The organism is Exiguobacterium sp. s34 (assembly GCF_018617435.1).
GTDB lineage: Bacteria > Bacillota > Bacilli > Exiguobacteriales > Exiguobacteriaceae > Exiguobacterium > Exiguobacterium aestuarii.
The window spans coordinates 1-54,724 of the sequence record NZ_JACSKE010000008.1; the positions used below are offsets into that span (position 1 = coordinate 1).

General features: G+C 41.9%; 74 protein-coding genes (1 of these 74 cut by a window edge). 3 read left to right on the top strand and 71 right to left on the bottom strand.

Annotation, left to right across the window (positions count from 1 at the left end; genetic code table 11):
- Positions 1-278: 278 nt before the first annotated feature.
- The 25 genes from KNO87_RS14150 to KNO87_RS14270 all read right to left on the bottom strand — a co-directional run bounded on the left by KNO87_RS14150 (position 279) and on the right by KNO87_RS14270 (position 12,540).
- Complete coding sequence (locus KNO87_RS14150; protein WP_214796603.1) at positions 279-425, bottom strand: hypothetical protein; 147 nt, start codon at positions 423-425, stop codon at positions 279-281.
- 112 nt (positions 426-537) lie between these two features.
- Positions 538-1,101, bottom strand: a complete 564-nt coding sequence (locus tag KNO87_RS14155) for a recombinase family protein (protein ID WP_214796604.1) — start codon at positions 1,099-1,101, stop codon at positions 538-540.
- A gap of 108 nt (positions 1,102-1,209) precedes the next feature.
- Entirely contained in the window at positions 1,210-1,857 is a 648-nt protein-coding gene (locus KNO87_RS14160; protein ID WP_214796606.1) for a hypothetical protein, read from the bottom strand.
- Positions 1,858-1,961: 104 nt separating this feature from the next.
- On the bottom strand, positions 1,962-2,171 hold the full coding sequence (locus KNO87_RS14165) for a hypothetical protein (RefSeq protein WP_214796608.1): 210 nt from the start codon (positions 2,169-2,171) through the stop codon (positions 1,962-1,964).
- A gap of 30 nt (positions 2,172-2,201) precedes the next feature.
- The gene (locus tag KNO87_RS14170; protein ID WP_214796610.1) at positions 2,202-2,345 is read right to left on the bottom strand and encodes a hypothetical protein; all 144 of its coding nucleotides are present in this window, start codon (positions 2,343-2,345) and stop codon (positions 2,202-2,204) included.
- A 136-nt stretch (positions 2,346-2,481) separates the two neighbouring features.
- The gene (locus KNO87_RS14175) at positions 2,482-2,772 is read right to left on the bottom strand and encodes a hypothetical protein (protein ID WP_214796612.1); all 291 of its coding nucleotides are present in this window, start codon (positions 2,770-2,772) and stop codon (positions 2,482-2,484) included.
- A gap of 164 nt (positions 2,773-2,936) precedes the next feature.
- Positions 2,937-3,161: a hypothetical protein gene (locus tag KNO87_RS14180; protein ID WP_214796614.1), complete on the bottom strand. Its 225-nt coding sequence runs from the start codon at positions 3,159-3,161 to the stop codon at positions 2,937-2,939.
- Positions 3,162-3,335: 174 nt separating this feature from the next.
- Complete coding sequence (locus KNO87_RS14185) at positions 3,336-3,839, bottom strand: antirestriction protein ArdA (protein ID WP_214796616.1); 504 nt, start codon at positions 3,837-3,839, stop codon at positions 3,336-3,338.
- A gap of 202 nt (positions 3,840-4,041) precedes the next feature.
- A complete protein-coding gene (locus KNO87_RS14190) occupies positions 4,042-4,368 on the bottom strand; it encodes a hypothetical protein (RefSeq protein ID WP_214796618.1) in 327 nt (108 codons plus the stop codon).
- A 205-nt stretch (positions 4,369-4,573) separates the two neighbouring features.
- Positions 4,574-4,948, bottom strand: coding sequence for a hypothetical protein (locus KNO87_RS14195; RefSeq protein WP_214796620.1), 375 nt, complete (start codon positions 4,946-4,948; stop codon positions 4,574-4,576).
- A 441-nt stretch (positions 4,949-5,389) separates the two neighbouring features.
- Positions 5,390-5,785, bottom strand: a complete 396-nt coding sequence (locus KNO87_RS14200; protein ID WP_214796474.1) for a phBC6A51 family helix-turn-helix protein — start codon at positions 5,783-5,785, stop codon at positions 5,390-5,392.
- Positions 5,786-6,333: 548 nt separating this feature from the next.
- Positions 6,334-6,693, bottom strand: coding sequence for a hypothetical protein (locus KNO87_RS14205; protein WP_214796476.1), 360 nt, complete (start codon positions 6,691-6,693; stop codon positions 6,334-6,336).
- A 48-nt stretch (positions 6,694-6,741) separates the two neighbouring features.
- The gene (locus KNO87_RS14210) at positions 6,742-7,068 is read right to left on the bottom strand and encodes a hypothetical protein (protein WP_214796478.1); all 327 of its coding nucleotides are present in this window, start codon (positions 7,066-7,068) and stop codon (positions 6,742-6,744) included.
- Positions 7,069-7,131: 63 nt separating this feature from the next.
- Positions 7,132-7,437 (bottom strand): hypothetical protein, encoded by a 306-nt coding sequence (locus KNO87_RS14215; RefSeq protein ID WP_214796480.1) that lies wholly within the window; start codon positions 7,435-7,437, stop codon positions 7,132-7,134.
- A gap of 149 nt (positions 7,438-7,586) precedes the next feature.
- Complete coding sequence (locus KNO87_RS14220; RefSeq protein WP_214796482.1) at positions 7,587-7,907, bottom strand: hypothetical protein; 321 nt, start codon at positions 7,905-7,907, stop codon at positions 7,587-7,589.
- 106 nt (positions 7,908-8,013) lie between these two features.
- Complete coding sequence (locus KNO87_RS14225) at positions 8,014-8,283, bottom strand: hypothetical protein (RefSeq protein WP_214796484.1); 270 nt, start codon at positions 8,281-8,283, stop codon at positions 8,014-8,016.
- Entirely contained in the window at positions 8,283-8,801 is a 519-nt protein-coding gene (locus KNO87_RS14230; protein ID WP_214796486.1) for a hypothetical protein, read from the bottom strand. The genes KNO87_RS14225 and KNO87_RS14230 overlap by 1 nt, the downstream gene beginning before the upstream one ends.
- A 196-nt stretch (positions 8,802-8,997) precedes the next feature.
- Complete coding sequence (locus KNO87_RS14235) at positions 8,998-9,249, bottom strand: type II toxin-antitoxin system HicA family toxin (RefSeq protein ID WP_214796488.1); 252 nt, start codon at positions 9,247-9,249, stop codon at positions 8,998-9,000.
- A 150-nt stretch (positions 9,250-9,399) separates the two neighbouring features.
- On the bottom strand, positions 9,400-9,639 hold the full coding sequence (locus KNO87_RS14240; RefSeq protein WP_214796490.1) for a hypothetical protein: 240 nt from the start codon (positions 9,637-9,639) through the stop codon (positions 9,400-9,402).
- Between the two features lie 259 nt (positions 9,640-9,898).
- Positions 9,899-10,324: a nucleoside 2-deoxyribosyltransferase gene (locus KNO87_RS14245; protein ID WP_214796492.1), complete on the bottom strand. Its 426-nt coding sequence runs from the start codon at positions 10,322-10,324 to the stop codon at positions 9,899-9,901.
- A 1-nt stretch (position 10,325) separates the two neighbouring features.
- Entirely contained in the window at positions 10,326-10,976 is a 651-nt protein-coding gene (locus KNO87_RS15590; RefSeq protein WP_214796493.1) for a 3D domain-containing protein, read from the bottom strand.
- A 62-nt stretch (positions 10,977-11,038) separates the two neighbouring features.
- Complete coding sequence (locus tag KNO87_RS14255) at positions 11,039-11,404, bottom strand: hypothetical protein (RefSeq protein WP_214796494.1); 366 nt, start codon at positions 11,402-11,404, stop codon at positions 11,039-11,041.
- On the bottom strand, positions 11,397-11,774 hold the full coding sequence (locus KNO87_RS14260) for a hypothetical protein (RefSeq protein WP_214796495.1): 378 nt from the start codon (positions 11,772-11,774) through the stop codon (positions 11,397-11,399). The genes KNO87_RS14255 and KNO87_RS14260 overlap by 8 nt, the downstream gene beginning before the upstream one ends.
- Entirely contained in the window at positions 11,774-11,995 is a 222-nt protein-coding gene (locus KNO87_RS14265) for a hypothetical protein (RefSeq protein WP_214796496.1), read from the bottom strand. Before KNO87_RS14265 ends, KNO87_RS14260 begins: the two co-directional genes overlap by 1 nt.
- Entirely contained in the window at positions 11,992-12,540 is a 549-nt protein-coding gene (locus KNO87_RS14270) for a deoxynucleotide monophosphate kinase family protein (RefSeq protein ID WP_214796497.1), read from the bottom strand. The genes KNO87_RS14265 and KNO87_RS14270 overlap by 4 nt, the downstream gene beginning before the upstream one ends.
- Before the next feature lie 136 nt (positions 12,541-12,676).
- Here KNO87_RS14270 and KNO87_RS14275 point away from each other — a divergent pair, with 136 nt between their 5' ends.
- Entirely contained in the window at positions 12,677-13,057 is a 381-nt protein-coding gene (locus KNO87_RS14275) for a helix-turn-helix domain-containing protein (protein ID WP_214796498.1), read from the top strand.
- A 90-nt stretch (positions 13,058-13,147) separates the two neighbouring features.
- Here KNO87_RS14275 and KNO87_RS14280 read toward each other — a convergent pair whose 3' ends face one another.
- The 22 genes from KNO87_RS14280 to KNO87_RS14385 all read right to left on the bottom strand — a co-directional run bounded on the left by KNO87_RS14280 (position 13,148) and on the right by KNO87_RS14385 (position 27,385).
- Positions 13,148-13,699 carry a DUF4352 domain-containing protein gene (locus KNO87_RS14280; RefSeq protein ID WP_214796499.1) on the bottom strand — a complete coding sequence of 184 codons (552 nt, stop codon included), beginning with the start codon at positions 13,697-13,699 and terminating at the stop codon, positions 13,148-13,150.
- A gap of 347 nt (positions 13,700-14,046) precedes the next feature.
- Positions 14,047-14,556, bottom strand: a complete 510-nt coding sequence (locus tag KNO87_RS14285; protein WP_214796500.1) for a hypothetical protein — start codon at positions 14,554-14,556, stop codon at positions 14,047-14,049.
- Between the two features lies 1 nt (position 14,557).
- A complete protein-coding gene (locus tag KNO87_RS14290; RefSeq protein WP_214796501.1) occupies positions 14,558-15,181 on the bottom strand; it encodes a 3'-5' exonuclease in 624 nt (207 codons plus the stop codon).
- A gap of 2 nt (positions 15,182-15,183) precedes the next feature.
- Entirely contained in the window at positions 15,184-15,474 is a 291-nt protein-coding gene (locus KNO87_RS14295) for a hypothetical protein (RefSeq protein ID WP_214796502.1), read from the bottom strand.
- A 2-nt stretch (positions 15,475-15,476) separates the two neighbouring features.
- Complete coding sequence (locus tag KNO87_RS14300) at positions 15,477-15,680, bottom strand: hypothetical protein (RefSeq protein ID WP_214796503.1); 204 nt, start codon at positions 15,678-15,680, stop codon at positions 15,477-15,479.
- Positions 15,667-15,825, bottom strand: coding sequence for a hypothetical protein (locus KNO87_RS14305; protein ID WP_214796504.1), 159 nt, complete (start codon positions 15,823-15,825; stop codon positions 15,667-15,669). The genes KNO87_RS14300 and KNO87_RS14305 overlap by 14 nt, the downstream gene beginning before the upstream one ends.
- Before the next feature lies 1 nt (position 15,826).
- Positions 15,827-16,099 carry a DUF5052 family protein gene (locus KNO87_RS14310; RefSeq protein ID WP_214796505.1) on the bottom strand — a complete coding sequence of 91 codons (273 nt, stop codon included), beginning with the start codon at positions 16,097-16,099 and terminating at the stop codon, positions 15,827-15,829.
- Positions 16,096-16,281 carry a hypothetical protein gene (locus tag KNO87_RS14315; protein WP_214796506.1) on the bottom strand — a complete coding sequence of 62 codons (186 nt, stop codon included), beginning with the start codon at positions 16,279-16,281 and terminating at the stop codon, positions 16,096-16,098. The genes KNO87_RS14310 and KNO87_RS14315 overlap by 4 nt, the downstream gene beginning before the upstream one ends.
- Before the next feature lie 141 nt (positions 16,282-16,422).
- Complete coding sequence (locus KNO87_RS14320; protein ID WP_214796507.1) at positions 16,423-17,616, bottom strand: NupC/NupG family nucleoside CNT transporter; 1,194 nt, start codon at positions 17,614-17,616, stop codon at positions 16,423-16,425.
- A complete protein-coding gene (locus KNO87_RS14325; protein WP_353047466.1) occupies positions 17,616-18,305 on the bottom strand; it encodes a deoxynucleoside kinase in 690 nt (229 codons plus the stop codon). Before KNO87_RS14325 ends, KNO87_RS14320 begins: the two co-directional genes overlap by 1 nt.
- 30 nt (positions 18,306-18,335) lie before the next feature.
- Entirely contained in the window at positions 18,336-19,106 is a 771-nt protein-coding gene (locus KNO87_RS14330) for a coiled-coil domain-containing protein (protein ID WP_214796510.1), read from the bottom strand.
- A gap of 24 nt (positions 19,107-19,130) precedes the next feature.
- Positions 19,131-19,289 (bottom strand): hypothetical protein, encoded by a 159-nt coding sequence (locus KNO87_RS14335; protein ID WP_214796512.1) that lies wholly within the window; start codon positions 19,287-19,289, stop codon positions 19,131-19,133.
- Positions 19,286-19,840, bottom strand: coding sequence for a thymidine kinase (locus KNO87_RS14340; RefSeq protein ID WP_214796514.1), 555 nt, complete (start codon positions 19,838-19,840; stop codon positions 19,286-19,288). The genes KNO87_RS14335 and KNO87_RS14340 overlap by 4 nt, the downstream gene beginning before the upstream one ends.
- Positions 19,840-20,079, bottom strand: a complete 240-nt coding sequence (locus tag KNO87_RS14345; RefSeq protein ID WP_214796516.1) for a hypothetical protein — start codon at positions 20,077-20,079, stop codon at positions 19,840-19,842. The genes KNO87_RS14340 and KNO87_RS14345 overlap by 1 nt, the downstream gene beginning before the upstream one ends.
- 113 nt (positions 20,080-20,192) lie before the next feature.
- Positions 20,193-20,600, bottom strand: a complete 408-nt coding sequence (locus KNO87_RS14350) for a hypothetical protein (protein WP_214796518.1) — start codon at positions 20,598-20,600, stop codon at positions 20,193-20,195.
- A 1-nt stretch (position 20,601) separates the two neighbouring features.
- Positions 20,602-21,405, bottom strand: a complete 804-nt coding sequence (locus tag KNO87_RS14355) for a ParA family protein (protein ID WP_214796520.1) — start codon at positions 21,403-21,405, stop codon at positions 20,602-20,604.
- Positions 21,406-21,554: 149 nt separating this feature from the next.
- Complete coding sequence (locus KNO87_RS14360) at positions 21,555-22,037, bottom strand: crossover junction endodeoxyribonuclease RuvC (protein WP_214796522.1); 483 nt, start codon at positions 22,035-22,037, stop codon at positions 21,555-21,557.
- On the bottom strand, positions 22,034-22,966 hold the full coding sequence (locus KNO87_RS14365; protein WP_214796524.1) for a hypothetical protein: 933 nt from the start codon (positions 22,964-22,966) through the stop codon (positions 22,034-22,036). The genes KNO87_RS14360 and KNO87_RS14365 overlap by 4 nt, the downstream gene beginning before the upstream one ends.
- Complete coding sequence (locus tag KNO87_RS14370; protein ID WP_214796526.1) at positions 22,966-23,385, bottom strand: NUMOD4 motif-containing HNH endonuclease; 420 nt, start codon at positions 23,383-23,385, stop codon at positions 22,966-22,968. The genes KNO87_RS14365 and KNO87_RS14370 overlap by 1 nt, the downstream gene beginning before the upstream one ends.
- Positions 23,382-25,754, bottom strand: a complete 2,373-nt coding sequence (locus KNO87_RS14375; RefSeq protein WP_214796528.1) for a DNA polymerase — start codon at positions 25,752-25,754, stop codon at positions 23,382-23,384. Before KNO87_RS14375 ends, KNO87_RS14370 begins: the two co-directional genes overlap by 4 nt.
- A 53-nt stretch (positions 25,755-25,807) precedes the next feature.
- Positions 25,808-26,503, bottom strand: a complete 696-nt coding sequence (locus KNO87_RS14380; protein WP_214796530.1) for a hypothetical protein — start codon at positions 26,501-26,503, stop codon at positions 25,808-25,810.
- Positions 26,504-26,701: 198 nt separating this feature from the next.
- Positions 26,702-27,385, bottom strand: coding sequence for a hypothetical protein (locus tag KNO87_RS14385; protein ID WP_214796532.1), 684 nt, complete (start codon positions 27,383-27,385; stop codon positions 26,702-26,704).
- A gap of 748 nt (positions 27,386-28,133) precedes the next feature.
- Here KNO87_RS14385 and KNO87_RS14390 point away from each other — a divergent pair.
- On the top strand, positions 28,134-28,520 hold the full coding sequence (locus KNO87_RS14390) for a helix-turn-helix domain-containing protein (RefSeq protein ID WP_214796534.1): 387 nt from the start codon (positions 28,134-28,136) through the stop codon (positions 28,518-28,520).
- 521 nt (positions 28,521-29,041) lie between these two features.
- Here the strand turns inward: KNO87_RS14390 and KNO87_RS14395 are convergent.
- From KNO87_RS14395 to terL, 24 genes are all read right to left on the bottom strand, one after another.
- Positions 29,042-29,986 (bottom strand): toprim domain-containing protein, encoded by a 945-nt coding sequence (locus KNO87_RS14395; protein WP_214796536.1) that lies wholly within the window; start codon positions 29,984-29,986, stop codon positions 29,042-29,044.
- Positions 29,987-30,009: 23 nt separating this feature from the next.
- A complete protein-coding gene (locus tag KNO87_RS14400; protein ID WP_214796538.1) occupies positions 30,010-31,272 on the bottom strand; it encodes a DnaB-like helicase C-terminal domain-containing protein in 1,263 nt (420 codons plus the stop codon).
- Positions 31,272-32,036, bottom strand: coding sequence for an ATP-binding protein (locus KNO87_RS14405; RefSeq protein ID WP_214796540.1), 765 nt, complete (start codon positions 32,034-32,036; stop codon positions 31,272-31,274). The genes KNO87_RS14400 and KNO87_RS14405 overlap by 1 nt, the downstream gene beginning before the upstream one ends.
- A 9-nt stretch (positions 32,037-32,045) precedes the next feature.
- Complete coding sequence (locus tag KNO87_RS14410) at positions 32,046-32,861, bottom strand: helix-turn-helix domain-containing protein (RefSeq protein ID WP_214796542.1); 816 nt, start codon at positions 32,859-32,861, stop codon at positions 32,046-32,048.
- A 209-nt stretch (positions 32,862-33,070) separates the two neighbouring features.
- Complete coding sequence (locus KNO87_RS14415) at positions 33,071-33,298, bottom strand: hypothetical protein (protein ID WP_214796544.1); 228 nt, start codon at positions 33,296-33,298, stop codon at positions 33,071-33,073.
- A 200-nt stretch (positions 33,299-33,498) separates the two neighbouring features.
- A complete protein-coding gene (locus KNO87_RS14420; protein WP_214796546.1) occupies positions 33,499-34,605 on the bottom strand; it encodes an N-acetylmuramoyl-L-alanine amidase in 1,107 nt (368 codons plus the stop codon).
- Between the two features lie 2 nt (positions 34,606-34,607).
- The gene (locus KNO87_RS14425; RefSeq protein WP_214796548.1) at positions 34,608-34,868 is read right to left on the bottom strand and encodes a BhlA/UviB family holin-like peptide; all 261 of its coding nucleotides are present in this window, start codon (positions 34,866-34,868) and stop codon (positions 34,608-34,610) included.
- 91 nt (positions 34,869-34,959) lie between these two features.
- Positions 34,960-37,686: a hypothetical protein gene (locus KNO87_RS14430; protein ID WP_214796556.1), complete on the bottom strand. Its 2,727-nt coding sequence runs from the start codon at positions 37,684-37,686 to the stop codon at positions 34,960-34,962.
- A 54-nt stretch (positions 37,687-37,740) separates the two neighbouring features.
- On the bottom strand, positions 37,741-41,787 hold the full coding sequence (locus KNO87_RS14435) for a phage tail spike protein (protein ID WP_214796558.1): 4,047 nt from the start codon (positions 41,785-41,787) through the stop codon (positions 37,741-37,743).
- A 109-nt stretch (positions 41,788-41,896) separates the two neighbouring features.
- Positions 41,897-42,613, bottom strand: coding sequence for a distal tail protein Dit (locus tag KNO87_RS14440; RefSeq protein WP_214796566.1), 717 nt, complete (start codon positions 42,611-42,613; stop codon positions 41,897-41,899).
- A 3-nt stretch (positions 42,614-42,616) separates the two neighbouring features.
- A complete protein-coding gene (locus KNO87_RS14445) occupies positions 42,617-45,199 on the bottom strand; it encodes a phage tail tape measure protein (RefSeq protein WP_214796568.1) in 2,583 nt (860 codons plus the stop codon).
- A 55-nt stretch (positions 45,200-45,254) separates the two neighbouring features.
- On the bottom strand, positions 45,255-45,539 hold the full coding sequence (locus tag KNO87_RS14450) for a hypothetical protein (protein ID WP_214796570.1): 285 nt from the start codon (positions 45,537-45,539) through the stop codon (positions 45,255-45,257).
- 56 nt (positions 45,540-45,595) lie between these two features.
- A complete protein-coding gene (locus KNO87_RS14455) occupies positions 45,596-45,892 on the bottom strand; it encodes a GTA-gp10 family protein (protein WP_214796572.1) in 297 nt (98 codons plus the stop codon).
- Between the two features lie 34 nt (positions 45,893-45,926).
- Positions 45,927-46,334, bottom strand: a complete 408-nt coding sequence (locus KNO87_RS14460) for a phage tail tube protein (RefSeq protein ID WP_214796574.1) — start codon at positions 46,332-46,334, stop codon at positions 45,927-45,929.
- A gap of 3 nt (positions 46,335-46,337) precedes the next feature.
- Entirely contained in the window at positions 46,338-46,700 is a 363-nt protein-coding gene (locus tag KNO87_RS14465) for a minor capsid protein (protein ID WP_214796576.1), read from the bottom strand.
- A gap of 30 nt (positions 46,701-46,730) precedes the next feature.
- On the bottom strand, positions 46,731-47,171 hold the full coding sequence (locus tag KNO87_RS14470; protein WP_214796577.1) for a hypothetical protein: 441 nt from the start codon (positions 47,169-47,171) through the stop codon (positions 46,731-46,733).
- Positions 47,171-47,503, bottom strand: a complete 333-nt coding sequence (locus KNO87_RS14475) for a hypothetical protein (protein WP_214796579.1) — start codon at positions 47,501-47,503, stop codon at positions 47,171-47,173. Before KNO87_RS14475 ends, KNO87_RS14470 begins: the two co-directional genes overlap by 1 nt.
- A gap of 2 nt (positions 47,504-47,505) precedes the next feature.
- Complete coding sequence (locus tag KNO87_RS14480; RefSeq protein ID WP_214796581.1) at positions 47,506-47,901, bottom strand: hypothetical protein; 396 nt, start codon at positions 47,899-47,901, stop codon at positions 47,506-47,508.
- Positions 47,902-47,914: 13 nt separating this feature from the next.
- Positions 47,915-48,142 carry a hypothetical protein gene (locus KNO87_RS14485; protein WP_214796583.1) on the bottom strand — a complete coding sequence of 76 codons (228 nt, stop codon included), beginning with the start codon at positions 48,140-48,142 and terminating at the stop codon, positions 47,915-47,917.
- A gap of 85 nt (positions 48,143-48,227) precedes the next feature.
- A complete protein-coding gene (locus tag KNO87_RS14490; protein WP_214796585.1) occupies positions 48,228-49,100 on the bottom strand; it encodes a major capsid protein in 873 nt (290 codons plus the stop codon).
- Between the two features lie 82 nt (positions 49,101-49,182).
- Positions 49,183-49,788: a hypothetical protein gene (locus tag KNO87_RS14495; RefSeq protein WP_214796588.1), complete on the bottom strand. Its 606-nt coding sequence runs from the start codon at positions 49,786-49,788 to the stop codon at positions 49,183-49,185.
- 140 nt (positions 49,789-49,928) lie between these two features.
- Entirely contained in the window at positions 49,929-50,840 is a 912-nt protein-coding gene (locus KNO87_RS14500) for a phage minor capsid protein (protein ID WP_214796590.1), read from the bottom strand.
- A 12-nt stretch (positions 50,841-50,852) separates the two neighbouring features.
- Positions 50,853-52,358, bottom strand: a complete 1,506-nt coding sequence (locus KNO87_RS14505) for a phage portal protein (RefSeq protein WP_214796592.1) — start codon at positions 52,356-52,358, stop codon at positions 50,853-50,855.
- Positions 52,359-52,408: 50 nt separating this feature from the next.
- Positions 52,409-54,151 (bottom strand): phage terminase large subunit, encoded by a 1,743-nt coding sequence (gene terL / locus KNO87_RS14510; RefSeq protein ID WP_214796593.1) that lies wholly within the window; start codon positions 54,149-54,151, stop codon positions 52,409-52,411.
- A 175-nt stretch (positions 54,152-54,326) separates the two neighbouring features.
- On the opposite strand from terL, the gene KNO87_RS14515 reads away from it, so the two are divergent.
- A protein-coding gene (locus KNO87_RS14515; protein ID WP_214796595.1) for a hypothetical protein crosses the window boundary here: on the top strand, positions 54,327-54,724 show its 5' end (the start). 637 nt of this gene lie beyond the right edge of the window; the window shows 398 of its 1,035 coding nt (coding positions 1-398); it begins with the start codon at positions 54,327-54,329; its stop codon lies off the right edge, out of view.

Genomic DNA, 54,724 nt, shown 5'->3' on the forward strand with positions numbered 1-54,724 from the left:
CCGAACACCAACCGTAAGCGTTCTTGTTGTTCTTAGATTCGATTGTGATTGCCGGTGTTGGAAGTTCGCCGCCGAAGATGTGATTGTTAAATCCGTCGAATAGTTTATGAAGTTCGTTAGTCATTTTCATTACGTTTGTCATTTGTGATTACCCCTTTAGTGTGTTTGTAGTGGTTTTGATCTGCCTTACATTTATTATAATAAACTCTTTACTGTAATCCGTCAATAGTTTTTGAATAATCTTTTTCAATTATTTTTGAAATAAAAAAGAACGGGGATCAATACCCGTCCACAAAACGAAACAAGATTTGAAAGAAGATGACAACCGACATAAAGCCGGTGGTGAAGAAGTATAATGCGGCGTCACCGCTTCCCTCTTCCAACCCGAAATAGTTGTGTAGACCGTGGTAAACTTTTGATAGCATGATGATAACCCCTTTTCATTCGTAGTGTAGTTCGTGCCGGAATTACTAATTAAATTACTAATGTAATTGATAACTAGATTATAATACATATTACCGTAAGTGGCAAGGGGCTTTATTTCAAGCCCCGTTCTTTCAATTCCCGGTACAATACCGACTTACTAACGCCGGTTGCTTCCGTGATTTGTGGGATAGTGTGTTCTTTCTCTAACCAAAGTTTGACCGCTAAATCCTTTTTCGCCTTCGACGTGCGGCGGCGTCCTAGTTCCTTACCTTCACGACGGGCATTGTTCAACCCCTCTACGGTGCGTTCACTGATTAGATCCCGTTCGAGTTCCGACAAACCGGCGAATACCGTAAGTAAGAACTTGCCTTGTGCGGAAGTCGTATCTAACCACGCTTCTTTAATTGATTTGAAGTTCGCCCCGGCGTTGGTTATTTCGTTTACAATGTCTAGCAAGTCTTTCGTAGAACGTGACACACGACTGATTTCCAAAACAATAACACTGTCGCCCGGTTGTAACGTTTCAAGTAGTTCCTTTAACGCTTCCCGGTTTCGGTTCGTTCCGGTCTTCTTCTCTTCGAAGATCCGTTCACAACCGGCTTCCGCTAATGCGTGTGTTTGTCGTCCTAAGTTTTGATCTTTCGTACTTACCCGTGCATATCCGTATACAGTCATGATTAATTACCCCGTTTCTTTCGTTTACGTTTTACTGTAATTACCTTCTATAAGTATAGTACCAAAAAGGATTCCCAAAATCAACACAAAAAGAAAAGAAACCGCAAATTATTTTACGGCTTCTCTCATGTGTTCGATATATTCCGCTTCCGTCATTCCGTTTTCACTCGCTAGGAACGGCAGAATGAACGTATAGAATCGGTGTTGTAAGAAGGGATCTAACTCTTCGACAAATTCAAAAACACTTCTATTCCGCTTCTGTCGGTTTAGCTTTGCAGAAATCGGAAGTAAGTTCCCCACCTCTTTTGTAACCATGACCGACGAAATAGGTAGAACGTGGTCTAAGACAATATCCCCACTTTCCCCGGTGAAGGCACAAGCATATCCGAAACGGCGGCGTAACTCTTCTTTGTATTCCGGTGCGGCTTTCTCAACTGACTGTTCAAGTTTAAGCCGCTTCTTGAACCGCTTCTGCCCCTGTTCGGTGCGGTCATACTTTGCGAAATAAGCCGCTTCACATGATTTACAAGAACCGTGCTTGCCGTCCTTTGTATAGCGATCATCACGGAAGCCCACATAAAACCCTTTCCACTTGTCACACTTAGAACACCGCTTCACACGAACGTTTTGTGTGTACGCTATCGAAGAGTGCGGACGCTTGTATCTCGTACCGTCCTTACGTAGCTTATAAGACACGACTTCAATAACCGGTTCATCTAGCGGCGAATCATAATGTGTAATTGATTCGGTGTACATCGTCTAATCATTCCCCCTAAAGTAGTCTTCATTTACAGTTGGGAAATTGACAGAAAATTGTGACACGATAAACAAAAAAAGAAGCCGGGATCATTCCCCGACTTTTAAAAGTTATATCTATCTAGTATCACATAGCTTCCGTTCTCTAGTTGGTGAACGATGATTGCGACGTTTGTATCTAACCATGACTTGTTCCCTTTAGGCGTCCATTTGACACGGTTGTTTTTCGTCCAACCCCGGACGTTCTGAATCCGCAATGATTTCTTAACTTCTTCCGGTAACTTGTCCGCTTCAATCGGTTTTGGATATGTCATTTTTAATTACCCCGTTTCTCTTAGTAGTGGTTAGCCCCAAAACTTCCGCATAGCTTTAGCCGTTGCCTTGTGTGCTTGCTTGTTTACTTGACGTTTAGCGAACGCCCCAACACCTTTGTTAAACAATGTTGTAAGATCTCCTAACGCTGACAATGCTTTGTATAACTCTCTCATGAACCGCCGCTTCCCTTCCTTGTCTGACTTTCTATACTAAGTATAACCCGTTTACAGTAATACGTCAATACTTTTTGAATAATCTTTTTCAATTTATTTTTAAAAAGAAGCCGGGGCATTTCTGCCCCGTTCCCGGTCAAGCCGCTTCCGCTTCCTGCCAAAAGCGAACCCGATAACCTAGATTATAGTTACAATTCCAATGCTTGTACCCGTCTAGGAAGTCTTCTAATAGCGTGAAGCTTTCCGTTTGGAACTGTACGACGGCGTAGCGTCCGTCCGGTAATGTTGTGATTGTGATTTGATGACCGATACACCAACCGTTATTCACTTGGTAAGCCGCTACCTTATCCGGTGCTATGTAGCCCGTCCATTCCCCGTTATCCCGTACCGCTTTCAATACTGACTGCTTTTTGATCGTTTCTAACATTGTGATTACCCCGTTTCATGTAGTGGTTTGTAAAGTGTTTAACTACCTTACAAATATAATTGTATACTATTTACGGTAATGCGTCAATAGTTTTTGAATAATTATTTTCAATTCATTTCGATCATTTCAGAAGGGAAGCCGGGGCGGTTAGCCCCGTCCGCTTCTTACTGCCGCTTCTGCTTCGCTATGTCCGCTTCTAACCGCCGTAGCCGCTTCCCTAGTGTGAAGTAGTCGCTAGGGTTTTCTATCCCTGCTTCGCCGTTTGCCGTTATCTCGTCGAACTGCTTTTGGTAGTGTGCGTGTTGGGCTTCGAGATATTCGAGATATTCCGTTCCCTTGAATCCGCCCCGTTTCCGGTATGCTTCGTGATTAAATGTTGTGATTGCCATGTTGTGAACCCCGTTTCATGTAGTGTATTGTAAGTGGTTTGTGTTTCCCTCTTACAATTACTATATTACACTAATTACGGTAATACGTCAAGTATATTTGAAAAATAATATTCAAAAATACAAAAGAAAATTGATCGAGGTACAAAAAAAGCCGGGGCATTTAGCCCCGTGCCTTTAGTTATTGATTTGAATGATTTTCTTACCGAACTCGATATATGTTCCGACTGAATCCATTTCTTGCCCGATTGATTCATAGTCGATGTGGTTCACAAGGTGGGGAAGCTTCTCTTCAATCTCTCGCACCATTCCGGTTTCTTCGTAATGTTGCCGTGCTACCTCTTCCATGCTTTCCGCTTCCCAAATGTGATAATCACCGTTATTCACCGTTTCGATTGCGTCGAAGATTGACCCTAACGCCCCGGCGATTGCGTCCAATACTTCCGAATCAACGCCGCTTCTCTCAACCTCTTCCGCAATCTCGTTGATTCGTGAAATGCTTTCATATTCCCCGATGTGGAACGGTGCTTCATAATCGTGAATCGCATATTCTTCATCTTCGCCTAGAATCAATTTCAATTCCATTTGAAGTTCGTCTTCGTCCATCGGAAGTTCTAACCACTTCCCGGAAGAGATTCCTTGATTGTATTTCGCTAAGTTTGTTACGTAAATGTTGAACATTTCTGATTACCCCGTTTCGTTGTTTTGTAGTGGTGTAAGTAACTGCCTTACATCTATTATATTACACCCTTTACGGTAATACGTCAAGCATATTTGAATAATATTTTTCAATTTCTTTTTTAGTTGAAATCCCTTGACAAACTAGACTGCGAAGGGATCGAGGGGAACGCAAAAAAAGAAAGGGGCGTCAGCCCCCTTCCGGTCAATCCTCTTCGCTTGCAAACTCTGCAAGTGCAAATTCTGTATGGTCTTCGAACTCGTCATCACGTTCAACCGCTTCACGATAAAGCTTGTCACTGTCTACAAATTCGTGTGAGATTTCATCGTATACGTAATATGATTCTGAAAGTGTGCCGCTTACTTGTCCGTTGTCGAACACTCGGAATGTGTCGTATTCCTGCCCGTCCACGTCTGCAATCGGTTGTGTGAAGAACTCATATGACCAATTCCCATTTACACATACCTTCAATACCGGTTCAACCTCTACCGTGTTACCTGCCGTAAGTTCTACCTTGAATGTCTTTGTCATGCTTGATTACCCCTTTTACTTTAGTGTATTTGTAGCGGCGTTTGCTAACCCCTTCTACATTTATAATGGTACATCATTTACGGTAATACGTCAAGCATATTTGAAAAATAATATTCAATTTATTTTATTGAAAATATCCCTTGACATATCGGAAAGGACTCGATCATTTCAGACAAAAAAAGAAAGGGGCGTTAGCCCCCTTCCGTCATGCGTATATTCTTCCTTCGTCTAGTACCGCTTGCCCGGCTTCCTCTATTGCGTTGCCGTCCGGCTTGGTGAACTTCGATACCTTGTAAGGATTGTAGTAAATCGGTTCGCTACGTTCTTCCGTGTCGTGTCCTGCGAAGTTTCCGACTAAGAAGGCGTGGACGTTTTTCCGTTGTTCCTGTATGACCCGGCGGCGTCCTGCTTCGTTGACTTTAAATTTAACGTCTGTCAACTTCACCTTGTCCGAATATCCGAGAACCAACCCTGTCTTAGCGTCCTGTATGGAGAACTTACCGTTATGAAGATTCCGGTAAACCTTAACCCGTTGCCCCTCTGTGATTGTCCGTCCGTTGCGTGATTCAAATTGTGTCATTTCTGATTACCCCGTTTCTTGTAATTTGTAGTGGTTGTAAGTGACTGCCTTACAATTAATATATTACAGTAATTACGGTAATACGTCAATACTTTTTGAATAATATTTTTCATTTTATTTTACCGTCCTTTTCGTTGGGAATAATTTCCGGTATGGATTTTAACCGACACAAATTTATTTCGGGGCTTGTGTGTGGTGGGGTGCTACCCCCTTCCCCCTGTACCGGGGTCTGATTGTACAAAAGATTCTGACAATTTAAAGAAATCTGCCCTAAATTCCCGTTTACTTTTGGGAAGGGTTTAAGGGAAAAATAAACGGCTATGCTATGCGGTTCTAATTTCCCTGTTCAATCTTCCCTTTAACCAATGTTTTAGGGAATGTGTAGACAAATAAAAAAGACGCTACAAATCACAATGGATTCATAACGTCAAGAGTATTCGATCATTTCAGTAAGTCTTCTAATGCGTCCAAGTCTTCCTTAGTAAGTCCTGCGTTCTTAATGTCCTGCTTCACTGTTGCGTCAATCTCCGTAACGTCACGTAGCTTGCCTTGTGATTGCATGACTAACTTAATAGCCCCTAATACTGCTTGTTCACTATTGCCGTGTCGTACAAGGGATTTAAGCTTATGTGTAGATTCTGCATAGAACGCCTTCATAGCAATGTCTGTCTGCTTCTCTAATTCCCGTGCAAACTCTACATCATTCTTCCACCGGTAAATAGTGCGTTCATTAACGCCGTACTCTTCTGCAATGTCCGCAATACTCTTCCCTGTAATATCTTGTTGCACCAACTCTAAACATACTTTTTTCTGCGTCGTGCTTAATCCTCGTTTCATGGTAGTTTGTGACACCTTCCTTTAAAATTTTTTAGTCTTCGCTAATATACAGTACCTAACGCACGGATCATATTAACAAAGCGATTCAACACTAATTACTAATGTACTTTTATTACAATAATATAACGTAAATAACAGTCCTTAACGTAATGTCATATACCCTATAAAATAACCCCTATATTTAACGTCAAATAACCCGTTATTAATCACAAGGGAATGTGTAAAAATAGGCATAAAAAAAGATCCCCTTATATCCATAACTATTCATTAACGATTAAACATAACGTTTATATTTAACGCTTATTACGTCAATTACGTTAGTGAGTTTAGGAATCGTTAAGGAACGTTAGGGATAGTTAAGTGGACGTTCTTAACGGTAGGGGATTATATATTAAGTTTAGATATACGTTTAAGTAACTGTTATGTTTACAGTAAATAAGCTAACTGAAAGGGATCTTTACAAGTAGATATGACATTAAACTTTTCTAACAAATTTGTCATGTTCACTGACATTAAAAAGACGACTAAATGAATAGCCGCCTTTCTAGTTAAAACAGGGTCATTTGTTGTAATTCGTCAATTTCGGTTGAAATCCTGCCTTCTGTATTGCGTTGAGTTTCAACTTTATGAATGGTTGTACGTGTCGATTCGTTAGAAGCCGCCTTTTTCTTCGTCATTTTAACGATAGGTTCGGTAATGTAACTAGGTTCGATTGTCCGGCGTAAATAATCGTCTTCTGTCGCAAAATACTTCTTGAAGTCGTCAAGCGAGATTACAATATTTGAACCGGCTTTAATGACTGCCGTATCTTTCGCAATTTCCGCTTCATACGGTCTGCCTACAATCAATTGTAGTAGTGGTTGGGGAACGTTATAATAACCGCCCCGGAATCGGTAAGTTTGTTTCATAATAAAAGCCCCTTTGCGTTTGTTGGTGTTGGATAAGGTTATTTCAAATTAAAGCTTGTTTCCCTCTAAGTCGTGAAGTTCCCATGCGTCAATTACAAATTGATTAATACCTTCTTCACGGTGTGAAATTAGATACGCTTCGTGATTGTGAATGACGTAGGTTGCAATCTCGCTACGATCCATAACCATTGTGTCTGATTTATAACCTTGCTTGACGAACTCAACCATTTCTTCCAATGTATCAAGAACGCCCATAATGTTGCCTGTATCGTCGTCTTCGTCTTGTTCAATTACAATGAATCCTTCGTCCGTTTCTCCTACGCTAATAATCGGAAGCGGCTTGCCTAACACGTCGTATTTATTGAATTTAGTCATTTTGATTTTCCCCTTTAGTGTTGGTATCTGATAAAAGTAAGGAAGCGGCTTTCGCCGCCCCTCTTACATTAATTCTTCGAACTTCTCGAAGTCACCTTCTAGCAAAGCGTTTAACGCCTTACGTGCTAGTGACTTCTTAGAAGAGTAAGAAGAAGATTCGCCGTCGAACATTGCGAACTCACCTTCGAAGAATTTCGAGAATGAGATAGAATGTTCACCGTTGCGGATCGTGAAGACCGCCGCTTCTTCTTCGTCATCACCTTCTAAGTACATATCTTCGACTTTATCGAAGAACTTAGCAGGAATGTTAAATTCCTTAGCGGCGAATGTGAAGCCCTCTTTGTTAAGTGCGTTTTGTAAGTTTGTCATGATTGATTACCCCTTTGTAGTGTATTGTTAGCCGGTGTGTTGTAACCCCGTCTACATTTATAATAATACACCATTTACGGTAATACGTCAACACTATTTGAAAAATAATATTCAATAATTCAATAAAAATTAAGAGGGGCGGAAACCCCTCATTTCTCTAAATCTCGCAACGCCCACGCTTCGCAAACTTCCTGTTCCGGGTATCGTTCGTAAGTTCCGGGAACAAGATATGCTTCACCTTTATAGATAAGATAAGCCGCTTCTTGTGTTTGGTCATATACGATTGTTTCCGTGTGCATAATTTCTTTGACGTGTGAAGAAAGTTCTTTTAGTGTGCCGGTCATAGAAAACTTGTCCGATTCTTCCCACGGTTCTAACTCACTAAGAACTAACTTACCGTCGATCTTTTCAAGTGCGTACTTATAAAATTCCGGGTCTTCAAAGAGTTTCTTTAATAGTGTTGGTGTCATGCTTAATTACCCCATTTCATGTAATTGTTTCTTACTACATTCAATATACAATTACTTACGGTAATACGCAATGCTTCTTGAAAATCCTTATTCAACCCGGATTCGTTTAAATGAGTATAGAAGCAATTGTCTTTAGATTAAATTCATCTATTTGTCGTTTCATATGTTCATACTCTTCTAAGGAAAGAACGACGACTTCCGCTTTCAGTTCCGTGCCTAAATGCGTTTCCGCTTCCGTGATTGTCACCTTCTCATTGATCGACTGCTTCAACGATTCAATAAGTCGTTTTCGTGCAAACTTCATCAATTCCTGTTGTGGTACATTTGTAGGTTCGTTAGGCACGATGTATTGAACACCGAATACGTGATTTTCCATTATGACAATTCCCCCGTAATCTTATTCGCTATCTGCATATCTTTATTCAACTCTTCTCGGTCAATCCGGTTCTTTAGTTTCGCTTCCGTGTACCAACGTTGGAAGAACGCCTTCAACTCGTCTTCATCGGTTTCAACCAATTTAGGCATAACGCCTTCCGTATGTTCCTTCGTGATATAAAGGCGGTGCGTCGGTTTATCAGTTGCACCGAATACGAATAATGTAGGTGTGTTGGAATACTTAGCAAGTCGCAACGCTTTCAACGTTTGCCCTATATTCATCGCTTCCGGTGACTTCTTAAATTCGATCATCAAATGTTTTCCGTCAACTTCAATACTTCCGTCAACGTCACCAATTCGATTCTTTCCGCCGAAGCAATCGTTATACGTGTTGAGATTCCATGAACCACGAAGAAAGCCGATAATGCTTGATAGGTTCGGTAAGTACACGTCATCTTGTTCTAATAGTTTGTTTGTCTTAGTGTCGGTTATGGTAACAGTCCGTTTTCGATAGTACATATCAAATAACCCCTTTTCCCTTTTATACTTACTGTTGGGAAAGCGGTTTTAGATTGTGACACGTTCGATCTTTTTATTAATCACAAGGGTGTGTGATTTAGTACATATTATATGAAGGAACTAGGATAAAAATAACAAACACAAGGGAATGTGATTAATAAATTGCATAAGAAAAGGGGCGTTTCCGCCCCGTTCCTTAGTGTGTTCTACGTCCTGTACGCCCACCGTTATGTACGGCTTTGATGTTATCGAGAAGCAACGCCCTAACGTAAGTCTTACCATACGTTACAGTGATTAGCCCCTTTAGTTCCGGGTGCTTCATGATGAAGTCATCGCCCCGTGTGCGGTCATGATACCAACCGTGGTCTTCTGCGTAACGCTTCAATTCCTTCCACGTCATGACGCCCCATTTTTGATTGCCCTTCTTCTTGTTGTTCTTCTTTGCCAATTTGATTACCCCGTTCCTTAGTGTATTTTGTAAGCGGTTCGTGTTTCCCTCTTACATTTATAATATTACACTATTTACGGTAATACGTCAATACTATTTGAAAAATAATCTTCAACTTTTAAATAAAGAAAAACAGGCGGTTAAGCCCGTTCATTCTTCATCTTCATCTGTTGGATAAACTCGTTCCCCGTCTTCGTCTAATTCATAGACACGGATTGCTACAATGTGATCTTTTAGTAAGATGATTCCGCCTAAATCAATAAGAAGGTAGTTAGACATTTTTTGCTGAATGAAGCTAACGGCGTCTTCGTAAGAATCTGCTTCCGTTGTTGTCGCCACTGTTTCGCCGTTAGTTAGTACAAACTCTAATTCGTATTGTGTGTTCTCCATGATTGAAGCCCCCTATGTGTTGATACGTCTATTCTATCAAATAAACGCATTACTGTAAATAGTATAATTTAGACAAAAGAAAAAGGTGAAGCCACTACACTTCACCTTTCCTAAAGATACACTAGGCGAAACGGGGTAATCGTTAAACGCCTTATGTGGTTCATAGTTTTATGTTCCGGCACAAAACACATGAACAAAGTGAATTTATCACCTTATGAGTTTATTATATATCCGGTAATGCGTAATTGCAAGAAGTATTTTAAATAACTTCTCCTTCAAATTGTACTGCGTGGCGTTTGCTAAAGTCGTACAATGAAAGTTCTGCTAATCCGTGTAGATATGCCGTTACTGATTCTGTAAGCATTAGGTTCGCTTTGTTTGATCCCGTCACGTCTACAAGGATAATCGGTACGCCGATACTGTACGCATATCCAATTTCCCAAACTGTACCACTGTCGTATGCTTCATCAATGATAGCAACCATTACGTCTGCTTCACGGATATGTTCAACGTCATTATCAAATGTCGCATATCTCCATTCAAGCGAACCAAATTCTAGTTCTTCGAATTGATGTTGTCGTGGTGAAAAGTAATCCATTCCGTTTTCTTCAAGAATCGCTTCTACTGCCTTCACGTCTGCTAGTTGACGTTCGTTAAAGAATCCTGCCGCAAGATAAGTTTTCATATTAGTTAGCCCCCATGATTTGAATTTGTCCGTGTACTCGTCCTTTAGAAAGTGCTTCTTCTCTAGTTGATACCAATACATCAATTAAGTTACTTCTAGCCCGGATTGCCCCACCGGTGTCTAAAGCAATTGCCGTTTCTTCCGTTCCGTTCGGATAACGAAGCTTTACAACCGTGTTATACGGAATAATAGCCGGATTGACGGCAATAACTCGCATACCATTATAGAAAGCCGTGTTACGAACGTCATAGCCCGTAGCGGTGATTCCACTACAACCCTCACACGTCGCCGTGTAATGCGTGAACTCGTAATCAATCCAATTGCCCGATTCTTCTTTTACCGGTTCGGGCTTCTCTTCTACCGGATCTTCTTCCACTTCATCAAGCGGAACTACTTCCGGTTCTTCTGTTGCGTTCGGGATAGGAACAACTTCTGCTTCTTCATTTGAAGCAGGAAGCGGAACTACTTTCGGTTCTTCCGGTTCGGGAAGCGGTTCTTCTTCCTCTTCCTCTACAACCGGTTCTTCCTCTTTTCGAACAACAATCTTGTTATCTTCTACAATGACTTCGATTCCCTCTTCTACTTCAATACGTCCTATTTCTTCTTGGAACGGTAAGTAGTCGGGGCTTGCTTCCGGTGCGTTGATTTTCACCGGCACAAGTTGCCCCAAAATTACCGTTATCGCTATTAGTGTTTTGATAGTATCGCCCTTTCTTAATCTTCCTTATTGCGTGTTCGCTTCTTAAATGCGGAAGGCATTTTCTTACGTTCCTTCATATTTAGAAAATTGATCGTGTCATCTTCTAACGACAATTCACGCTTCACACGCTTTTCTTCCTGTCGTTCCGATAGAAACGGATATTCGTTCTTTGTAATCTTGTCCGGTGTTCTGTCTGAAAGTTCGTCAATTAGAATGACGTTAGACAACCGTGTTAAATAACCGGTGTTAGGCATTTTGCCCCGTGCTTTGTAATAGTCTTCTGTAATAGTAGACACTGAATCATTACGTTCTTCCGGCGTCATGTTTTTTGCTTCTTTTTCGAGATCCTTAACCTTCTGTTCCAACTCTTCATTAGTCATTTGTAACGTTCCCCCGTTTGAAGTATTCTGCAAGCTTTTGATGAACGTTACGAAGATTAATACTTACGCCCTGTTGTGAAAGCGTGATTCCTACCTTACGTAAGTTCTTAACAACGTCTGCTTGGTTCATATCTTTGATGTAGTAGAAGTAAATACAATATTTCTGTTTATCCGTCATTTCAATTTCTTGAAAAGCTTTATTCAAATCGACAAGTAAATCACACGCCCCGTAATCACCTTCGAAGAAGCGGCGTTCCCCAACCTCATGTACCGAAGTAAGAAGTTCTGCAATCCCATCTTCTGTGTAAATGTCGAAGCGTTGTTCTAACGCCCGTTCTTTTGCGTGAACGTCAACTGCCACCGCACCCATTACATAGACACCTTCGTAAACGTGGTTAGTAATTCCGGTAAGTCTGAAATGTGGCAAGTCATTTTCATTTGTTGCATTTCAATCGTTACCATTCCGTCCGAACCAACATTACATACTTGTTCCTGCCGTTGTTGTTGATAGAACAATGAATCCTGTAAGCTTTGTGCCGCACGGATATAATCATAGTTTTCAATTTGACGTGATTCTAAATGTTTCATCATTTACTAACCCCCTTAATGTCGTTCACGATTTTCTGTACTTGGATATATAAATCTTTAAGTGACGTGTTGTTCGTAATCACGTAATCACAAGGCATTGCGTCAACGTGTGCTTCTGTCGAGTGAAGAAGATCTTCTTCGTTGAATACATCACCGGATTTCCGCATACGTTCGATTCGTACTTCGTCATCTGCGACGACTTTAATAATGTGGAATCCATGACCCTTCAAGTAGTCATATTCGTTCATCTGTCGTAAGTCCGTTACAACGAAGTTCATATGTCCTTCTAGCTTTGCTTGTACATATGCCTTATGAAGTTGTTTGACCCATACGCCCGAATCAAGCGAACGGAACGTTTGTCCGATTGTTTGATAGTGCTTCCGGGGCTTGCCTAACTTAGCGGCTTCCGGGAAGTAAGTTTCGATTACGTCACCAATTGCGTCTGCAAACGCTAATTGCTTACAACGTTGTGTTTCTTTGAATACATCGCCCACCGTGTCTTTACCGGCACGGATCTTTCCGACGATTGCCACTTTAATTTCATTCATTGTGATTCAATCCTTTCAATCGCTTCTTACTTACTGTTGGGAAGCGGAAAGGCGTTTGTGACATTGTGTATTTGACACGGTTTACGGATATGTGTATTATGTAATTAACCTATAAAAGCGAAGAGGGGTTTTAATAATGGCAAAAGTTTATTTAGATCGAATTGCTACTTCTGAATTACCAATGAAAGTTTTAGAAAAGTATCCATGCGAAATGTCTATTAATCTGAATGACATTCTAGCGAAGAAGGGTGTTACACCACTTGAATTACATCAAATGACGGGGCTTCGTTTAGCAACGATTAGTGAGATAGGAAAAGCGAAGAAACATTCAATCAACTTGTTCCACTTAGCCGTAATAATGGCGGCGTTACGAATCACTGATTTGTCGGAACTAATTGAAATTTCTTTCGATGAAGAACAGGTTAAGGCGTGGAAAAAGGAAGAAGAAGAGTTTCCAAACATGATGACACCATCACAAAAACAAGATCGCATTGAAATGTTATCTTCGAATGATTAAGCCCTTACCGGGGCTTTTTATTTTGTCTAAATTTGATTCCTAATATTCAAAAAAGAACACAAAAAAAGAAGAAGGCGTTAGCCCTCTTCCTTATTGTGGTTGAATGTCAAATGTAACTTTTGTGTCTTTCCATGAGAACGTAGGTTTGTAAATCAATTCGTAGTTCGTAGCTTCCGGTACATCGTAAGTGATCGTTCCCGTAATCTTACGTCCTTTATCAACGTCGCCGCTAACGTCCATTCCGTCGATACCAAAGTATTGTTCTAATGAATTACCCTCTGAATCGTACAAATTGAATGAAGAACTATCGAAGTAGATTTCGCTATCCGATTCGTTCACGGCGTTTACTGTCAATTGAAGCACTTTACCTTTTTCCGGTGCTGAATACTCGCTTGCCGGAATGTATTCTGCTTTTTGAACAGTGACTACAACACCTTCAACTTTTACTGAATCACCAACTTTGAAGATCTCGTCTTCTGCCGGTGCTTCCTCTTCCGTAGAAGCGGTTTCTTCTGTGTTGTTACCGCCCACCTTCTCGACTGCTTTTTCCTCTTCCCCACCGCCGGCGAAGATTGCAACGGCGATAATTAGAAGAACTAACGCCCCCAAAGACATTAAGATGAACTTAAAGAATTTTTTCATTATGTAATTACCCCTTCCGCATTACTGTAAATGTTTGCTTGCTACATTTTTAATAATAACCCATTAGGTTAGATATTACAACCCTATTACAAGAAAAAAGTAGGGAAAATTCCCTACTTTCTTTTATCGCTTAGTAATTCCACGAAGAAGAATACCGGCAATTGTCAATGATACTACAATCATTGCTTGGTTGTCTGCGAGTAATGAAGCGTCTAAAGATAGCAACTGCATTACATTAATAATTAGTAATGTAATTAGATACCACAATACTAATGAAATTCCAATACCTAATACGAACATACCGATTACGGCGGCTACTAAGGTCAACCCGGCTAGTAATCCACGCATTAAGCTTCACCGTCTTTTGGTGCGACAATTTCTTCTGCAACAATCACGTCAAGTTCTGTGTTGACGTAACGGACAAGCTTTTCTTCTTCACCTTTGATTGCGAACACTTTTTGAGTTAGTGAAGAATTGATAGGAAACTCTTCGATAAACTCTAGTTCCTCGTCAAAGTACATTGAAGGAATTGCTTCCGTTGGTGTCGGTGTCGGTTCTAACCCCATAAGCTTATCGTGCGACCATAGGCGTTTATCTTCCGTCGGTTCGTCTTGGTTATCCTTCGTAGAATCGACGAAACCATGTTCATTAAGATCTGCCGTCATTTGAAGCATTTCATCATGTTCCGTGACAAGGTATTGTTCACCCTGTTCTGTATCGAACGCAAGTTGTACAATCACCCGTGAAATTTTCGGTGTTTCCTCAACGCCCATTTTACCTAAGACGCCTTCAACGATTTCTTTAGTGTTGTGTCCTAGTTGTTCTACCGTTTGTGTGCCTTCGAATTTGATTTTCATATTATTTGTTCCCCCGGTTCATTTCGATTTCGTCCATTGTTACAACGTTCGCTGATTTCGGTACGAACGGTAATCCACGTTCATGTTCAACCATGACGTTATAAATATCTTCAATGCTTTCAATCTGTCCTTCTACGAACAAACGAAGCACCATCTTTTGGAATACTTCTGCGGTCATTTCAACGTCTGACATAGCCCGGTGTGCTTCCCCGGTCTTAACCCCATACCGTTCTACTAGATTCACAAGTGACGCCTTTTCTTTCGGGTCTAGTGCGTGTGACATAGAACGTGTACAAATGAACGGGTTATCCATTTCTTCATCACGCCACAAGTACGACAAATCGAATGAAGCGAACTGTGCTACGATTACGTCTTTACCGATGAACGAACGCAAGATCCCTAGTGCCGCACGTTCCGAAGATACGCCGTTCACTAAATCTGCTTCCGTGATTCCTGTAAGTTCTGTAATGAAAGGTTTAAGCTTACGCCCCTTTGCCAACTGTACAAGGAAGTTGATACGACCGACTTCACGGAACTTGCTATCAAGCTTCATAGCCCCTACTTCAATAACCTGTTCTTCTTTTGCGTCAAGTCCGGTTGTTTCAAAATCAATAATTGTAAACATAGTTATACCACCTTCCAATATTCAACTTCTTTTGTTGCTTTAACTACTTCGTCAATGTCTGCTAAATCGTCGCCGTAAATGTCGGAATCATATGTGTATTCCGTAAAGTATGAACCACTACGACCAATGAACCCACGGTATGTTTTCGTACCGTCTGTGAAGATCAATTCCATTGATTCTGATTTGTGTTCTGAAACCCAATCACCTTTTTCAATGACGGTGTATTCCGTTCCGTCTTCTAATTCAAGACCATGTTCAATATATAGTTGTTCTAATTGTTTGTGTGTTAGCATATTCAATCCCACTCCGAATAGATTTGTTTTGCAACGTCGAACCCGTCGTCAAATCCTTCTTGATACCCGGATTCCATTGCATTTAGAATTTGTTCTACGTTCTTATCGAACCAACGTCCGGCTTGTGCGAACGTTACTTTACGTGATTGAAGATCTTCACCTAGTTCACGCACCGTTTCATACAACTGTTGATTATTTGTATTCATCGGACACCGCCCCTAACATTTCAATTTCATCAATCGCACAATCTAATAGCATGATGACCGAACGCATATCCGTTTCGCCCTCACGCCGCATATTTTGATAGCTTGTCATTAGTTCATCTAATACTTCACGCACACTAGCGTTCATGTTATCGTTCCTCTACTACAACGTCTGCATTGTAGATACTGATTCGCTTACCATCAACTTCGAAAACTACTGCATTTGATGAACCACTATCACGGGTGCGGATAATCCCTTCATATGTGTGAAGAACTTCCCCTGTCTTGCTATATACAGTAACAACACGATCTAATCCCTTTGTATCTGATTCAAGCGTTTTAACCGTCGAATCCAAAGCGGCACAACCGCCTAAGCCCAACATACTAACCGATAACGCACCGGCAATGATTAACTTCTTCATAATGTCACCTCTACATGGTTGTAATATTGTTTAAAACAATCGTCGTTACAGAACGTAACGTCACCGTCATTAACGGCGTCATCACCTTCATACAGTTCTTGTTCACACAAGCCGCAATAAGTGATTAATTTCTTTTTTGTTTCGTGACCATCACGAAGTTTCCATTCGTCATAACCTCGCATTGTTTAGCCCCTTTCTTCCTTTGTACTTACTGTTGGGAAGATCCGTGTTAGATGTGACAAGATAAATCAATAAATTATACATTACTAATTACATTACAAATAAAAAGAGGAATCCATAAGGATTCCCCATTAGTAGTTTTATTAGATGAAGATACCTACAACCGTAGCAGATACCAATGAAACCAATGTAGCCGCAAGAAGCATTTTCAATCCGAATGAAGCTACTACTTGTGCTTTCGCTTTGTTGATTGCCGCAACCGTACCGGAAATGATTCCGATTGAACCGACTGCCGCAAAGCTAGTAAGGAATACTGAAACAATCGCAAGTCCTTTTTCTGTCAAGTTTCCTTGTACGTTGAGAAGGTCAAGCATTGCTACAAATTCGTTAGCAACAAGTTTCGTACCCATCAAGTTACCAACTGTAAGAAGATCCCCCGTAGGTACGCCCATCAAGAAAGCAATCGGTGCGAATACGAATCCTAATACTTCTTGGAATGAGATTCCGAACATACCCATGAACGCCGCATTGACCATAGACACAAGACCGATGAAGGCAACAAGCATAGCACCTACGATAAGTGCGACTTTACCGCCGTCCAAAGCACCGTTACCGATTGCGTCGAACAATGATGTTCCGGCTTGTTTACGAACTGATTTAATATCAATCTCTTCGTCTTCTTTGTCTGATTTAACAGGGGCGATAATTGAACCGATGATAAGCCCGTTAAACATATTAAGAATCATCGCAACAAGAACGTATTTAGGTTCTAACATTGTCATGTAAGCACCGATGATTGAAGCCGATACACTAGCCATAGCCGATGTAGAAATGATGAACATACGGTTGTTGTTGAGTTTAGGCAAGTGTGATTTGACGGCAAGCAATGCTTCTGATTGTCCGAAGAACACCGAGTTAGCGGCGTTAAATGTTTCGATCTTAGGAAGCCCCGTCACTTTAGAAAGGAATCCGCCTAGATACTTAATGAGAAGCGGCAAAACGCCGATGTACGTTAGGATAGAAAGTAACGTCGATGTGAAGACGATGATAAGAAGAACGTTGATGAAGAACACCGAACCGCCTTCTACAAATGCGAATCCACCGACAACGAAGTTTACCCCGTCCATACCGTAAGACATTGCCTTAGCAATTGCCCCGGCTACTGCTTCGATGACTTTCATACCGATTGATGTTTTGAGAAGGAACAACGTCGTAGCGACTTGAAGCCCTAGCATTACCCCAACTGCTTTAAAGTTGATGTTCTTTTTGTCATTTGATAGAAGGAACGCAAGTCCTAAGAACGCCACGATTCCCAAAATACCATATAAGATTGTCATTATTTTTCCCCCTGTTGTTCTAAGATACTTTTCACGGCTTCTGTTAAGCGTTTAGCGTCTTCCGGGTTGTTCACCACGTCCACGTTATCCATATCGACAATCAAGACGTTACTTGCTTTGTAGTGTTTGTGAATCCACTCGTCGTACCCTTCCCACAAGAAGCGGTAATATTCAACTAATGCTTCGTCCTGTTCGAAGTCACGCCCACGCTTTCCGATACGTTCTAAGACCGTTTCGAATGACGCTTTAAGGTATACCATCAAATCCGGTGCTTTCGTTCCGTGTGCCGTCGAATAGTCTTCCGTTTCCTTCATCATTTCATCAAACAATTGAAGATAGATTTGAAGTTCCATATCAGAAATACGGTTTTCCCCTTTAAGTTTCCCGAACTCCGCATTACGTTTCGCAAAGTAAACGTCTTCGAAGATCGAACGGTCAAGAATCCCTTGCTTCTCATGAATGTTCTGTTTGATTGATTTGAAGCGTGTACCTAAGAAGTACAATTGAAGTAGGAACGGAAGTCGTTCTGCTTCCTGTTCTTCCACACTAGCCGTATAGAATCGTGCTAACACGGGGTTGTCGTCTACTGATTCGTAATAGACGGGAAGGTTAAGTTCTCGTCCTAATAGTTCGCTTACACTCGTCTTTCCTAGTCCAATCATTCCGCCTATCGTAATAATTTTCTCCACTTCCCTTTCCTCATTTCATTTGTGTGTGATTTACAATCCTAAAAATCGTTTAGCTTTCTTCTGACGCAAGTGTTTAATCTCTTCACGTAATTCACGGGTTACACTGTGTAGATGTGAATTAAGTGAATCCTTGTGTGCGGCACGTTGTTTCCACGTTTCCGCCTTGTCACGGGCTTCATATTTATCTTCTCTAAGAATCTTAATTTGACGTTTCATCAAATCAATGTCCGAATCTTGTTGTTTGATTACGTCCATAGCATTTAAACAACCGTTAGAAAGTTTTTCGATAGTTGAATCTTGTTCTTCAATTACCTTCATAGCGGCTTCGTGCATTTGAGTAATTCGTTTATTTTCCGCAATAAGCTTTTGTGAATTTTCTGCTTGTGCGTAACTAATCAAGTTTGACATTGATTCTTTTTGCTTTAGAAGGCGTTCATTTTCAAGTGTCAAATCCTTGATTCTGCGTTCATACTCTTCAATCTTAGGTCTAATATAATCAAGTGATCCGGTTGCCATATCTAAGCATTGTGTTGTTTCTTCAAGTTCCGCCTTCAAGTTGGCATTTTGTTTACGAAGAACTTCATTGTTGTGTTGAGTTGTTTTGTTATACTCACGCAACTTTTCTTTACTCTTTGAAAGTTCTATATAACGTTCTTGTGTTCGTTCCAATTTTTCGTAGATTTCACGATTGTATTTACGAAGATTTTCAATTGTTTCTTGAAGTTCACGGCTATATTTGATTTCCTTAGCACGTTGCATTTCAGAATTGATTAACTTTTCTTTTAGATCGTTATCCCACATAATTGTTACCGCCTTTAAGTGTTTTTAGAATGTAGTTCGTTCTTGTTTTGTTCGAATGATTTCTTCGATTTGTACTAGACGCCCGGCAAGGTAAATAACGGTGTTGTGCATTTCACCTTCCACGGCTTGCCCTAGTTGGAAGATAAGGGAACGTCGTTCGCCTTCTAAGTCATATAGATTCATTGTTTACGTCCTTCCTGTTGGTAACATGAACGGCAAAGTGGTTTGTATGCTTCTTCCGAACCGAGTAATACCGTTTCTGTTCCTAGTGATTTATTACGATATGAAAACGTAGCGTCTGCCCCACAACCGGAACATACTGCACGTAGCTTGTTCACCTCGTCTGCCTGTGCCATAAGCATTGCCGTATTCTCAAACGGTATGCCCCGATAATCCATATCAAGACCGGAACAATAGACAACCTTCCCACTATCTAGGATTCGTTGAATAGCCCTCATTGTGTGGTGAAGATAGAATTGAACTTCGTCGAATAAGAAAACGTCGTATTCATCAATGAACGATTCGCTAAATAAGAATGTATCTCCAACCGTAACCGCCGGAACGCTTCTGCCGTCGTGTGTGACGATTTCAGAATCCGAATAGCGATTATCTGATTCCGGGCGTAGGTAGACGACACGTTGTTTTTTATACAAGTGCCGTTGCCCCTGCCGTAGAAGTTCGGTTGATTTTCCGCTAAACATTCCGCCGGAATTTACAACTAACTTTGGTTTCATTAGTTAGCCCCCGTGATCTCCGCAATACCATCAAGAAGACGTGAATTTTCTTTGTGTTGTGACAAAGCACCTTCTTTAAATTCGTTAAGTCGAATGATTTCTGAATCTGCTTCGTCGATAGCTTTAGCGATTTCATCGTTCTGTGAAATAAGTGTTTTCTTCATTGATTCGAATACTTCCGACGCTTGCTTACTGCGTAACGTCGCTTGGTTCAATTGCTTTTGTAGCTTCTTGTGCATTGAATAGCCCCCTGTAATTTGTTGTTGTACTGCTTTCACTTACTGTTGGGAACTTCAATGGATCTTGTGACACAAAAAAAGACGAAGACCGTTTAAAGTCTTCGCCTTCATCTTTAGCGTTTACGTTTATTTCGTTTTTCCGGTAACGGCTTCTTCTCGTACAAGTCGATGAACGCTTCAAGTGCCTTGTTCACCAACTCTGATTTAAAGCCCCGTGGATAGTGTTCTGCTAGATTGTCTAGTCTATCCATCGTGTCGTGACGGATAACCAACGTATAGTTACCCATCACTTCCGACTTCAATTCTTTCTTCGCCTGTTCTTCGTGGAAGGAAGCGACAACCCCGGCTAGTTCTGCCGCAAAATCTGTTTCTTCCCCTACCGGTGTTGTAACCTCACTAGATTCTTCATTAGTAACCTCATTAGTAGTTTCAGTAGGTTCTACAATAGTAGTGTCCTTAGATTCTTCCGCCTTCGGTTTCTGACTGAACTTCGATAATTTGTCTAACTGTCGTTTTGACATCTTAACCCCTCGCTTCCAATTTCTCTAATAACTCTTCCGTGAGTGTGTGATAATGTTCTACAATCTCATGTCGTCTACCTTTTTGCAACGTAGCCGGAACACCTTCATACGCCGTAGCGTTGGCAAACTTGATTGATTTAGGAATGACTGTATCGAACATAGGAATACCGACTGATTTAGAATACGCCTTAGCGTCCTGTAAAAGAATCTTGTGAAGATCCGTGCGGCGGTCAACCATCATTCCAACAATACCGAGTACGTGAATCTTGCTTCCTAGTGATTCGTTCAAGTTGTCAATTGTAGCGACAATCTTTTCAACACCACTTACGCCGTATGTTTCCGGTTGGAAAGGAATGATAACTTCGTCTGATACCTTCAAAGCGTTACCCGTTACAATACTGATTGACGGCGGCGTATCAATGAAGATGTAGTCGTAATTCTCTTTTAGTTCTACAATAGCTTTGTCGAGAAGTCCGAACGCATTGTCTTTCAACTTGTCGTCTAACAAAACGTCTACTTCGATAAAGTCCATAGCTTCCGTAGAAGGAATGATATGAAGATTGTCTTCAATAGTATAGATACATTCTTCCAACGGTTCGTTGTCTAAGATTACGTTGTGAAGTCCTGTATCGCAATCCGCCGGGGAAAGTCCGAATGACATTAAGGCGTTACCTTGTCCGTCCGTGTCGATGATTAAAACCTTAGCTTCCGGCTTGTTCTTACGAATCGAACCTACGATGTTAGAAAGTAGTGTCGTCTTTCCTACGCCGCCTTTGTGCATTGCTACTGTGATTACTTTACCCATGTTTGATTACCCCTTTGTATGTTTGAATTAACTTACAAATTGATAATACCATTACGAATAAGTAATGTAAACACCTTTTATTATAAATTCCTAATTTAATTACATTATGTATTACTAATAAGAAAAGGAATCCCGAAGGATTCCCATTGTTACTTACCTTTTTCGATGAAGTAGGCAACGCCCACGCTTACTGCGTCTGATTCATCATCGTTCTTGAATGTTAGTTCTTCGTCGAAATAACCCCGAACCGAATCTGCTAATTGTTCTTTACTTGCTTTACCGTTCCCGGCTACGATCTTCTTAACTGTCGTCGGTGACATTTCTTCCACTTCATAACCTTTGACGAAGCAACCCAACCGGGCTACGCCGTGAACCATGAATAGAATTTGTGTTGTCCGGGCATGACGACTGAATCCCTTCTCGCTAACCACGGCGTCAATCTCAATGTCTTCTGTTCGAAGAACTTGTTCTAAGTGGTCATAGATTTGTTTAAGTCGGAATCCGTGTGACCGTTTCGGATTCGTTCGAACACTTGATAGGTGAAGTAGTTGCGGCTTCTCTTCTTTAGCGTTCTTGGCAAGGATAGCGAACGCCGGGCTACTTAGTGAAAGATCCATCGCTAGTACAATCATTTAGCAATACCCCCGGAATACGTTCCGCATACTTCTTTGAACGGGCAGAACAAACACTTCGTTGTATCGCCGTCCGGCAATTCCCCTGTTTGTACGTTTTCATCTACTTCCGTCCATTTATCAAGTAATTGCTTTCGTTGTCGTTCCGTCACTTTAATATAAAATGCCTTCATGTCGTCACGGGCAAGAATACCTTTCCCCCACTTGTCCTTAGCAACTGATTCGTATGTGATTACAAATTCATCAATACCGAACAAGATTGAGTAAGCAATACATTGCTTTTTGTGTGACGGGGCAGGTGCTTTTAATGCCTTAATATCTGCAACCGAATTAGATTTCGTTTTGAACTCGAATCCAATTTTCGAACCGTCTTTATATTCTAAGATCCCGTCCATCATTCCCGATACACAAATCTTCGCCCCTTTGTGTTCGACAATACGATACGTTTCAAGCGGCTTTTCCCATGACGGCAAACCATGTCTTGCCGGGTTGTCCGGGTCATCAATGCGAACCACTTTGAACGCCGGATTCTTCAATAGCTTTTCCGCATACAATAAATCACGTTGTCGGTATTCATGTACGCCCGTTGAGTTTTTAACCCATCGCTTCTGTTGCGGCGTCATCTGCGTTTCGTCTTTCGGTGCTTTCAAGTGTTTGAAGAACAACATACGTTTACACGAATCCGAACTAGACGGCGTAAACCGTGTGAACTCTCTAGGATAGTCCAACCCTTTTCCCATTCGTGAAATCTCAAATTCCTTCTGCCGTAGAAGTAGTTTTTCAATTTCTTTATCTTCCCAAAAATCGAATGAATTGATTTCGTCAAAGTGTTTTACAATTGCTTCTGCAAGTTCTTCACCACGCCCCATAGTATTTAGTACGGATTGTCGTAAGTCACTTGCCCCTTCTCTGTTGAATAGTTCCCCCATTATTTAACCGCCTTCCGTTTCTCCATGTTTTTATAAAACTGATTGCCCCATGTCTTCCGTAAGCCGTTTCGAATTGAATGTCTTGTGTTCTCTTTCGGTGTCGTCCACTCAAGATTACTTACGTCGTTATTAGTCTTGTCGCCGTCTATGTGATTAACTTGCAAACCTTCAACCGGTTCACCTAGAAATGTCTTCGCCACAAGTCTATGAACGGTCATCTGTTTACGATCATGTTTGTTTCGAGTTAGTGTTACGACGCAATATCCATTCTTCTTTACGATTTGTTTTAGAACACGCCCTTTTCTGTGCGTGGGCTTCCCACTACGTGCCAATACAACACGGTCATAACTTCTGATTTCACCACTGTTAGAAACTTGATAAAGCCCTTCATATCCGGCAATGTCTTTCCAAACAATCATTTAGACACCGCCTTCCAAAACATTGTTTCTTTGTCGTAATACTCTTCGTAGCCCTTGATGTTCCGGGTCACATTTCCGGTTTGTTGTAATTCAAACCATGTATCAACGTCCATACCTTCGCCCCATCTTTCAGATAGTTCTGCGTCTACCTTCATAGGTACTGAAAGTTGAATACACTCACGCATGATTCGTTCAACTTCTGCGACTTCTTCACGGGTGATTGTGTTAGGAACTTCAATCAAAACTTCGTCATGCACTTGTGCCACCATTTTGTAGCCCTTTTGTTTGCAATATTCGTCAAGATGAATCATCGCAATCTTCATCACGTCTGCCGCCGAACCTTGAATAGTTGCATTGACTGATTGACGATTGACTGCGTGATACGGTTTACCATAATCCCAAATCGTGCGTTTCATCTTGTACGGAAGTTTCTCTTCCCAAATGAACTGTTTCGGTTCACGTCCTAAGATTGCTACTGCCTTCTTCACCGACGCTTTATAGGCGTTTGCCGTCTGTCGGTGTTTAGGGAAGCGGCGTTTACGTCCATACATCGTAGTTACATATTCGTGTTCATATGCGTGTTGGTGTCGTGCGTCGATATAAGCTTTGACTTTCGGATATGTTTCATAGAAATCATCAATAATCCCGTCTGCTTCTTCTGTCGATACACCAATGTTTCCGGCTAGTGTGTTTGAACCCATTCCGTACATAATTCCGAGTAGTACGGCTTTAATCGCTTTTCGTGGTTGAAACTTACCTGTCGGGTCATATTGACCATCAAGACAATATTCAATAGGCAACTTAAACACGCCGGAAGCCATTTCCGTATACAAGTCTTTTCCGGTTACATATGCGTCAATCATCGTGTCATCTTCTGCAAGGTGTGATAAGATCCGTGGTTCAATTTGTGAGAAGTCAGCACCCAACAAGACGTAACCTTTAGGGGCGACAATGATACTTCTCGCACGTTGCGGCAAGTTCTGTAAGTTAGGTTCTTTAGAAGCGAATCGCCCTGTTACCGTATCTACTTGGTTAAACTGTCCGTGTAGTCGTCCGTCTGATTTCACCTTTTCCGGTAGTGGTGCAATATACGTAGATAAGAGTTTGTTCAAATCTCGATATTCAAGAAGCTTCGAAATAGCCGGGCTATGTGAAGACAATTTCTTCAACGTCTTCTTATCCGTGCTTCGTTTACCGCTTACGTCATCTAACCGCCACTCGTCATACAACATTTCCTGCAACTGTTTCGGTGAATTAAGATTGATTCCGCCGAACTCTTTTTGTACTTCACGTTCTAATTCGTCTACTTCTTCTTGCAATTCCGCCGCATATTGTTTAGCGAAATCTTTGTCGATAGCGAACCCGTTCTGTTCCATCTCAATACAGATTTCTGTAATCGGTCTTTCAATGTCAAAGTACAACTTCATTACGTCCGGTAACTTCTTGAAATGAACCATGATGAAATCTTTATAGAAGCGGTACGTTAAGTGAGTATCTTTACACGCATAGATACTACCTATGTCGATAGGGATTCTTTCGAAGCCACCCTTTCCGAACAACTCTTCGAACGTTGCCGATTTATCTTCAAATCCAAAATGCTTACCGTACTTTGTAGCAAGGTCTTTGAGTGCGTAACCTGTTTCGTTCTCATTCAATAGCTTCATAGCAATCAAGCCGTCGAACAAGAAGCCGCCCATCTTAACGCCGTGTCGTCGGAACATATGAATATCGAACTTGGCATTGAAGTAGATCTTCTTAATGTCATCTGATTCAAATTCTTCACGAAGGGTTTCTAATACATAATCCCGTGGTAATTGTGTAGAATTTTCTTCATGGTCTACCGGAATGTAGTAATGTAAATCTGCTTCCGGTGCGGTAATTGAAATACCTACGATAACGTCCGTGAAGTAATCAAGTCCGGTTGTTTCGGTATCAATTGCAATTTCTAATTCTTTTTGAATAACAAGTTTCAACTTATGCAATTCTTCTTCCGTCCGAACGGTAATGTAGTTAGTCGGACGTTCCGCAATCATCTTCGCAATCAATGCGTCTTTACGGTTTGCTTGAAGTGCTTTGAACAAACGTAAGGCGTGTGCCTTCGTGAATTTACGTAAGTCCTCTACACCAACGGTAAGTTCACCGTTATTAATAGCGTCGAACACTTCTTTCAACTTCTGCTTGTCGGAATCACTGTTCTTCGCTTTGAAGATTGCCGGTTTGAACGCCCCCGTGTGTGACGTGTAGCCGGTAATCCAAACTTCTTCCCACGTCGGAATATACGCCGCCGCTTTCTTCTTCTTTGTTGCTTCTTTTACTCGTTCTTTTTTCTTTGTGTCGTCTTCCATTGAAAGCGAAATATTCAATTCCATAATGAAAAACCCCCTTCCCTTTTAGTTGGGAAAGAGGTTTGTATTTGTGACGATTAGAAAGGAAGATCCTCTTCGTCAACGTCCACGGTGTTACCCGTTTCTTCTTTAGCACCCGACAAGAGTTCCACCGGGAATCCTGCCGCTTTGAGTGCTTCCACCTGTTGTTCATAAGTGCGTGGAACAATAACACTGTTAAACAATTCGTCCGTTACTTCGAGTTCACCGGCGGCTTCGAACTTCTCTACGTCGTTACCACGTAATTTCAAGATCGGGTTAAGAGAATACGTAGTATCTGTTTTCGTTCCTGTACGAAGGAAGTTGAACGCCGTGTCTTCAATGTCTTCTTTGTACTGTTCAATCTGTTTGATAAGTGTTTTCGCCTGTTTCTTCGAACATTCCCATACACGAATTTCGTTTGAATCAATGTCTGCGAACGCAAACACGTAGCGTTTTTTCGGGTAAAGTCGTTTGAAGTCTGCAAGTTCGTGTTCGTCGTCGAAGTCCTTAACGTGTTGGTAAGCTTCGTCGATTGCGTCCGGCTTGCCTAGTGGTACAAGTGAAGGTTGCGTAAAGATTCCTAAGTTGAAATCACCTACTGCGAGATATTCTACGTAGTCGAATAGCCCCAACACACGCACACGTACTGATTCATCTTCTTTCAATCGAATGAAGATCTTCTTCAAATCAACGCCGCCTTGATTCATACTCTCTTTCGCTTCTTGTCCTCGTTTTGTGAAAATGTTCGCCATAATTTGTTTTCCCCTTTTGTTTACGTTTTTTGTAAAGGGAAAAGAGGAAAACGATCCGGCGTTATCAAGACCCTGTAAAATATTTTTAACGTATTACCGAAAAAAGTATTGAAAGTTTAAAGCGATCTTAATATACTTGTTATAGGTTTTATTTACCAATCACGTCTTCCCCCTTTCCCTTTCATTTACAGTAGGGATTTAGGAATCGAATTGTGACTTGAAAACCTGAAATTCTTTGCGGATTCGACGTACTCGTTGACGGGTAGAGTTATCATAACTTTCACTTCCGAAAACTTGTACAATGTCGTCCGTGTCGAACACGTTAGGGTACATAAGCATTTTCAAAACAGTTACCTTCCGTGTTCCGTCGTTCGTAGCGGCTTCAAACGCTTCGAACAACTCCTTTACATATAGGTCTGATGAAACAAGGTCATCAATCCGACGTGCTTCCGGTGATGAAACAACATCTGCGAACGTTGCGTCATCTTCCGTAGGGTGCATTTCGTCAAGTGATGAAGCTTCTGATCTGCGGCTACGCATTTCAGCGTTCAAATACTTACGATAATCGGAAATCTTACCTTTTGCTTCAGAACTAACCAAAGCGTAGAAATCTCCTTTTGACGGGTCGAAGTCTGCGAAACTTTGTCCGGTCAAAACTTTATCAATAGCGTCATAGTAGAACCCGTAAAAGTCTTCAAGTACGCCATTGAAGTTACTGAATCGCTTGTAGTGGTATCTTGCCGCCCGTTCAATCCACGGCTTCATTTCTGCGATAAGATCCGTGTACATGAAGTTATAAACTTCTTTCTCCATAGGAACGTTAAGCAATACCCCGGCGATTTCATTAACTCTTTCTACGTTTTTGCTAGTGTGTGTTTTCATGTCAAATTCTCTCCCTTAATCCCGACTTACTTTCTGTTGGGAAAAGGGAAGCGACTTGTGACACAACATCGCAAAAAAGTTTATAAAGTTTTTAGAACACCTTATGTATGTGTATTATGGTAGGTCTGCGAAACTTACCGTAATACATATATACGTAATCAATAGGCAATAAAAAACCCCATGCGAAAACGCATAGGACGATTGCTTAATAGGAATTAATGTAAAATATATGACGAAAAAACGATAATTATACTTTTAATAATTATCATACCGTGATATATTGTTCCTATAAACGCCGTACTTACGTCTTTACCTTTGTGTACGTATTGCGGTGTGGATAAGGTAGGTATTAGTTCTTTTCCGGGTGGTGCTGGTTAAGATCCAAACTAATACCGTGAAAGGTGTCTAGGCGTGCGAACCTAGCCACTTTTTTTATTTGTCCTAAACTAATCAGATAGGTTAGAAAACTAGGAAAATAAAACCGGTCATGAAGGTGCGAAGCTTCTTTCCGACTATTTACAAAAGCTTTCTTATAACGTAACCTTTTTTGTGAGGTTGGCGGTTAGGTCGCTTCCTCGATTCCGTATGTACCCATGTTTATTACCATTTCCTTTTGGGAACACTTACTAATTTACCAAAATTCGAAAACGACTTCAACCCTAAGAGAAATATTTTTGAAATACTATTTTAAAGTTTACTTACATATCGGGTACGTTGTCACAATAATGACAAGGGGCATAATATTATAATGAATAATTTAGAGGATTTAGGAAATAGACTTAGAGGAATTAGGAAAAGTAGGAAACATACAATGAAAGAGTACGCAAAGTTGGTGGGCGTATCAGAAAATTACATAAGCGAAATTGAACGGGGCGTTGGTCATAGACCATCTGATAAAATACTTTCTGCAATTGCACACGTATACGGAATATCGGAAATAGATGTATTCGACGCCTTTAATTCAATACCGGTTGACTTAACAGATGAATTACGGAAGAATAAAGACTTGTTGAACACTTTATATCAAATTCAAAATAACGAAAAACTATCATCTAAAATGAAACAAGAGTTGTACCACGAAATCGTAGCCCTATATCGCAAGTTCATTGAAGACGTTGATAAGAAAGGCGATTGATACAAATATGAATGATGAAATTGTTTCGCACCTTGTAGGGTGGTTCGGAATAGAATCCTACTTCTATGTGAAGCGTATATCCATTTTCTTTTTAGGCATGTTCACTATGTATATCATAGGAATGTTTCGAGAAGCACGGCGACTTTACATCATAGAGAAAGACCCCGTAATGAAAGGTTTAGCCCTTCTTCCTTTCAAGAAAGGAAAACATAGACGTGTGTACGTCGCAAAGCCGGATTCTGTGTGGGAAGCGTTTCGCACGTTATTTTACTACAAGCTAGTTCATTATCGTATCTGCAAACCGCTTCCGATTTTGCGTGATAACGAAAATGTACCAAAGCTAGTAATAACATGGTTGGTTATTTTACTTCTTGTCGTTTTAATTGCTATTTACTTGATTGTGAACATAGTAGTTGATCTACCATACATTATAGAAACTCAACTATAAACAAAAAGACGATTGAAGAATCTATCTCCATTCGTCTTTTTATTATGAATTACATTATGTTAAACATTAGTAATTAAGTTAGTATCTTAAATTTAATAGCCCTGTGATTCTTACATACGTTACGAAGTTCATTAGGTTCTAAATCGTTCATATCCTTCTTGTTACGGGGCATATCAATTGTTCTACATTCCAACAATCCGTGAATCTCTTTAATGATTTGAAGACCACAACGCCACCCGGCTTTATCATTGTCGGTTGCGATAATCAACGTTTTAATTCCGCTTCCTAAAATAAGATCCCGTTGCTTCTCCGACATACCGGCACGTCCTAAAGCAATTGCCGGGAATCCATGTGACCACAAATATAAAGCGTCAATTTCTGATTCGACAATATACGCCTTTTCATGTCCTGCCCTTTTCACGATATGCAATCCGTATACGTGGTGCTTAATCTGTTGCCCTTCCCCGTACCAAAACATTTTATCTTTTACAGAACGGTACTTGACGTTGACAATGTTCCCCAACTTGTCGTGCCAACAAAACGCAACCGCCTTGTCTTTTGAATCATACCCGGTTTGAAATACTCGTTGTACATCTTCGCTTACGCCACGCCCCGTTAAATACTCACTTGTTGAAAATAAGTATTCAAGTTCTTCCTTTCGGAAAATCTTCTTCTCTTCTTCCCCCATTGTTAAATTCAAATCAAGTGTCAATGTATCTACGTCCACATTCAACGGCGAATACTTTTCTAACAAGTAATCAATTGTATCGGACGCCGGTTCTTCACGTAGGAATGAAAGTAGTGAAACGAAGTTCCCCTTTCGTAACTCTTCCGATTCCGCCCCCGAATCAATCCACAACCCGTTTTCTAAGTTGACTGCGAACGAAGGGTGTTTCTCATATCGGAACGGGGAACAAGCTTGAAACTTGTCTTCCCGAACTCGATGTTTCCCCCAAACGTCAAACGTTTCTAACTCGTCTAGGTAATCAATATCTAATTCAATCCCACGTAATTTCATAGCTTGCTTCCCTTCCTCACTGTTTAAAAGTTATCGGTTAGTGAAGGTTCTTTGATGTAACCCTCGTTAAAGTTGCAAAGAAGATCGAGAACGTTCCCTACGGACGGTTCACGGGCTTTCTCAATTGACAACTTACCTACGCCGTCTTTTTGGTCAAACGTTAGCCCTGTCGCACAATCCTGTACAATAGCGATTGTTTCCGAATAGTCCGTTAGTTTAGGCGGCTTGACCATACGCAAACCGTCGTCATCTTCTTCATTGTTTTCTTTCTCACTACTCGCATTAGTTTGATGAACAACAAGCCCGGCGACTTGGTAACGTCCGAACACTTGCCGCAAACGTCGTGAAGTCGTTGTCATGTTGTTTCGAAGGTTGTTCCCTTTGCCGTGTACCATCAAGTTAAATCCATCAATGATGACCATATGAACGTTCGGATTCATTTGTAAATCTGCTTCGATTACATCGACGCTTAACCCGTCCGGTAGATCTTCCATCGTCTTAATAATGTAAGGTGCTTCGTTCTCTTCGTTGAACGTGTCGAGATATTCAAGATATTCCGCTTCGTTCTCCAATTGACCACGGCGTAAATCTACGTTGTTGTAATGACCGTCAACGGTTTCGAATCGGTACGTTTGTTGTTTCTTAGACAATTCCGGCGAATAGTGAAGGACACCAAAGCCATTACGCCACGCCGTTTGCCCGAACTGTGTAGCAATCCATGATTTACCTCGGTTGGTAAATGCCATTAAAAGGATATAGTCACCGATTTCAAATCCGCCCCCTAACCATTTCGTCAACGATTCATAAGGCGTTGGAATGAATGAGAATGACCGTTGTTCCTTGTTCTCTTCGTACCATAGCTTACGTTCGACACCATTCACGGCAATATTGATTCCGGCGTTACTCATGACGTTTGCCACTTTGCGAATTGAATCAACTTCTTCATGTAGCCAATTGACGAAATCAAGTCCGTTCAATGATGAAAACTTTTCCCCGGCTTGCTTTTGTAGAAGTTCGAATGAACGGCGTTTCGATACTGCCGATTTAAGCGACTTACACAAGTACGGGAATGTGTCTGCAACTTCCGGTACATATTCGAATTGATCGAAATTTTCTACGACTGTTCGATAGTCCGGTGTTTCTCCATACTCACGAACATATTCACGAACGAAATCAAATACGGGCTTCTGCGTCGTGAAGTCGTCCGGCGTTACGTTGAACTGTTTCGTAATGTGTAGGTTCTTTTCATCGAGAATCTTTGAAATAAGCTTTGATTCTAAGTGCATTACAATACGCCGCCTTTCCGGTTATCCAATCCTTTAAGCAATACTTCTTCCGTCATACCTTCAATACGTGAAGCAATCTGATAGTTCATTACTTCACCCAACTGTTCTAAAGGCGTGTTCGACGTGAAGATAGTTGTTAGTTCTTCGTTGTATCGTTTGTCGATGATTTCGTATAAAAGATCTTGATACGCTTCCGTCGTTCCACGTAACGCAATATCATCAATGACAAGCAATTCAACGGACAACATTAGCTTTTTATACTTCAAGAATTTAGAAGCGGCTTTCTGTTTGCTTTCGTCCGTTCCCCGGAACTGTTCGTTGAACGTGTTCTGAAACTCACTTGCTTTTACAAACAACGCCGGATTCTCGACAATCGGATATTCGCCCTTCGAATGTTCAATTACACGTTGAATGACATATTCATTAATAATTGCCGTTGCAACCGTCGTCTTCCCTGTTCCTGTTCCTTTGCGGTTCTCTTTGTTCGGAATCGAATACAGATACAATCCAATGCCACGCCGCACAAGTTCGGTCACACGTTCGATATAACGGGAAACAAACTTATATGACGCCGGATTCTGTTCCGCAATCGGTAGGTTCTTCAAGAATGACTTCTGATAACGTTTAGGTACTTGTGTTGATTTCCAAATACCGCCGTCACCGTTCATACCGTGCATGATGACGTAAGGGTAACAAGTGTAGTCACAACCCCCACGTTCGCCGCACCGCTTACAATATGGTTCTAGTACGTTGATTTTCTCCATTGTTCACCCTCACATTCTGTCTAGTTTAGAAAGCTTGTCTTCAACTGCCGCTTCCATTTCTTCTGCTTTTGAATCATATTCTTCAAATGTCTTATCTTGTTCACGACGTTCTTCAATGACTGCCGCCGCCTGTTCTGCAATGAAGGACACCACCGCACCAATTGTTGGGCGTGGGAACTTCACCGATTTCCAACGTTCGTCGTATTCCGTGATTGCAATGTCGATGATTTCTTCGACTGTTTCCGGTTCGTATCGGTCAAGAAGCTTTTTAGCGAGTGACATATCACGCCCCCACGACGGGTTATAGTTCGCCCCGTAGTGATCCCGGTACTTGTCCGTGAATAATGCGACAACGTTCTTTGCCGTGAACTTTTTCTTTACAGGTGCTTCCGGCTTCTCTTCTTCGTCCTCATTTTGGTTCTGAATCGTTTCTACCGTTCCATTAAAAATAGATAGTTGCGAGATAGGGTGAATCTTGTACATAGACGACACACGCCCACGCCCCTTATTTACAACCTCACGAGTAATGACCGGCTTCCCGTCCACCTCAAATTCAAGAAGTTGATTCACGTATTTGTTTACGCTATTCGCATGAACGCCCATACGCTTTGCTAGTTGTTGTTGCGTCGGGTAACATTCGCCGTTCTCGTCCATGTAAGAAGCGATTGCCATAAGTGTTGCGAAATTGTGGATCTTCATTCGTGCTACTAATCCACTTGTGAACATTGATGTATACACACGTAGATAAACGTTACTTTCAACTTCTCCGGTGAAGAAGTTCATTTCTTTGTCGTGCGATACTGAAAACAAATGTTGATTATTCATTGTTCATCGTCCTTTCATTGCTTCGTACTTACTGTTGGGAAATGGTTAGTATTTTGTGACACAAGAAATGTGATTGATTAAAGAAGCCGTAGAATCGCTTCTAAGCGTCGAGAAGGGTTGAGTGTTACGAAGGTATTAGAAACAAAAAGAAAGCCCCTCACACGTCAACACACGACGCACAAGGGGCATTATCTTTAAAAACTATTCAATTATCGTTTCGTCACGACTTTAGTTAAGTCAAATGTACCGTTTGCGGTAAGCCCTAAAGCAATACCGTAGATGATACGTTCTGTAATTTCGAAGTCTGTAAGAACAACCGCACCTAGTACCGTACCTAATACGATTGAGATTACCGGAAGCAAGTTCACTTTTACAAATGGTTTAATCGTCTGATTAATACCAACAATCAATGCTACCAATACACCTAATTCCATCATGTTTTATCCCTCATTCCTAACCGCCTAGCGGCTATATATTATATATAATCTTTTTATATTTGTATTTTTAAAAAGAATAGTCTTTTTAGGGGGAAGGACGCCTTCACCTAATTAGGAGAAGACACCCTGCACCTATATAGGGGAAGCACCCCTTCACCTATCAACAATAATAGAGGAAGGACGCCTTCACCTATTATTTCTTAAACACGCTTACCATATTTAGCATTGATATAAGCCCGTTTTCCGTCATGAATGACTTCGAACCAACCCGTAACCGAACCCGAAATAGGAAGCTTCTCACCCTTCTTCGCCGTTCCTAAAATCTTGCCACGGCTAGACGGTGAAGCAACAATGTAGCAAGCGTTTCGGACGTTGACTACTTGGACGTAACCGGCAACCGTGATTCCGTTAATCGTCTTATTGCGTGGTTTAGAAACAACTGCCGTCGTACCTTTTGAGTTGACCAATCGAACAAGATCTTCCCGTGCCGTAATGTAGTAAGTCGCACCCTTAGAGTTACGCACCTCGTACATATACGAACCATCAATCTTAAATTTGTCTACCACTGTCGGGAAGCCCAACCCTTTAGAAACTGTTCCGATACGGTTAGCCGTGTCGAAGCCCGGTTTCGAATAGAAGTTGACTTCACCGTTATAGATGACTTCAAGACGAAGACCACTATACGAATCGTTTACACGGTCACTAGTTGCACCGGCTACGTTAGGTGAAGGAACTTTGACCGTATCTTTGATGACCGGTTTAGATCCTAAACGATAATCACGAACCGCCGTTGTGAACGTTGTGAAGCCGCCCGAACGTGAAAGAATCTTATGCGGACAATACTTGCCGCTATACGCTTGGTGCGGTTTGATTTGTGAAATATTGAAGTTGAACATATCCATCAAGAAAGCAACAAGCTTAACGGCGTTAAGTTCTGCCTTCTCATAGTCCATATCCGAGTTTTCACAAATTTCAATACCAATTGCGGTACGGTTGCCGGAAAAGATTCCTGCCCCATCGCCTGTATGCCATGCTGATTCGTTAAGCGGTAAGTTCTGATAAATGCCTTTAGCGTCTACGACAAAGTGATATGAAGCCCAACGTGCCGCCGAACCTAACTTCGACTGATTGTGAAGAAGGCGGTTGTGTGCTTCTGCGTCCGCACCTTTACCACTGTTACCCGTGTTGTGAACCGCTACTGACGTAGGATTCATAGGATAAGCAGGACGAACGGCAATGTTCCCTTTAGGAACGATGTTGACCGTTACAGGTACACCATCAATAGATTTCACTTTTAAAACTGACATCTTTATTTCTCTCCTTTTTGTCGGTGTTCCTTCAACTCGCCCTTAATGTCTTCAACGTCGTTAGACAATCGTTCATACTGTTTGACCAACTTTGCGAACTCGTCACGCATACCGTCTAAAAAGCTATAAAGCTTCTCTTCTCGATACTCGTTCGTCACTTGTTGCCGTTCCGTATGTTTGAGTTGTCGAATGAGTAAATAGACAAAAAGAACTGCGAAGATACTTTCCTTACTTAGTAATGATTCGAAAACCATTTGTTCCATGATTTAACCCCGTTTCTAGGGTGTGTCTGTTGGGGATTAGACAAAACAAAAAGGAAAGGCGTTTGCCCTTCCTTGTTGTATAGTCCTTCTGTCATACGTCCGTACTAGCGGATTCGAGTTTTTCAAGACGTTGTAACATATCTGAAATCAACGCTTTCTGCTTGTTGTTCTCCATATTCAACGCTAGAATCATTTCTTCTTGACTTGAAACCTTATTTTCAAGTTCTACAATCCGGGCGTCTTTTTCTTGGTGTGCCAACCATGATAAAGCGGTCATCGAATAAACGTCTACACCGTCTTCATCACGAATGATTGAATCGGACATTTCTGTAATGACACCCATTTTCGGTTTATCGAAGATCCCACCATCAATGTTTGATTGAAGATGATACTTCCATACCTGCGTATTATTAATTAAGTCCGTCGCTTTGAAACTTAATTCGTCTGCTTTTTCAAGATTCGTCTTGTAGTTGATAGAAGAACCGGTTGGGAACGAAGCGGCACGAATCGGGCGGTAAGTTGATGTAGTACCGATTTCAGTTACACGCCATTCCCTTGCCGAACCGGATTGTAGATAACCATATGAACCGGTAGAAGGGGTTCGCAAGTTACTAGTCAACAAAGTGTCTACGTAGAGGTTTGCCGCATTACTGCCGGAATCTCCACTGTTTCGACTGACTACGGTTAATTGTCGTTGGTCTGCCCGATACCACAATTCCGCTTGACCATTTCCATAACCACTGTTGAATGATTGTACTTCCATGTAGCCGTTCGTATGCTTCAAACGTCCTTGCATAGCACCGGCAGAATAGATTTCATTTACATCAAGTCTTCCGTTGATATTCCCGGCAGAACCACGAACCGTTCCTTCCGCAATCACATCTTTAGCCGCTACTAAATCACCCGTTGTTCTAACGTTTAAATCATTTCCGTTATAGTCTTTATCCCGTGCCGTTAATCTCCACGTATTCGTGTTCCCATCGTAGAAACTTTGCATGAACCCTGTTCCATAAGTTGCGTCATACGTACCAACTTCAAAATAACCACTTTCTACTACAACACCGCCGGCAACTTCAAAGCTTCGTGTGTTCGCTTGTCGTGGGAACTGATTAATAGACACAACGCCTTTTTCAGATTCAATGAAGAAGATCGGTTGCCCCTTACTGATGATTGCAGAAGCGGTCACGTTTCCAAACTTGTCTACAACTTCTACTTCCAATTCCCATGCTTTTGTATTATCAAATTCAAGTGCGAATTTATTTGAAGCAAACGCCGTTCCATTTGTTGAAACAGTAAGCCCGGTTGATGTTGACCATGTACCACCTTTAGCACGGTATTTGTATGAAATAGATTGAATTAAGTTCTTCTTAACCCCACCAATTTCAAGTGGTGAATACGTTCCAATTACTTCACTTCGTGTCGTTGTTTCGAACTTGTTGTCACGTTTTGCAATTAGGGTTACTTCCGGGGCTTGGTATGGAAGCATTTGAACCGTCTTCATTACCGTTGCGGTGTTCCCCCGTGAATCAACTGCCCGAACGGTTAAAGTCTGATTCGTAGAAGCGTCAATCTTCCCGAACGTGTGCGAACCCGTCGAAGTCAATTCCTTAGATTGTCCGGCAATTGAAATTACATATGAACGAATAGAAGCACCGTTCTTAGCCGTTGCCGCCGCACTTAACGTAGCCCGGAAATCAGATTGATTCTGCACAATGTACTGATTATTCCCCGTTAGTGCCGTAGTTGTTGAGTTAATATCTTGAAAACTAACTGCCGAATCAGAAAGAACCGGATCTGAATTTCGCACATTAAACGTAATTGACGTAGCGGTAGTTCCCCGAACTTTTACGCCGTTGTAATACGTCGTCACAATGACGTTCCCGGTTTTACGATTATCGTTAGGCATTTGTGCGTACAAGCTATTTTGTTCTGCCGTCGTAGGCGTCCAATTAAACGAAGTTGTAACACCTGTAATTGTTTTGGTGTAGTTACCTAAAGTGATTTCAACGGTATGTGTGAAGGAACTCATTGAACGATTGATACCGCCGGTTACACCCATATCTACAAACACGTTATTATCAAAACCGGAAGCAACGGTAGATTGTGAAGGTGCGTCCGCATACCCCGTTTTAACAGATTCCCCTAATTTTGTTGAACCGCTAAACGTTTCCAATGTTACCCGTGAAACTGTCCGGCTACGTTGTGCCAACGCTAAGAAAATGTCGGTAATGTCTGCAACGCTGAAATTCATACTTTCCGATGTTCCAAATGTTCCGGTTTGTTTAATTAGTCGCCACGATCCGTTACTATTCTGTACTTCTAGTTTCGCTTTGTGTGTGAATGACGACGAAGCACGGGCTACACCAATTGCTAACGTATTACCGGCTACGAAGCTAACTGACGTTGAAATAGTAGACGCCCGTGGAATTGTATTTAGTGTGTATGTTTTAGCCGATAGATTAATACGACCAACCCATTGACCGTTTAGCGTAACTTCTGCGTCAAACCAACCGTCTAGCGATACAGACGCCGTTCCGTCTGCGTTGTGGTAAATCCGTTTCGTTTGTGTGTGTATCAACTTCTTCTGATTACCACTTAGACCGGCGGAAGCAGAAGATGTTGTCGAACTACCACTAATCGTTGTGGAAGCGGTCTTAGTTGCTGACGAATATACAACCGCACTTGACGATAAAGACATCCAATATAGTTTTGTTGTTACGTCTGAATAGTTCCCACTAATACTTTGTGTTGCTGACCACTCTAAAGACAAACGGAAGTTAGACGCAACGTTTGTGTAAAAATAACCACTTAAAGCCATTTGTTTTCCCCCTATAAATAAAAATCCCCCACGGAAAACCGTAGGGGATAGTTTTTATGATTCATCTGAAATGAACGCCCAACCCTTATAAAGAGTTGATGAAACCGGAACAACTTTGATAGGTGACATAGAAATTTCTTCTTCTGCCTTTACCTTACTCATTTCGGTTACGTCCTTGTTTAAGGTGAAGACTTTCTTCATTTCACCTTCGACTTCCGCCCACCCTGCGAACTCTTCCGGGGTAATTGCGGTGTAGCCGTTATACTTGTTTGATACAACTCGAATACCGTTCAAATCCATAAGAACATTCGTGTTATAAACTTCACCGGCGGAATGTTGCCATTGAAGCGGCACGTTTCCGACGTTAAGCATTAATCCGGTGATCGTTAAATCACTAGCAACACTTCCGTAAAGTTCAACATTCATGTTCGAAGAGTTAGGTTCGACAATGATTTGAAAACGTTCATAGTCGTAACTTGTTCCGGCGTTGATGTTGACAACCTCTTCTACACCGTCGTAAGTCAATTTCACATAACCTTCGCCCGGTGCGTCTTTCTTCACAACGAATGAAAGTGTATGGTACTGCGGTGAATTTCGAACGTCTTGTGAAAGCTTTGCACCGTTCAATACAAAAGCAGAACCGGAAGCTTTCTCTTCTAATTCAACATTCTGAACGGTGTCTATACTACCGGTAATCACACCGTATGCGTCTTTATCTAAAAGAAGATCCCAAAAATCAGTACCGGCAAAACCAACACTGTTCTTGATGATGTTTACACCACCACTTGAAGAGAACTTAAAGTCAAGTTCATTCGCCGTCTGTTCAACTTCTGATTTCGTTGCGAACGGCGTTAGGTCAATAGAATTTACCTTGTCATTTACAATGACTTCGAAATCTTGCTTCGCCTGTTCCAATGCGTCACCCGTGGCGTAGTTCTGTAAATCGGAAGCGGACGCCTTTTCGTTCAAATCGTTAGAGTATTCAACGGATTCACGAACCGTTTGTACGATTGAGTTTTCCGTAGTTCGAATGTCGATTTCATTTACAACTTCATCAAGATATTGAATTTCGGTTACGTCTTCGAAGTTAATGTAATCAACTTGTGCCGTACCATTACCGCCGTCATAGTTCACAATGAACATAGGACGAACGTACTTAGTGCCGGGGCGGAATTGATTATGCCCGTCACCTTCCGTTGTAATCAAACCTTCAAACACTTGCCAACCATCTTCTACGGTAATTGTTGCACCAATAGCCGCTAAATAGCGGTGTGAACCACTTCCGCCCGTCAAGTTGACTAAGTTTTCATCTAACGTCGCTACCCCGGCATATACTTTTGAAGTTCCTGCCGTTGTCGGGTTTACAGTTTGACGAACCCGGAAAGTCATCTTATACACACGGTTTACGTTCACGGGGATAGGGTTACGAGAAAATACCCAATTAGCATTTTTAATTTCTAATACATTACCGCCGTCGATTGAATCGGTTGATTTAACAACGTTTGCGGAAACTAGTTCGGGTAAATCGTACCCGGAATAACTAGCTGACCAAAACTTAGTACCTTGTGAGAACGAAGGGTCATACATCGAAGTCATAACCGGTTTCGTATACTCGTTTGTATATGCGTTAGCGTTATCTTCTGCCGCTTGTGCCTGTTGTCGGGCATATGCTTCAAGACGGGATTCCGCCGCCGCAATATCCGCCGGATCTGCTTTCTTATCAATGAGTGATTGAAGTTCCGCTTCTGCCGCCGCAATATCTTCCGGTGTTGCTTTTTGGTCAATCAATGTTTGTAGATTCTGTGTAGCGGCGTCAATATCCGCCTGTGTCGCCTTAGCGTCAATCAACAATTGAAGGTCATTTTTAGCGGTTTGAATATCCGCCGGGTCTGCCTTAGCGTCGATAAGCGTTTTAAGCGTGTTCTCTGCCGCCGTAATGTCTGCCGGGGTTGCCTTACCATCTACAACAATAGCAAGGTCATTTAACGCTTGATTTGACGCCTTAGAATCAATCGCCGTTTGAAGACGTTGTTCTGCCGCTTGAATGTCTGCCGGATCTGCTTTACTGTTGATTAGCGTTTGTAAATGTTGTTCTGCCGCTTCAATGTCGGAAGGGTCTGCCTTAGCGTCAATCAACGTTTGCAAGTTTTGGGAAGCGGCGTCAATGTCTGCTTGTGTTGCTTTAGCGTCAATTAATAGTTGTAAATCTGACTTAGCCGTTTCAATATCTGCCGGATCTGCTTTTGCGTCAATCAAACTTTGAAGATTCTGTTCCGCCGCTTGAATATCGGAAGGTGTCGCCTTGCCGTCTACCACTACGGACAAATCATTCAACGCCTGTACGGAAGCTTTTGTAGAAGGGTCATATCCCGGTGAATACGTAGTAGTCGAACCGATTTCAATAAACTGTGCCTTCAACTTTCCTGCCGTAATCTTGTCTGCTGACAAATCTTTAATCTTAGCGTTCGTAATCGAAGCGTCTGCAATCTTAGTTGAATCTACTGCCAAATCCGCAATCTTAGCTTTCGTAATGGAAAGATCTTCGAAGTCCGGCGTACTGATACGATTTGTAGAAGCACTTACCGTAGCGGAATAGTTACCGGCGTTACCATGTGTGTTGATTGCACGTACTTTGAAATACCATGTTTCGTTTACGTCCGCCGCATGAACGTAGCCACCCGTTTTCCCACGGAACAATAGATTCGATTCGTCTAGTGTGAAGTTAGCGATTTGAGAACCGTATACTTCATAAGCCGCAATGTAAGACGAAGGTTCGAAATCCCATTCAACCGCAATGTTTTTAAACAATCCGATTGCCGTTACATTCGTAGGTACTGCCGGGATTGTGTCTTCAAAACTTGTGTCGCCTACAACGATGTTAGAACCGTCGATTGATTCGACTTTATCCCACACACCTTTACGGTCTGTGAACTCTGATTTAAGTTCTTCAAGTTCCGTAGAAATGTCCGTGAACAAAGGAATGTAGTTCCCTAAAACAATCGTTACTTGTTCCGGGTTTGACAATGAACGCCGCAATTCAATAACCCGTGCTTCAATTCGAAGTTCCGGTTTGAATCCACGGTCAATGATGAAGACCGTATCACCTAGCCGCACTTTCTCATGTGACAGACCGATAATTTCTAAGTCCTGCCCCTCGACTTCGTAAGTTACTTTTGGTGTCGATACATCAAGAAGTGCTTCGTAAGTCTTTTGTAGGATTTCATATGGATCTGTTGAATCTACATCGAATACGCCGAAACGGTGACGTGTGCCGCCTTCTCGTCCGAATAGTGACAATGCTTCAAGATTCTCAACGTATTCTTGTCCGAATGGTTTGTCTACCGGATTCCCGTTCGCTACCGTCCATTCTGCGGATTCGATTGTTACTTTACGTGTATATCCGTTATCTTCCGTTTCTTCACCCTTACCACGTCCATACAACGCCGTCTTGATTCCCGAAAAGTCTGTCGTTCGTTTGATAGAAACAATGTCCTTCGTGTACTCGAAACGTTTCCCCGTGTCTGCCCCACGTCGTGTAAGTAAGTCAACGTAGCGGCTTTCAATCTTCGTTTCATCTGCGTTCAATGACGCACGGAAACGTAATTCGCCGCCGAACTCTTTCACAATGTCCTGCAAGTTCTTTAATCCGTTTGAGTAGTAGAAGTTCACCGTTCCTGTTCCTAACGAATCAACTTGCCCCGGATTCCATCGAGAAGTAGACAATGCTTTAGTTACCGCTTCCGTCGCTTCCCCGTTACGTACTCGTAAATCTGTTACCACGTCGTCGAGAAGTTCATAATATGCGTGTTCCGCATATACACGGATCATTGCAATATCGTTAGACCGTTCTTCCTCTACCTTGTAAATCTGAAATTCTTGTAAGTAACCGTCCTTGTCTACAAACAACACCCGGTTATTCTTAACAAGATATTTTGAATCTTCGTGTTCAAGCGGAACGGAAAATTCGAATGAATAGTCTTTATTCAATTGTTCGATATATTCATCATCGCCGTAAGGCAATTGTTGGTTATCCTGCAAAGAAAGAATTGCTAAACGTTCTTCCGTCTGCCCGTCAAATACATACAGGTTCGTGTTTTTCACTAACCCTACCCCCTCATAAGTTTCTAAGTTATAGGCGAACTAACGCCTTTCTATACAAGAAAAAAGCACCCTACCGGTTAAAGTAGAGTGCTTGAAAATCATTATTCAATTAAAGCCATTTACTATGATGTGAAACAGTTGCCTGTCCGCCCGTAACCGTCAACGTATTCGATCCCGGTTTGAGTGGGAAGAAGTCGGAAGTAAGAGTTGTAATCGGAACAACCGAACCATTCACCGTTACTTTCCCTAACTCACAATCAATAATGACTTCATCACCGATAACGAAGTTATCGACAACTTTTACCTTAGATTCTCCATTACTAACCTCTAATGAAGATACATTAGTATTTACATTAAAAGTGTAAATAGGATATGTCTTATAAGTTCCTAATACTTGAATGTTATTAGAACCCACCTTCAACAATGAATCATGCGGCGAAATAGATGTACCAAGCCCGGAAGGAATGTTGAATGTTACTTCAAACTCTTCATAATGATGTTCGCCCGACAACTGCCCGGCGTCTACAACACGAACCATGTATTCAATGTCCGGTTCATAGTCCATGACAAGCGGAACAAGATCTTCATTGAATAACCAACCGCTTATTTCACGTACCATACTTTTACCTTCTGTTAGTGACGGGTAATGAATCCCGAATTGAACTGTAATTTCCTTTGCTTCGAGTGTATACCCGAAATCTCGTAAACCGTCCATTCCATTTGTTTTAAATGCCTTTTGGTTGACCGGGGGAAGAACCCGTTCGATTACTTCCCTCACAATCAAGCCATTAAAACTATCGGAACGAACGCCATTAAGCGTAATCACTTATTAGCCACGTCCTTTCCCTCGATTTCCACGACGTTGTAAGTCGTAAAGTTCTTGTGCGATACGTTTAACGTCCGCTTCCTCTCTCACTACTAGTTGGGAAACCTCGATATGGTTTGTGACGCCACCTTCTCCGCTTCCGTCATCAACCTTCGCAAGATGACTTGCTACTGCGTTACTGAACGGCTTCATGTAACGTTTATGTTGAATCGGAAGAACGGCTTCCGCACCGGCTTCCCCGACGCCTTGACCGCCGCCCAAGATAGAAGCACCGTTAAAGATACCACCCTTAGCGTTCCACTGTACGCCGATTTTCGGGAACGGGATTGATACACCGGCAACCTTCTTCGAACCTTCCGAAACGGTGATTTTCGGAATCTTAGGTTTCGGAATCGTAATCTTCATTCGTGAGAAAGCACCTTTAATTTTCTCTACGATTCCAACTACAGTGTCCTTTGCGTCTTCAATCGGATCTGTGATTGCCTTCTTAGCAGAATTGAATTTATCCCGAAGTGTTGAATAAATTTTTCCTGCCGTAGAAGTCACCTTAGACCACAACGTAGTGAAGGCGGAAGTTGCCAAATCTCGTGCCGAATTGAAGGCGTTTTGCGTTGCCGTCTTCACGGCGTCAAATTTTGACTTAACCCATGTATACACTTTGCTTACGATTGAAGAAATCTTGTTATACACGGAAGTCCAAATTGAAGACACCACGGAAGATACCGCATTGAAGATTGAAGATGTTTTATCTTTAATCGAAGTCCATGTTTTAGTAATTACATTACTAATTGCATTAGTAATAGGTGTGATAATCTTATCAGTAATGAAGTTCCATGCAACCTGCATAAGTGCCTTAATCATACGCATAGTAATGTCTAAGAACTTTTTAATTTCTTCCCAATTCTTAATGAAGAATAATACTAGTTTTCCTAGTGGGAAGAAGCTGATAAGTTTAGAACCCCATTTGACAAGGAAATCTTTCACCGCATTAAATGCTTTTGTCGTAGCGTTAGAAATCGAAGTCCACGAATCAGAAAAGAACTTAGCGACCGACGATAGAACAGAAGATGTTGTATCGGAAATCGTAGTCCACGCATTAGAAAAGAACGTGGTCAATGATTCAAGCGTCGTAGAAAACCATTCTGAAATTGCCCCCCAAATTTTAATTGCATACGCCTTGATAGTATCCCAATTTTTCCAAACAAGGACGCCTACCGCAATAAGTGCCGTAAGCCCGGCGATAATCAATCCTGCCGGTGACATAATAAGCGGAAGTACCTTTGTAAGTGACATAGCCGTTTTAAGTTTCGAGAAGATCCCGATAACCTTTCCGACTGTTCCGATTACTACACCAAATTGAGTGATTGCGAATCCAAGACCCGAAACCATCGTAGCGAGTACAACCAATAATGGACCGATTGCCGCCGCTAAAAGACCGATAACCGTAATTACTTTCTTCGTGGAATCATCAAGACCCCCGAACCACTGAACCACGGCGATTGCTTTTTCAACAATCTTCGTGAGTGACGGAAGAAGTAAGTCGTAAATGTCGTAAGCTACACCGGACATAACCGAAGTAAGTTGTTTAAACTTACCTTGCAAGTTGTCGCCCATTGTAGTTGCCATTTCCTTTGCCTTACCGTCTGCCTGTTCTAACGCCGTTGTGTTCTCGCCTAAAGCGTCCGAACCTTTATCCAACAATACAGACCATGACTTATAAGCTTCTGCCCCGAAGATCGTAGACAATGTAGCGGCTTTCTGTTTATCCGTCATTCCGTCTAATCCGGTTTCAAGAACACTCATAACTTCCGGTAAAGATTTCATCTTCCCTTCTGCGTCGAAGAACTCTAAACCTAAATCATTCATCAAGTCTGCCGCCTGTTTCGACGGTGCGGCAAGTCGTGTAAGGGAAGTACCAAACGCCGCCCCTGCCTGTTCACCTTGAATACCGGCGTCGGACAATGCCATAACTGCCGCCGTTGATTCTTCAAGACCCCAACCCAAAGATTTAGCGGTTGGTGCTAAGTATTTCATTGCTTCGCCTAATTGCGTTACGTCCGTGTTTGCGTTTGATGAAGCATATGCCAATACATCTGCCGCATGACCGGATTTATCCGCACTAAGACCGAATCCCGTAAGAATGTTCGAAGCAATATCCGCCGTTCGTGCCAAGTCCAAATTACCGGCGGCGGCAAGGTCAAGCATACCGGGCATTGCTTTCATGATTTGTTGTGTGTCGAATCCTGCCATACCTAAATATGCCATTCCGTCTGCCGCTTCTTGACCACTGAATTTAGTTGTTGAACCTAAATCTTTAGCCATGTTTTTTAATGCTTCCATATCCTTTGCACTTGACCCGGTTACGGCTTGCACATTTGAAAGCGACGCTTCGAAATCAGAACCAAGCTTTACAATAGCACCCCCGGCAATACCGACGGGAACAGTAACCGCCCGTGTAAGCCCTTGTCCTGCGGAACTCATTTTGTCGCTGATCTTCTGCGTTGACTTGCCTACTTGTTTCATCTGACTTTCGAAGTTAGACATATCAAGTGATAGCTTGACCATTAATTCTGATAAAGTTGCCATTTGTTCACCCCTTTTTAGATACAAAAAAAGACCGGTAAAGCCGAAGCCCTACCGGTTACTTTTTGAATTGCGATTGAAGTTCCGCTAACGTCCTGTTTTTTAGGTCACGTTCGACCGGTTTAAATACGCTTTCGGAATCTTCCGCTTCTCCAACCGAAGAATATAAGTCTTTCGGTTTAATATTCTTTTTGTAGTTCCCCGTACTATTCATCAAGTGGGAAGTTTGCCACGCTAAGAACTTCATATGTTCGTCGCCTTCTTCGTCTTTACGTTGATAGTAGGCGGCAACCATATCAAAAAGTTCAACAATCGTAAGTTTGAAAAACTGTTCCGGTAACAAAGAAAGCAACCCATAACCGTAAAATTTAAAATCCTTCCAAGTTATCGGTTGCCCTTTTAGTTTTTTGCCGGAACACCGCCGAACGCTTCACCGATTGCTTTTTGAACCTCTTCCATATTGTCAATTGTGATATGCTTACCTACTTCTTTTTCAGTTAAGCTTTCATCTTCGTGAAGCAATCCTGCCCACAAAATAGAACGGACATTTTTAATCTTCATTTCGATCTTTCCAAGTTCTGAAAGTGGAACGCCTAAAGCGTCTTCAAGTTCTGCAAGTGCGTTTAAGTCGTAACGTAGTGTACGTTCAACTTCGCCCAACATTAATTTTCCTTCTCCACGTTGTTTGTTAGCCATGTATTAATTCCCCCAAATGTTTAAATAGTTTAGTTTATACTACCGGTGTGCGATTCAAAGCACCGCTACCCGACAATGAAAGTGAGAAGCTTACTGCGTCATCTTGTGGGAACTCCGAAGGGAAGTCCGTAAGAAGTGCTTTACCTTCATATGTCTTGCCGTTGTAAGCAATGTCTACGTCAATGTGTTTGCCTTCTTCCCACGCCGTTTCAAGTGACGCATAAGCGGCGTCATCAAGAACTAAGAATCCGTCGCAATCAACTGACCACGATTTATTACCGGCTAGGTTTTCAGTCCAACCGCCCGAATCTTTAGAAGTTACGTCGATTTCGTTAGTAGAACGGTTAAGCGTTGCACCTGTTTGACCACCGAGAACTTCTTTAGTTGTTCCGCCGTCTGCTGAAATAGACAATAAGACGGAAACACCCGAAATTTTTTCCATGATTTATACCCCCACTGTAAATTGATAATTGACACTAAAAATGTGTCTTCCGTTTTCGTCTTCGCCTAAATACAAAGGCAAAATGTCGTTCGTTTTCACAATGATTACTTGTGTCGAACCCAAATAAAAACCCGTGTCCTCTAAGAAGGCACGGATCTTCATTGCTTGTTGTTCTGCCTTTCCGACTTCTACCGAACGTGTTTGAACTTGAATGTTCATTTTCCCCACGCCACCTACCGTTGGTGTACCGCCCGTATATGCGATGTGAGAACAGTCGTCAACTGCTGACGCCGGAAAGTTGTTCGGATAGAAAATACCGGAAACGCCTTGTTTTAAATAGCGTGTTAATTCTATGATACTAAGCATACTAAGCCCCCTATCTACTACCGGAAAACGTTAATTCGTCGCACTTTTGATAGCATTTTTGATTTCTTTACTCATATGATTCTTATAAGTCGCCTGTTCGCCCTCAAAAGTACCGGCAAGGAAGCGGCGTCCTACCGGATAGACACGCCCCGACATTCCTTTACCGCCCGATTTAGCTTGACTTCCTTCACCTAAGTTATAGAAACCTTCGTGCATTTTTAACGCATAGTTGAATCCATTCTTAGCCAAAGCCGCATATGAAACTTGACCGCTAACTTTGTTGCCGGAAGCGGTGACTTTTTTTGCCCACGAATCCTGCAAGATACCTTTGTCAATCGGTGTAGCCCCGGAAGACGCCTTAACCAAATTGTCTACAATATCGTTCATTGCACGTTCTGAATTACTTTGAACCTTACGTGTGATTTTAGCGGTGTTATCAACTTTCATCTTTATGTCAAATCTAACCCCCATTAGAACAACACCCTTGTATGAATAATAGTTCCGCCTAGATCTCGTAAGTATTCAATTTTCTTTGCCTTATACTCTCTACCGTCAACTTCGAGAATATCCGGCGGAAGTGATTCACCTTCTCGTACAATCGGAACGTTACCTAAGAAGATGACCGCCCCCGTATAAACAAGTTCATCACCACGGCTTGCCGCAATTTTCTTTTCTTCAATGTCGTAATCGACACGGACACGATAGAATGTATCTTGCCCGTTGGGGTTTACCGTTCCCCATTCGTCAAGTTCGGAACGCCGCACAATAACCGTTTGATTCAAAGGTAAAAACCCCAAAGACATAATTAAAACCCTCTCTTAGCGTATTTCGGATTTGTCCGGTGTCGGTATGTGTCCGAAACCTTCAAATCATAGCGACCGATTCGCCGCCCTAACAATCTGATAACGTCCGGTGCAATCGAACGGTCAATTTGTGAAAGGGAAATCGAAGTGCCGCTAACACTGATTGACGTTACGCCCTGTTCCGCACGTCGGAAAGAATCGTCAATTTGTAATAACCACAACGCTTGATACGCCACCGCTTCTGCCGGGATTGTATCTTCATCATATTGACCGTAGTAATTCAATAAACGGATCAAAGCGTTATTGACTGCCTTCTGCTTCTTTGCTTCGTCTGCTGAATCCCACAAATCAGAAAATAGAATGTTAGCGTTGATGAATGTTCTTACTTGTTCAAGCACCGTTCATCACCTCTTATTCTTTGTCTTTTGTAGCCGCCGGTTTACGTTTTCGTGTCGTCTGCTTCTTAGGTGCTTCCTCTTTTGAAACTTCTTTTTCAACTTTAGGTTTCTCCACCGTGTAGCCCAAACGTTCGAACACTTCGACTAATGCTTCGTCCTCAAATTTACCTACGCCCATTGAGAATTTAACCCCTGCCCGTGTTCCTGCGAATCCTCGTCCTTTTGTCTTTACTGTGTACATGAAATTACCCCCATTGTGTTTTTAGATACAAAAAAAGTGGGGTACGGGAAACTAATCCCATACCCCGTTAATCACCTTTATTTAATTAGACTGCCGCCGCCGGTGCGAGTACGTCCGTAAGACGTGCCGCCGCTTTCGGATTGAACATTGCAAGACCGCAATAGAACTCAATACGAGTACGGAAGACCGGAAGTGTATCAAGTTCGCCCAAGTCACGAACGTTCACGCCGCCGTTTGTAAGTCCTGCAACGTATTGCATAGCACCGAACTTAACTGCGTAAATGTCGCCTTGTGGAAGAACAAGTTCTGATACAGTACGGATTTGAACGTCACCGAACATTTCTACTGTACGACCAAATTCATCTTTACCAACTTGAATATAGTGCGTTTGTCCTTCAAGTGCCTTTTGAAGTTCACGACGAACTTTCTTAGACATGAACATAACGTCCGCACCGCCGATAACTGCGTCAAGTAATTCATGAAGCTTGTCGATAAGCTTGTCGCCTTCTGTAAACTTGATTTCTTGTTCTGTTCCTGCAAGACGAACGTCCAAACCGTCAAACGATTTAGAATCCGTAGCCGAATCACCTTTGAAGAAACCTTGTGTGTACGTGTTAGCAACTGCCTTCGCTTTCATTTCTGTTTGAATAGCACGAATGTTGTTTACGTCACCTTTCGTTTGAACTACGAAGCGGTCAACGTCTACGTCACCACCGAGAATTACGAGTCCTTCGACACGTTGTTCGATAGTACCTTCGTTAGCCGTGTACCCTTCATTTACATCACGGAACGCAACTGTTGGAAGTGCTGTTTCAAGATTGTACTTGTATGAGTTACCCGACACTTCCATAAACGGAAGCATTTCCATTACCGCCGATTCACGGGCGATTGTTTCAATAACACCTGCTTGAAGCGTATCTTCGCTATACAAACGGGCTTGTGCCAATGTTAAAGCCATTATGTTTCCACCTCTTCAATAAATTTTTGTAATTAAAAAAGCACCCACCGTTTCCGGTAAGTGCTATTCGCTAAAATGTTTGTTATTTTCGACCGTAGCCCATCAAAAGTTTTTCCATAGCTGACATAGTAGATGTGTCACGCTTCGAATCTGATTTAGGATTCGTTCGTTTTCCGATTTCTACTTCGTCCGTTTTCGCTTTAAGAATCCCTTTTGCTTCCGCTTTAGAAATCCAATCAAGTTTTGCTTCCGGCGTTAAGTTCGACGGAATAAGATCGTGATAATCTTCCGGGATAGTTGAAAGCTTCGATTCGACCATTGAGTTAATCAACGTTTCAAGTTCTGTTGCACGTTCTTGATATGCAAGAAGTGATTCCGCTTCTTTAGCTTTTTCATGATAAAGCTTTTCATACTCTCCACGCTTTTCTGCTTCCTCTTTCTCTTTAGCAATTCGTGCTTGTTCTTGTTCTTCACGTTCTTTCATGATTTGTGAAAGTTGTGATTCCATTTCCTTGTACTTCGTATTCACTTCATCGAAACGTGATTTAGGGATCATGTTTTCTTTTGATTCCTGTTTTGGTGTTTCTTTGCTACCGCCGTCCGTGCCGCCGTCGCCGCCTTCCGGGTTAGATGATTCTGCGAAATACTGCAAGTTCAATTCAAGTGGTAAACGATTCTTAACTGACATAAATATTTTCCCCTTCCCTACTTCGTTTTTTACGTGCAACGCCACGATAGGTTATTAAGTAAAGCAAGTTACACCGATAATAGCGGCATAACTTGTTTCTACGTATTAGCCCCACTGACCAACCTTTATACAAGTAAAACTTACGAATTGTTATAATTTTCTGTCAATTTACGTGAAACTTCTCTTTCTTCATCACTTAGAAGCGATGTATCACGAATCGGGTAGATTGTGTGTTTACAGTTCGGGTGGAAGATTGCGTTACCTTTACGTAGTTCCGACAATGTAGGATAACCATTCGTTGCCCCGTTCATACTGATAATCATTCCTTCGTAGCGGCTACAAGCGTCCTTTGCACCGTGTGAACTGATTACTGCTAAATCAACCCCACGTTCTGCCGCTTCGTTTCGGATTCCTTCAAAACGTGCGTGTTTGTATTTCGTCCGAACAACCAATTCTACGTAGCGGTTTAATTCCCACTTACGCCCTTTGCGGTCAACAATTCCTACGAAACCTTCTTCTTTCACCGTCTTAGAAAAGCCCTTCTTCGTAAGTTCTTCCGCAATGTTCGATTTCATAACGGCTAGTCCGTTTTGCCGTGCCATATCTAGCCGCATTTTTTCTGCGACTGTTTGCCGCACGATCCGTTTGATTCGCCGTGACGTTAGATTCGTAGCGGAAAGAAGGTCATCGAAGGTATCTGCAATGATTGCGTCAACCGCTTCTTTTGCTAACAAAGAAAAGGCGACACCTTCCGCCGCTTCCGAAATGGTTTTAAAATCCCCCACGGAATAAGCAAGTGCCGCTTGTCCTTCTTGATAGCTTTGTAAAATGCCCTCTTCAATTGTTTGTTGAACCGTAACATTCAAATCACGTAGAATCACGTCCACTTGTCGAAGTAACGAAGCTTGTTGATTAATCTTAATAGCGTCGCTTCCGGTTTCGACGTGCTTCAATAGTTCAACGATAATTAAATCCCTTGCCTTAGCATAATAAGACGTGATTTTTTTCACGTCTTTATCATACTTAGGTTCGGGAACTTTTCTGACTGACATTTAAAAGCCCCCTTATTCTTCGACTTCCTCTACCACTTCGTCCGTGGTTTCCTCGACTTCCTCTTCCTCATTGAAGATCGACGGTGAAGCGAATGACGACATAGAAGATTCTTGTTCTTCTTTGATTCGTTCAAGTTCTGCTTCTGCCTGTTCTTCCGTAAGACCGTCAAGATACATCAACCCGGCTTTCTGCGACATAGTAACCGCACCGCCTGTACGAGTTGCAACAATGTTAGCTTGTTCCATTTCATCTTTTGGCAATCCGTCACGGAACTTGATAACCGGTGTGAAGTATTCGTAATCTGCTTTTCCTACTGCCTTTTCAAGCATTTGTGCAAGCATAAATACTGACTTCAAACCTTTGTTGAAATACTGCCGCTTCCGGTTTACCTTTGCCAACAAACTATTCATACGCCACTTAATAGCAAGCCCCGAACTTCCCGACGTACCCGAATCACCTTTACCGATAGCAACTTCCGGCACTTCCGCTACAACAAGAATGTATTGCACCAACTTATCAAGTTCCATAAATGCGTCTGAAAGTTTCCCGTCCCATGTGATATATTCCGGGATTACGTCGTCTTTACCGTTCACTTCAAATACTTTATCCATACCAACACGGAACGTAGGGTTTCCGTCAACGTCTTCTTGAAGACTGCCATACGGAACGGCTAGTGCCGGGTCACTATGTTTATCGAGAATCGAAGCGATCTGCGACAATCGGTTATTGATTTCATCGAGAAGTGGACGCAATTCTGTAATGTCGTCGATACCTTCCCAAGCGTCATCTACGGAATAGTTCGGTACGTGTACGACAAGCGGCATAGGAACGCCCGTATTGACCGAGTAACGTTCTTCCGGGTATTCTGCCGTAATCTTAAAGCTAACTACTTCCCCGTCCATATTGTAGTTAATAGGACGCATTTCAAACTTAGAATATTCGATGTAACCGGCGTAATGTGATTCGACAATCAAATCCCAAAGTTCTTTAGATTTATCCGGTTGATGTGGTACGGCGATATGATAAGCAACAATCTTGTTTGCGTCGCCTACTGCCGTTTCCGGGAAAACATATTCTGCGTTCTGTCGTTCGATGATGACACGGTACGGATCAAACTCTTTTGGTAAGTCGCCGCCGTGTTCCTGTCCGTATCGAACTTTATAGAAAGCGTCGCCACGATATGCGTTAGACAACGCCATTTCGTAGTTCACAATAGATAAGTCGTTCTTCTCCGCCCATTCGTCCATACGTTCTTGTTCCGTTGAGTTGTCACCCTTACCGGCACTATAAGAAGCGTCTTCTCCGAAAAGAAAATCTGCTGATTTCTTTGCAATCAACGAAGGGAAGTTGACTGATACATAAAGCATATTCTTTTGTTCATGCGTCAACGTCTTATCGTGTTGTCTGAAAATATCCCAATGATTCCCCATAAATAGTTTTTTGTTTTCTTTGTATCGAGTGATACGGCTTTCATGTTCCACCGGCGGAAAATATTCGCCCCGTGCAAAATAAGTCATTAATCTGTTCCCCCTTGAATCTCATTATTCAAAAATAAAACCCCCGAAGCTTAAAGCCCCGAAGGTTTTCTGTAATATGTCCGGCGGCGGTTAGCCCCCATCAAGTCAACGCAAGACGCTAAAGCGTCCGGCAAGTCGTCGTTGTCGTGGTTCAAGAACTGTTGTAATTGTTCCGTCAACAAACGCTGATTTTGCTTCATGCGAATTGTTCCATTCTCAAACAATGGTTCTAACTGCATGATTCGTTCTTCTTTCTTGCCCCGTGGATTGACCGCCTTAAAGCGTGTCTTGTAGAATCCTTTCTTCGTGGCGTTTTCTTTCAACTGCCGGAACATATCGTACTGTGCTTGTACGGTTTCGACACCGAAGATCTTATGTTCATACTCAAGCACCTTTTGTTCCGCTACTCGTAATGCTTCGTGCATAGGACACTTCTTCGCCCATGCGTCCAAAACATAAATAACGCCGGTACGTCTATCACGCCCAAGCGTCACGATTGCGTTATAGTCACTGTTTGCGTTCTTACCTACCGCAATATCCCAAAAGCCGAATACATCAAGCGGAAGGAATCTGCCGTTAGCGTCAAATAAATCTTTATCGTCGTACCAAAGGAAGTATGAACTTTTGAATACCGCCGTTTCGTCGTCAATCGGTTTATTCAAGAACTCACTACCGAACGCCCGTGAACCGATATTGACTTTTTCCATCATCAATTTGTAATAAGGGAAGCGATCATTCCAAAGTGTTTTTGCCCCTCTATCCATTTCTTCTTTATTGTCTTCATAGAAGCGGATAGCGTCTTCTAAACGATTCTCATTATCTTGATTGCGGTAAATCTCTTCGTACTCATTCCACAAATCCTGCCGTTCCGGTTCTTCGACAATTGCAGAAAACATTTTCCCGTCGAAGTCCGCCCGTTTCAATACCGACGGAAGCAAGCCCGTAGCATGAACCAACGTTCCCATGTAAACAAAGGCGGTTCGTTGTACATCACCCATAGGCATAACAACTTTGTTAAACCACTCTTCGTTTTTAGTTCTTAATTCCAAAGTGTTGGTATTTTTGGAAGATTCTAGGTCATCGAGAATGACCAAATCGGGGCGAAATGATTTGTACCTACTGCCTCGCAATTGACCCCCGATAGAGGACGCTTGTACAAAACAACCGTTTACGGTTTCGAATGAATCTGCATTATCTTTTAAATCTTTGTGTGCGACGTTTCCGACTAATTCCCCAAAGTCCGCCCGTAATTTTTGGTTAAATTTCAGTTGGTCATTTACCCATTCCAAAAACTTCCGTGACATTGATAGTGTTTCTGATACAATGATGATGTATCGTCGCAAACCGAAGACTAACTGATGAACCGGGAACATATTTGATAGATACGCTGATTTAGCGTGACCCCGTGGAACAGACCACGCAAGCCGCTTCGTGATTTCATCGTTTGAAAGCACGTTCAAATGGTTTGCTAATGTGTGGTGAAAGTCCGGGGCGTCATCAATTGTTACCCCTGCCGGAATAATGTTGCCTTCATTTTCCGGGTTTCGTTCATCTGAAAAATATTCGTACATGAAAAACAAAGTGTCTTCATGTGATCTTGTAACCCGTGTTAAGTATTCTAAGCGTTCTTTTAATTCGGGAAGGGTTTCGATTAAAAACTCGTCTACCTCTTCGCCGCTTCGCATTTTTAAAAGCACGTCTTTTAACACGGCTTGAAGTCGCACTTTTTCGCTATTCAATTCTTCAATGCTTTTACCTTTTACGGTAGGCGTAAGACGTACAACCTTATCCAACCGGAAACTACCCCCTTTTTTCGCTTTACTTTTTATACGGATTACCGTAAAATCTATTATTAGATAATCCTTTTCTAAGTAATAGGCGTTCTACAAAGGGTTCTTACAAGTTTTTCAGACCAATATATAAAGGTCTTCCGGCACACTAAAATACAAACACAAAGGGGAATTTATCGTGCAAACTATCAACCTTATTTATGACGACATAGAGGTACTAACAAGCGGAAAGAACTTCATTCAATTACCGAATGAGGTGTTTTTGTTCATGCGTAAGCTTTCAGACGCAAACATTTTGTCAATGGAACGGATCACTTTAGCTTTTGACATTCTCACGTACAAGCATGATGAAAAAAACCCGTACCCTTCACATGAACTACTCGCTGAAAAGTTCGAAGTTTCGAAACGTGCCGTAACACAAGCGGTAAGCGATATTGTAAAATGTGGTTTGTTCATCAACGAAAAAGGTAAATACGAAGGTTTAGACAAGCGTAAGAATACATACAATGTTGCACCGCTTTTAAACTTGTTGGGGCGTTTCGTAGAAGACGTTCGGGCAGGAAAGAAAGTAAACAT

Bases quoted from the DNA above. Each gene is read 5' to 3' on its own strand.
- KNO87_RS14165 (WP_214796608.1), bottom strand. From the start codon at position 2,171: ATGACATATCCAAAACCGATTGAAGCGGACAAGTTACCGGAAGAAGTT.
- KNO87_RS14315 (WP_214796506.1), bottom strand. From the start codon at position 16,281: ATGCGAGGTTATGACGAATGGAAACTTCGTGATGGTCACGAAACAAAA.
- KNO87_RS14180 (WP_214796614.1), bottom strand. From the start codon at position 3,161: ATGGCAATCACAACATTTAATCACGAAGCATACCGGAAACGGGGCGGA.
- KNO87_RS14200 (WP_214796474.1), bottom strand. From the start codon at position 5,785: ATGAAACGAGGATTAAGCACGACGCAGAAAAAAGTATGTTTAGAGTTG.
- KNO87_RS14375 (WP_214796528.1), bottom strand. From the start codon at position 25,754: ATGGAATTGAATATTTCGCTTTCAATGGAAGACGACACAAAGAAAAAA.
- KNO87_RS14420 (WP_214796546.1), bottom strand. From the start codon at position 34,605: ATGTCAGTTTTAAAAGTGAAATCTATTGATGGTGTACCTGTAACGGTC.
- KNO87_RS14390 (WP_214796534.1), top strand. From the start codon at position 28,134: ATGAATAATTTAGAGGATTTAGGAAATAGACTTAGAGGAATTAGGAAA.
- KNO87_RS14150 (WP_214796603.1), bottom strand. From the start codon at position 425: ATGCTATCAAAAGTTTACCACGGTCTACACAACTATTTCGGGTTGGAA.
- KNO87_RS14415 (WP_214796544.1), bottom strand. From the start codon at position 33,298: ATGATGGAATTAGGTGTATTGGTAGCATTGATTGTTGGTATTAATCAG.
- KNO87_RS14195 (WP_214796620.1), bottom strand. From the start codon at position 4,948: ATGACACAATTTGAATCACGCAACGGACGGACAATCACAGAGGGGCAA.
- KNO87_RS14460 (WP_214796574.1), bottom strand. From the start codon at position 46,334: ATGGAAAAAATTTCGGGTGTTTCCGTCTTATTGTCTATTTCAGCAGAC.
- KNO87_RS14205 (WP_214796476.1), bottom strand. From the start codon at position 6,693: ATGAAACAAACTTACCGATTCCGGGGCGGTTATTATAACGTTCCCCAA.
- KNO87_RS14455 (WP_214796572.1), bottom strand. From the start codon at position 45,892: ATGGCTAACAAACAACGTGGAGAAGGAAAATTAATGTTGGGCGAAGTT.
- KNO87_RS14330 (WP_214796510.1), bottom strand. From the start codon at position 19,106: ATGTGGGATAACGATCTAAAAGAAAAGTTAATCAATTCTGAAATGCAA.
- KNO87_RS14410 (WP_214796542.1), bottom strand. From the start codon at position 32,861: ATGAATAATCAACATTTGTTTTCAGTATCGCACGACAAAGAAATGAAC.
- KNO87_RS14360 (WP_214796522.1), bottom strand. From the start codon at position 22,037: ATGATTGTACTAGCGATGGATCTTTCACTAAGTAGCCCGGCGTTCGCT.
- KNO87_RS14495 (WP_214796588.1), bottom strand. From the start codon at position 49,788: ATGTCAGTTAAGAATCGTTTACCACTTGAATTGAACTTGCAGTATTTC.
- KNO87_RS14210 (WP_214796478.1), bottom strand. From the start codon at position 7,068: ATGACTAAATTCAATAAATACGACGTGTTAGGCAAGCCGCTTCCGATT.
- KNO87_RS14380 (WP_214796530.1), bottom strand. From the start codon at position 26,503: ATGGCGAACATTTTCACAAAACGAGGACAAGAAGCGAAAGAGAGTATG.
- KNO87_RS14425 (WP_214796548.1), bottom strand. From the start codon at position 34,868: ATGGAACAAATGGTTTTCGAATCATTACTAAGTAAGGAAAGTATCTTC.
- KNO87_RS14355 (WP_214796520.1), bottom strand. From the start codon at position 21,405: ATGGGTAAAGTAATCACAGTAGCAATGCACAAAGGCGGCGTAGGAAAG.
- KNO87_RS14340 (WP_214796514.1), bottom strand. From the start codon at position 19,840: ATGAAACCAAAGTTAGTTGTAAATTCCGGCGGAATGTTTAGCGGAAAA.
- KNO87_RS14465 (WP_214796576.1), bottom strand. From the start codon at position 46,700: ATGCTTAGTATCATAGAATTAACACGCTATTTAAAACAAGGCGTTTCC.
- KNO87_RS14260 (WP_214796495.1), bottom strand. From the start codon at position 11,774: ATGGGTGCGGTGGCAGTTGACGTTCACGCAAAAGAACGGGCGTTAGAA.
- KNO87_RS14430 (WP_214796556.1), bottom strand. From the start codon at position 37,686: ATGGCTTTAAGTGGTTATTTTTACACAAACGTTGCGTCTAACTTCCGT.
- KNO87_RS14220 (WP_214796482.1), bottom strand. From the start codon at position 7,907: ATGACACCAACACTATTAAAGAAACTCTTTGAAGACCCGGAATTTTAT.
- KNO87_RS14365 (WP_214796524.1), bottom strand. From the start codon at position 22,966: ATGGGGGAACTATTCAACAGAGAAGGGGCAAGTGACTTACGACAATCC.
- KNO87_RS14290 (WP_214796501.1), bottom strand. From the start codon at position 15,181: ATGTTTACAATTATTGATTTTGAAACAACCGGACTTGACGCAAAAGAA.
- KNO87_RS14230 (WP_214796486.1), bottom strand. From the start codon at position 8,801: ATGTACTATCGAAAACGGACTGTTACCATAACCGACACTAAGACAAAC.
- KNO87_RS14385 (WP_214796532.1), bottom strand. From the start codon at position 27,385: ATGAAAACACACACTAGCAAAAACGTAGAAAGAGTTAATGAAATCGCC.
- KNO87_RS14270 (WP_214796497.1), bottom strand. From the start codon at position 12,540: ATGAATGAAATTAAAGTGGCAATCGTCGGAAAGATCCGTGCCGGTAAA.
- KNO87_RS14320 (WP_214796507.1), bottom strand. From the start codon at position 17,616: ATGACAATCTTATATGGTATTTTGGGAATCGTGGCGTTCTTAGGACTT.
- KNO87_RS14470 (WP_214796577.1), bottom strand. From the start codon at position 47,171: ATGGGGGTTAGATTTGACATAAAGATGAAAGTTGATAACACCGCTAAA.
- KNO87_RS14240 (WP_214796490.1), bottom strand. From the start codon at position 9,639: ATGGAGAACACACAATACGAATTAGAGTTTGTACTAACTAACGGCGAA.
- KNO87_RS14280 (WP_214796499.1), bottom strand. From the start codon at position 13,699: ATGAAAAAATTCTTTAAGTTCATCTTAATGTCTTTGGGGGCGTTAGTT.
- KNO87_RS14155 (WP_214796604.1), bottom strand. From the start codon at position 1,101: ATGACTGTATACGGATATGCACGGGTAAGTACGAAAGATCAAAACTTA.
- KNO87_RS14245 (WP_214796492.1), bottom strand. From the start codon at position 10,324: ATGAAAACTTATCTTGCGGCAGGATTCTTTAACGAACGTCAACTAGCA.
- KNO87_RS14310 (WP_214796505.1), bottom strand. From the start codon at position 16,099: ATGAAGAAGTTAATCATTGCCGGTGCGTTATCGGTTAGTATGTTGGGC.
- KNO87_RS14275 (WP_214796498.1), top strand. From the start codon at position 12,677: ATGGCAAAAGTTTATTTAGATCGAATTGCTACTTCTGAATTACCAATG.
- KNO87_RS14295 (WP_214796502.1), bottom strand. From the start codon at position 15,474: ATGCTAACACACAAACAATTAGAACAACTATATATTGAACATGGTCTT.
- KNO87_RS14335 (WP_214796512.1), bottom strand. From the start codon at position 19,289: ATGAATCTATATGACTTAGAAGGCGAACGACGTTCCCTTATCTTCCAA.
- KNO87_RS14255 (WP_214796494.1), bottom strand. From the start codon at position 11,404: ATGACTAATGAAGAGTTGGAACAGAAGGTTAAGGATCTCGAAAAAGAA.
- KNO87_RS14370 (WP_214796526.1), bottom strand. From the start codon at position 23,385: ATGATTGTTTGGAAAGACATTGCCGGATATGAAGGGCTTTATCAAGTT.
- KNO87_RS14350 (WP_214796518.1), bottom strand. From the start codon at position 20,600: ATGTCAAAACGACAGTTAGACAAATTATCGAAGTTCAGTCAGAAACCG.
- KNO87_RS14300 (WP_214796503.1), bottom strand. From the start codon at position 15,680: ATGAATACAAATAATCAACAGTTGTATGAAACGGTGCGTGAACTAGGT.
- KNO87_RS14265 (WP_214796496.1), bottom strand. From the start codon at position 11,995: ATGATGAAACATTTAGAATCACGTCAAATTGAAAACTATGATTATATC.
- KNO87_RS14400 (WP_214796538.1), bottom strand. From the start codon at position 31,272: ATGCACTTAGAATCAAAGCTTATTTCAAAGATTCTCGATGAAAAGAAC.
- KNO87_RS14405 (WP_214796540.1), bottom strand. From the start codon at position 32,036: ATGGAGAAAATCAACGTACTAGAACCATATTGTAAGCGGTGCGGCGAA.
- KNO87_RS14285 (WP_214796500.1), bottom strand. From the start codon at position 14,556: ATGAAAATCAAATTCGAAGGCACACAAACGGTAGAACAACTAGGACAC.
- KNO87_RS14305 (WP_214796504.1), bottom strand. From the start codon at position 15,825: ATGAACGCTAGTGTGCGTGAAGTATTAGATGAACTAATGACAAGCTAT.
- KNO87_RS14500 (WP_214796590.1), bottom strand. From the start codon at position 50,840: ATGTCAGTCAGAAAAGTTCCCGAACCTAAGTATGATAAAGACGTGAAA.
- KNO87_RS14475 (WP_214796579.1), bottom strand. From the start codon at position 47,503: ATGTCTTTGGGGTTTTTACCTTTGAATCAAACGGTTATTGTGCGGCGT.
- KNO87_RS14395 (WP_214796536.1), bottom strand. From the start codon at position 29,986: ATGAAATTACGTGGGATTGAATTAGATATTGATTACCTAGACGAGTTA.
- KNO87_RS14225 (WP_214796484.1), bottom strand. From the start codon at position 8,283: ATGGAAAATCACGTATTCGGTGTTCAATACATCGTGCCTAACGAACCT.
- KNO87_RS14185 (WP_214796616.1), bottom strand. From the start codon at position 3,839: ATGTTCAACATTTACGTAACAAACTTAGCGAAATACAATCAAGGAATC.
- KNO87_RS14505 (WP_214796592.1), bottom strand. From the start codon at position 52,358: ATGACTTATTTTGCACGGGGCGAATATTTTCCGCCGGTGGAACATGAA.
- KNO87_RS14175 (WP_214796612.1), bottom strand. From the start codon at position 2,772: ATGTTAGAAACGATCAAAAAGCAGTCAGTATTGAAAGCGGTACGGGAT.
- KNO87_RS14170 (WP_214796610.1), bottom strand. From the start codon at position 2,345: ATGAGAGAGTTATACAAAGCATTGTCAGCGTTAGGAGATCTTACAACA.
- KNO87_RS14215 (WP_214796480.1), bottom strand. From the start codon at position 7,437: ATGACAAACTTACAAAACGCACTTAACAAAGAGGGCTTCACATTCGCC.
- KNO87_RS14190 (WP_214796618.1), bottom strand. From the start codon at position 4,368: ATGACAAAGACATTCAAGGTAGAACTTACGGCAGGTAACACGGTAGAG.
- KNO87_RS14485 (WP_214796583.1), bottom strand. From the start codon at position 48,142: ATGTACACAGTAAAGACAAAAGGACGAGGATTCGCAGGAACACGGGCA.
- KNO87_RS14345 (WP_214796516.1), bottom strand. From the start codon at position 20,079: ATGCACAAGAAGCTACAAAAGCAATTGAACCAAGCGACGTTACGCAGT.
- KNO87_RS14445 (WP_214796568.1), bottom strand. From the start codon at position 45,199: ATGGCAACTTTATCAGAATTAATGGTCAAGCTATCACTTGATATGTCT.
- KNO87_RS14490 (WP_214796585.1), bottom strand. From the start codon at position 49,100: ATGGCTTTAACATTGGCACAAGCCCGTTTGTATAGCGAAGATACGCTT.
- KNO87_RS14160 (WP_214796606.1), bottom strand. From the start codon at position 1,857: ATGTACACCGAATCAATTACACATTATGATTCGCCGCTAGATGAACCG.